This window comes from Pseudomonas sp. GW821-FHT02A08 (assembly GCF_059422045.1).
This window is the reverse complement of the sequence record NZ_JBWKWD010000024.1, coordinates 1-57,049: the sequence shown is the minus strand read 5'-3', so window position 1 is coordinate 57,049 and position 57,049 is coordinate 1. Positions and strand designations below refer to the sequence as shown.

At 61.8% G+C, this 57,049-nt stretch carries 48 protein-coding genes; 25 read left to right on the top strand and 23 right to left on the bottom strand.

Going from position 1 to position 57,049, the window contains the following annotated elements; genetic code table 11:
* The first annotated feature begins 24 nt into the window (after window positions 1-24).
* The 3 genes from AC07W4_RS17750 (at window position 25) to AC07W4_RS17740 (ending at window position 2,583) form a co-directional block, all read left to right on the top strand.
* Window positions 25-429 (top strand): TraR/DksA family transcriptional regulator, encoded by a 405-nt coding sequence (locus AC07W4_RS17750; protein ID WP_007935965.1) that lies wholly within the window; start codon window positions 25-27, stop codon window positions 427-429.
* 235 nt (window positions 430-664) lie between these two features.
* A complete protein-coding gene (locus AC07W4_RS17745; RefSeq protein ID WP_495033333.1) occupies window positions 665-2,272 on the top strand; it encodes a methyl-accepting chemotaxis protein in 1,608 nt (535 codons plus the stop codon).
* 128 nt (window positions 2,273-2,400) lie between these two features.
* A complete protein-coding gene (locus AC07W4_RS17740; protein WP_032829815.1) occupies window positions 2,401-2,583 on the top strand; it encodes a hypothetical protein in 183 nt (60 codons plus the stop codon).
* Between the two features lie 26 nt (window positions 2,584-2,609).
* Here AC07W4_RS17740 and AC07W4_RS17735 read toward each other — a convergent pair whose 3' ends face one another.
* The 3 genes from AC07W4_RS17735 to AC07W4_RS17725 form a co-directional block, all read right to left on the bottom strand.
* Window positions 2,610-2,846 carry a DUF2789 domain-containing protein gene (locus tag AC07W4_RS17735; protein WP_495033332.1) on the bottom strand — a complete coding sequence of 79 codons (237 nt, stop codon included), beginning with the start codon at window positions 2,844-2,846 and terminating at the stop codon, window positions 2,610-2,612.
* Window positions 2,847-2,975: 129 nt separating this feature from the next.
* Entirely contained in the window at window positions 2,976-3,206 is a 231-nt protein-coding gene (locus AC07W4_RS17730; protein ID WP_008052572.1) for a hypothetical protein, read from the bottom strand.
* Window positions 3,207-3,365: 159 nt separating this feature from the next.
* A complete protein-coding gene (locus AC07W4_RS17725; protein WP_008052571.1) occupies window positions 3,366-3,614 on the bottom strand; it encodes a hypothetical protein in 249 nt (82 codons plus the stop codon).
* A gap of 435 nt (window positions 3,615-4,049) precedes the next feature.
* On the opposite strand from AC07W4_RS17725, the gene AC07W4_RS17720 reads away from it, so the two are divergent.
* The 4 genes from AC07W4_RS17720 (at window position 4,050) to AC07W4_RS17705 (ending at window position 6,390) form a co-directional block, all read left to right on the top strand.
* Window positions 4,050-4,499, top strand: coding sequence for a hypothetical protein (locus AC07W4_RS17720; RefSeq protein WP_172435400.1), 450 nt, complete (start codon window positions 4,050-4,052; stop codon window positions 4,497-4,499).
* Entirely contained in the window at window positions 4,499-4,702 is a 204-nt protein-coding gene (locus AC07W4_RS17715) for a hypothetical protein (RefSeq protein ID WP_495033331.1), read from the top strand. The genes AC07W4_RS17720 and AC07W4_RS17715 overlap by 1 nt, the downstream gene beginning before the upstream one ends.
* A gap of 118 nt (window positions 4,703-4,820) precedes the next feature.
* Window positions 4,821-5,834, top strand: coding sequence for an ABC transporter substrate-binding protein (locus tag AC07W4_RS17710; RefSeq protein ID WP_495033330.1), 1,014 nt, complete (start codon window positions 4,821-4,823; stop codon window positions 5,832-5,834).
* Between the two features lie 118 nt (window positions 5,835-5,952).
* Entirely contained in the window at window positions 5,953-6,390 is a 438-nt protein-coding gene (locus AC07W4_RS17705) for a DUF3995 domain-containing protein (protein ID WP_495033329.1), read from the top strand.
* Between the two features lie 133 nt (window positions 6,391-6,523).
* Here the strand turns inward: AC07W4_RS17705 and AC07W4_RS17700 are convergent, their stop codons facing one another.
* The 7 genes from AC07W4_RS17700 to AC07W4_RS17670 form a co-directional block, all read right to left on the bottom strand.
* Entirely contained in the window at window positions 6,524-6,886 is a 363-nt protein-coding gene (locus AC07W4_RS17700; protein WP_495033328.1) for a Na+/H+ antiporter subunit G, read from the bottom strand.
* The gene (locus AC07W4_RS17695; protein WP_007986253.1) at window positions 6,883-7,161 is read right to left on the bottom strand and encodes a K+/H+ antiporter subunit F; all 279 of its coding nucleotides are present in this window, start codon (window positions 7,159-7,161) and stop codon (window positions 6,883-6,885) included. The genes AC07W4_RS17700 and AC07W4_RS17695 overlap by 4 nt, the downstream gene beginning before the upstream one ends.
* The gene (locus AC07W4_RS17690; protein ID WP_495033327.1) at window positions 7,158-7,646 is read right to left on the bottom strand and encodes a Na+/H+ antiporter subunit E; all 489 of its coding nucleotides are present in this window, start codon (window positions 7,644-7,646) and stop codon (window positions 7,158-7,160) included. Before AC07W4_RS17690 ends, AC07W4_RS17695 begins: the two co-directional genes overlap by 4 nt.
* Entirely contained in the window at window positions 7,643-9,328 is a 1,686-nt protein-coding gene (locus tag AC07W4_RS17685) for a monovalent cation/H+ antiporter subunit D (RefSeq protein ID WP_495033326.1), read from the bottom strand. The genes AC07W4_RS17690 and AC07W4_RS17685 overlap by 4 nt, the downstream gene beginning before the upstream one ends.
* A complete protein-coding gene (locus AC07W4_RS17680; RefSeq protein ID WP_007986256.1) occupies window positions 9,325-9,669 on the bottom strand; it encodes a Na+/H+ antiporter subunit C in 345 nt (114 codons plus the stop codon). The genes AC07W4_RS17685 and AC07W4_RS17680 overlap by 4 nt, the downstream gene beginning before the upstream one ends.
* A complete protein-coding gene (locus AC07W4_RS17675) occupies window positions 9,669-12,587 on the bottom strand; it encodes a monovalent cation/H+ antiporter subunit A (RefSeq protein ID WP_495033325.1) in 2,919 nt (972 codons plus the stop codon). Before AC07W4_RS17675 ends, AC07W4_RS17680 begins: the two co-directional genes overlap by 1 nt.
* A gap of 266 nt (window positions 12,588-12,853) precedes the next feature.
* Entirely contained in the window at window positions 12,854-13,852 is a 999-nt protein-coding gene (locus AC07W4_RS17670; RefSeq protein ID WP_495033324.1) for a DMT family transporter, read from the bottom strand.
* A gap of 21 nt (window positions 13,853-13,873) precedes the next feature.
* Here AC07W4_RS17670 and AC07W4_RS17665 point away from each other — a divergent pair, with 21 nt between their 5' ends.
* Window positions 13,874-14,437 (top strand): helix-turn-helix domain-containing protein, encoded by a 564-nt coding sequence (locus tag AC07W4_RS17665; protein WP_495033323.1) that lies wholly within the window; start codon window positions 13,874-13,876, stop codon window positions 14,435-14,437.
* A 14-nt stretch (window positions 14,438-14,451) separates the two neighbouring features.
* On the top strand, window positions 14,452-15,858 hold the full coding sequence (locus AC07W4_RS17660) for an FAD/NAD(P)-binding protein (protein WP_495033322.1): 1,407 nt from the start codon (window positions 14,452-14,454) through the stop codon (window positions 15,856-15,858).
* Between the two features lie 539 nt (window positions 15,859-16,397).
* Here AC07W4_RS17660 and AC07W4_RS17655 read toward each other — a convergent pair.
* A complete protein-coding gene (locus tag AC07W4_RS17655; RefSeq protein WP_495033321.1) occupies window positions 16,398-18,647 on the bottom strand; it encodes an Ig-like domain-containing protein in 2,250 nt (749 codons plus the stop codon).
* A 35-nt stretch (window positions 18,648-18,682) separates the two neighbouring features.
* Window positions 18,683-20,029, bottom strand: coding sequence for a hypothetical protein (locus AC07W4_RS17650; RefSeq protein WP_495033320.1), 1,347 nt, complete (start codon window positions 20,027-20,029; stop codon window positions 18,683-18,685).
* A gap of 277 nt (window positions 20,030-20,306) precedes the next feature.
* Here AC07W4_RS17650 and AC07W4_RS17645 point away from each other — a divergent pair, with 277 nt between their 5' ends.
* The 4 genes from AC07W4_RS17645 to AC07W4_RS17630 all read left to right on the top strand — a co-directional run bounded on the left by AC07W4_RS17645 (window position 20,307) and on the right by AC07W4_RS17630 (window position 26,050).
* Window positions 20,307-21,752 (top strand): sensor histidine kinase, encoded by a 1,446-nt coding sequence (locus AC07W4_RS17645; RefSeq protein ID WP_495033319.1) that lies wholly within the window; start codon window positions 20,307-20,309, stop codon window positions 21,750-21,752.
* A 199-nt stretch (window positions 21,753-21,951) separates the two neighbouring features.
* Entirely contained in the window at window positions 21,952-23,010 is a 1,059-nt protein-coding gene (locus AC07W4_RS17640) for an SCO family protein (RefSeq protein ID WP_495033318.1), read from the top strand.
* A gap of 144 nt (window positions 23,011-23,154) precedes the next feature.
* Window positions 23,155-24,648 carry an ATP-binding protein gene (locus AC07W4_RS17635; RefSeq protein ID WP_495033317.1) on the top strand — a complete coding sequence of 498 codons (1,494 nt, stop codon included), beginning with the start codon at window positions 23,155-23,157 and terminating at the stop codon, window positions 24,646-24,648.
* Entirely contained in the window at window positions 24,617-26,050 is a 1,434-nt protein-coding gene (locus AC07W4_RS17630; protein ID WP_495033316.1) for a sigma-54-dependent transcriptional regulator, read from the top strand. The genes AC07W4_RS17635 and AC07W4_RS17630 overlap by 32 nt, the downstream gene beginning before the upstream one ends.
* Before the next feature lie 40 nt (window positions 26,051-26,090).
* Here AC07W4_RS17630 and AC07W4_RS17625 read toward each other — a convergent pair whose 3' ends face one another.
* Entirely contained in the window at window positions 26,091-26,471 is a 381-nt protein-coding gene (locus AC07W4_RS17625) for a hypothetical protein (RefSeq protein WP_495033315.1), read from the bottom strand.
* 172 nt (window positions 26,472-26,643) lie between these two features.
* Between AC07W4_RS17625 and AC07W4_RS17620 the strand changes: the two genes are divergently transcribed.
* On the top strand, window positions 26,644-27,450 hold the full coding sequence (locus tag AC07W4_RS17620) for a class I SAM-dependent methyltransferase (protein WP_495033314.1): 807 nt from the start codon (window positions 26,644-26,646) through the stop codon (window positions 27,448-27,450).
* Between the two features lie 72 nt (window positions 27,451-27,522).
* Here AC07W4_RS17620 and AC07W4_RS17615 read toward each other — a convergent pair whose 3' ends face one another.
* Entirely contained in the window at window positions 27,523-28,317 is a 795-nt protein-coding gene (locus AC07W4_RS17615; RefSeq protein ID WP_495033313.1) for a ChbG/HpnK family deacetylase, read from the bottom strand.
* Between the two features lie 122 nt (window positions 28,318-28,439).
* On the bottom strand, window positions 28,440-29,480 hold the full coding sequence (locus AC07W4_RS17610; RefSeq protein ID WP_495033312.1) for an AraC family transcriptional regulator: 1,041 nt from the start codon (window positions 29,478-29,480) through the stop codon (window positions 28,440-28,442).
* Window positions 29,481-29,551: 71 nt separating this feature from the next.
* On the opposite strand from AC07W4_RS17610, the gene AC07W4_RS17605 reads away from it, so the two are divergent.
* Window positions 29,552-30,466 carry a LysR family transcriptional regulator gene (locus AC07W4_RS17605; protein ID WP_495033311.1) on the top strand — a complete coding sequence of 305 codons (915 nt, stop codon included), beginning with the start codon at window positions 29,552-29,554 and terminating at the stop codon, window positions 30,464-30,466.
* Between the two features lie 120 nt (window positions 30,467-30,586).
* Here the strand turns inward: AC07W4_RS17605 and AC07W4_RS17600 are convergent, their stop codons facing one another.
* Complete coding sequence (locus AC07W4_RS17600; protein WP_495033310.1) at window positions 30,587-31,507, bottom strand: LysR family transcriptional regulator; 921 nt, start codon at window positions 31,505-31,507, stop codon at window positions 30,587-30,589.
* Window positions 31,508-31,601: 94 nt separating this feature from the next.
* Between AC07W4_RS17600 and AC07W4_RS17595 the strand changes: the two genes are divergently transcribed.
* The 5 genes from AC07W4_RS17595 to AC07W4_RS17575 all read left to right on the top strand — a co-directional run bounded on the left by AC07W4_RS17595 (window position 31,602) and on the right by AC07W4_RS17575 (window position 39,316).
* On the top strand, window positions 31,602-32,441 hold the full coding sequence (locus AC07W4_RS17595) for an AraC family transcriptional regulator (protein ID WP_495033309.1): 840 nt from the start codon (window positions 31,602-31,604) through the stop codon (window positions 32,439-32,441).
* An 809-nt stretch (window positions 32,442-33,250) separates the two neighbouring features.
* Window positions 33,251-35,077, top strand: coding sequence for a DUF1302 domain-containing protein (locus AC07W4_RS17590; RefSeq protein WP_495033308.1), 1,827 nt, complete (start codon window positions 33,251-33,253; stop codon window positions 35,075-35,077).
* Between the two features lie 11 nt (window positions 35,078-35,088).
* Window positions 35,089-36,426 (top strand): DUF1329 domain-containing protein, encoded by a 1,338-nt coding sequence (locus tag AC07W4_RS17585; protein ID WP_495033307.1) that lies wholly within the window; start codon window positions 35,089-35,091, stop codon window positions 36,424-36,426.
* Between the two features lie 158 nt (window positions 36,427-36,584).
* Window positions 36,585-37,934: a DUF1254 domain-containing protein gene (locus AC07W4_RS17580; RefSeq protein WP_495033306.1), complete on the top strand. Its 1,350-nt coding sequence runs from the start codon at window positions 36,585-36,587 to the stop codon at window positions 37,932-37,934.
* A complete protein-coding gene (locus AC07W4_RS17575) occupies window positions 37,931-39,316 on the top strand; it encodes a DUF1254 domain-containing protein (RefSeq protein WP_495033305.1) in 1,386 nt (461 codons plus the stop codon). The genes AC07W4_RS17580 and AC07W4_RS17575 overlap by 4 nt, the downstream gene beginning before the upstream one ends.
* An 877-nt stretch (window positions 39,317-40,193) precedes the next feature.
* Here AC07W4_RS17575 and AC07W4_RS17570 read toward each other — a convergent pair.
* Complete coding sequence (locus tag AC07W4_RS17570; RefSeq protein ID WP_495033304.1) at window positions 40,194-42,167, bottom strand: alkyl/aryl-sulfatase; 1,974 nt, start codon at window positions 42,165-42,167, stop codon at window positions 40,194-40,196.
* Between the two features lie 137 nt (window positions 42,168-42,304).
* Here AC07W4_RS17570 and AC07W4_RS17565 point away from each other — a divergent pair, with 137 nt between their 5' ends.
* The 4 genes from AC07W4_RS17565 (at window position 42,305) to AC07W4_RS17550 (ending at window position 47,219) form a co-directional block, all read left to right on the top strand.
* Entirely contained in the window at window positions 42,305-42,973 is a 669-nt protein-coding gene (locus tag AC07W4_RS17565; RefSeq protein ID WP_008052124.1) for an ABC transporter ATP-binding protein, read from the top strand.
* 1 nt (window position 42,974) lies between these two features.
* Window positions 42,975-45,446, top strand: a complete 2,472-nt coding sequence (locus AC07W4_RS17560) for an ABC transporter permease (protein WP_495033303.1) — start codon at window positions 42,975-42,977, stop codon at window positions 45,444-45,446.
* On the top strand, window positions 45,436-46,509 hold the full coding sequence (locus AC07W4_RS17555; RefSeq protein WP_495033302.1) for a lipocalin-like domain-containing protein: 1,074 nt from the start codon (window positions 45,436-45,438) through the stop codon (window positions 46,507-46,509). Before AC07W4_RS17560 ends, AC07W4_RS17555 begins: the two co-directional genes overlap by 11 nt.
* Window positions 46,510-46,640: 131 nt before the next feature.
* A complete protein-coding gene (locus AC07W4_RS17550; RefSeq protein ID WP_008052121.1) occupies window positions 46,641-47,219 on the top strand; it encodes a hypothetical protein in 579 nt (192 codons plus the stop codon).
* Between the two features lie 522 nt (window positions 47,220-47,741).
* Here the strand turns inward: AC07W4_RS17550 and hglS are convergent.
* From hglS to AC07W4_RS17535, 3 genes are all read right to left on the bottom strand, one after another.
* Window positions 47,742-49,148, bottom strand: a complete 1,407-nt coding sequence (hglS, locus tag AC07W4_RS17545; protein ID WP_495033301.1) for a 2-oxoadipate dioxygenase/decarboxylase HglS — start codon at window positions 49,146-49,148, stop codon at window positions 47,742-47,744.
* A 110-nt stretch (window positions 49,149-49,258) separates the two neighbouring features.
* Window positions 49,259-50,215, bottom strand: a complete 957-nt coding sequence (locus tag AC07W4_RS17540; protein ID WP_008052119.1) for an alpha/beta fold hydrolase — start codon at window positions 50,213-50,215, stop codon at window positions 49,259-49,261.
* A gap of 22 nt (window positions 50,216-50,237) precedes the next feature.
* Window positions 50,238-51,692 carry a flavin-containing monooxygenase gene (locus tag AC07W4_RS17535; RefSeq protein WP_495033300.1) on the bottom strand — a complete coding sequence of 485 codons (1,455 nt, stop codon included), beginning with the start codon at window positions 51,690-51,692 and terminating at the stop codon, window positions 50,238-50,240.
* Between the two features lie 199 nt (window positions 51,693-51,891).
* Here AC07W4_RS17535 and AC07W4_RS17530 point away from each other — a divergent pair, with 199 nt between their 5' ends.
* Window positions 51,892-52,965, top strand: coding sequence for a diguanylate cyclase (locus AC07W4_RS17530; protein WP_495033299.1), 1,074 nt, complete (start codon window positions 51,892-51,894; stop codon window positions 52,963-52,965).
* A gap of 349 nt (window positions 52,966-53,314) precedes the next feature.
* Here the strand turns inward: AC07W4_RS17530 and AC07W4_RS17525 are convergent, their stop codons facing one another.
* The 3 genes from AC07W4_RS17525 to AC07W4_RS17515 all read right to left on the bottom strand — a co-directional run bounded on the left by AC07W4_RS17525 (window position 53,315) and on the right by AC07W4_RS17515 (window position 56,426).
* A complete protein-coding gene (locus AC07W4_RS17525; RefSeq protein ID WP_008052116.1) occupies window positions 53,315-54,184 on the bottom strand; it encodes an isocitrate lyase/PEP mutase family protein in 870 nt (289 codons plus the stop codon).
* A gap of 141 nt (window positions 54,185-54,325) precedes the next feature.
* Window positions 54,326-55,360 carry an arginine N-succinyltransferase gene (gene astA, locus AC07W4_RS17520; RefSeq protein ID WP_495033298.1) on the bottom strand — a complete coding sequence of 345 codons (1,035 nt, stop codon included), beginning with the start codon at window positions 55,358-55,360 and terminating at the stop codon, window positions 54,326-54,328.
* A 49-nt stretch (window positions 55,361-55,409) separates the two neighbouring features.
* Window positions 55,410-56,426 carry an arginine N-succinyltransferase gene (locus AC07W4_RS17515; protein ID WP_495033297.1) on the bottom strand — a complete coding sequence of 339 codons (1,017 nt, stop codon included), beginning with the start codon at window positions 56,424-56,426 and terminating at the stop codon, window positions 55,410-55,412.
* Between the last annotated feature and the right edge of the window lie 623 nt (window positions 56,427-57,049).

Below are 57,049 nucleotides of genomic sequence, written 5' to 3'. Positions count from 1 at the left end.
GCACGTTTTTTTATAGAGATATCAATGACAAAGGACAAGTTGCTGGCCATGCCGGCGGATGACTACATGAATGCCGAGCAACATGCTTTTTTCTCCGAGCTGTTGCAGAACATGAAAGTCGAAACCCATGAGCGCATCGAACAGAACCGCATCGCCATCGAAAGCCTGGACACCCCGGCCGATCCGGCAGACGCGGCTTCGGTCGAAGAAGAGCGCACCTGGCTGGTGAACGCGATCGATCGCGACCAGCGCATGCTGCCTCAGTTGGAACAAGCCCTTGAGCGCATCAAGGAAGACAGCTTCGGCTGGTGCGACGACAGCGGCGAGCCGATTGGCCTCAAGCGCCTGCTGATCAGCCCGACCACCAAGTACTGCATCGAAGCTCAGGAACGTCACGAGCAAATCGACAAGCACCAGCGTCAGGCCTGATTCCGCGAGGCAGTCCATCAAGATGGACTGCCTTTGAAAAGATCGCAGCCTGCGGCAGCTCCTACGCAATTGAAGTAGGGCGCTGCCGCAGGCTGCGATCTTTGTTTTCTGCCGTCTTCGATTTCCCGGTTCTTCTATTGATCTGCTGCAACGTTCGCGACTAAAGGCTCATGGATAATGGCTTTATGGTGGCGTTTAATGCGAAGACAACAATTAGAAGTTTTACGGGGTAACGATGATGACGAGAGACGGGTCTCTGGTTGCGGCAGTGCCCGCACCCGTGCTGTTGCCGAAAAACCGCTGGTTGACGCCAACGCTGCAAAGCATCGCCCTGATGCTGTTGTTATGTGGCATGACGCTGGGCGGATGGTCGCTCTACTTTAGCCTGCCCCTGGCCGTATTGATTGTCTGGCTGCCTCGCCTGCGTTCGCGCGCGACTCCACAGGCTGCTGCCCCCGCCAACCCCGATGCCATCGGCGAGTTGACTCGCGATCTTTCCTGCACCACCAGCCATAACGCACTGTCGGCCGCCGGTGTGGCGTTTTCGGTTCGGCAACTGGCGGACAAACTGCAATCGCAGCTCACGGCGGCGGCACAGATCGTCAGCAATGCCGAGGTCATGATCACCACCGAACAGGCCACCTCGACCCTCAGTCGCCAGGCGCTCAGTGCCGCCAGCGAAGCCCATCAAAGCGGAGTGATCGGGCGTACGGAATTGATCGAGTCCATCGCGTGCATGCATCAGCTCAGCCAGCGCGCCAGCAACAGCCGTGAACTGATCGAAGCCTTGAGCCTGCGCAGCGATGATATCCAGCGGGTGACCCTGGTGATTCAGTCCATCGCCAGCCAGACCAACCTGCTGGCGTTGAACGCCGCGATAGAAGCGGCGCGGGCGGGGGAGCACGGTCGCGGGTTTGCCGTGGTGGCCGACGAGGTTCGCGGGCTCGCCGCACGCACGGCGACCGCCACGGGGGAGGTGGGCGAAATGGTGGCCGACATCCAGCAGCGAACGGCGCAGGTGGTGGAGCAGATCCGCCAACTGTCCAGCGACCTGGACTCCGGTGTCGAGCAGGTAGCGCGGACGGGGCAGCACCTGGAGAACATTGCCCGTCTGGCGGCCAGCGTCGAATCCCAGGTCGCAGAGATCGCCCAAGGGGCAGACACCAACTGCGTACAACTCGACAGCCTGTTTCACGCCATCGAGCAGATGCGCAGCGATCTGGTGGTCAGCGACCAGCAGACTCAGCGCCTGGCCCTGGCGGCGGTGCAAATGGAAGGGCAGGCCGAAACCATCAGCGAGCGTCTTGCCGAAGTGGGGCTGGATGACTATCACCAGCGAATCTATGACCTGGCCCGGGACGCCGCGAGCCAGATTGCAGCGCGTTTCGAAGCGGATATCGATGCCGGTCGAATCAGTCTCGACGATCTGTTCGACCGCAATTACCAGGTCATCCCCGATACCAGCCCGGCCAAGTACCAGACGCGTTTCGACCGCTACACCGATCAGGTTTTGCCAGCGATACAAGAACCGTTGTTACCGCGTCACGAAGGATTGGTGTTCGCCATCGCCTGCACCCAACAGGGTTATGTGCCGACCCATAACAAGGTGTTCAGCCAGCCGTTGACGGGAGATGCGCAGGTCGATGCCTTGCAGAACCGGACCAAACGCAAGTTCGCTGACCGAGCCGGGATCCGCTGCGGCAGCCATCAGAAGGCGGTGCTGCTGCAAACCTATACCCGTGATACCGGCGAGCTGATGCACGATCTTTCGGTGCCGATCATGCTCAAGGGCCGGCATTGGGGTGGTTTGCGCCTGGGCTACAAACCGGAAAAGCCGCGCTGAAAAACCCGGTCTGCCGAATGATTGTTGCAAATTCTGCAATTAAGCTGTGCAGGGTCTTGCTGTTTCCTCGGCGAAAAACTAATTAACATGCCTACTAATTAGGTAGCTAATTAAGTTCGGGGGGCAGCATGCAAGGCAAAGTTGATGTCGCGGTCATGATCGGCAGCGGGGTACCCGCCAATCTTCGCTCCATGGGGCGCAAGGTTTGCTGGGTCGTGTTGCTCAATGGCGAGCGCCGGGGCACGGCGTTCTCCAGTCGCGAAGAAGCGCAAGAGTGCAAGGCTGCCTGGCAGGCGCAATTGAGCGCCTGAAGTCCTGGCAGCCTGCATTGAGGTTGTCAGTGGGTCTGGTGCATGCGCAGGTTCAGGTCGTCGACCACCCGCGCCCAGTCTGCGTCTTCGCGAAGTTGTTCCTTGAGGAAGCCGGCCTGTTGCGGTGACCAGAACTCGGCGTCGATGAGTTTCTTGTTGTCAGCCAGGGAATGGCCGGCAATGAAGTCGTCGATCGCTTTCTGGCTGGAGTCCAGGCCGAGTTGGTCGAACAGGCCTTTCAAGTCGTGGGTCGGTGATTCCATCTTCATCTCCTTGCAGGTCATCAGTCGGGTCGAGGGACGAAGCGCACCCAGGATTCGAGGGCGCGGCAGCGGTGGAGTTCGATCGCGATGTTCAAGTGCAACAATGAGCATAGACTGCCAACCCGACCATCAGGCATTCAATGCGCCCGCATCGACCGCGGCCTTCAATTCCCTGGCCGATTCCTGGGCCGCGATGGCGGCGACATCCGGGGTTTTGAACCAGCGATCCTTTTCGACCTGGTGATACGTCACGGTCTTGAGCGGTGGTTTGGCGCGCATGACAATCACGGCCTGAAATTCACCCTCGACTTCTCTGGCTTCACCCCGGATAAAAAACTCGCCGATATCAAATTCCGTCACGTTGCAGACTTCCCTTGGAAATACATTGTTGTTGTCAACGCACCCGATTTTTGCGGATCCGTTTTATTGGGCGGGCAGTATGGCAGTAGTTGCCCGTCGACGGCTGAGATAAGTCGGCGGGCAGACGAAACGTCGATGGAAGCGAGCGCGGTGGGCATGTCAACCGTGTGACTCAAGGAGCCGGGCGAGGGCACAGGCTTCGTTATGATTGGCTCGGAAACCTCTTACACTGCCTGTAGAAATATCCTTGATGTGAAAGAAGGCAATGCCCGCCATTACCACCTGAAATCGCGGGCGGGTCGGAGCATCGGGCGCTGGTTCATGGAGGCCGGGCCCTGCCGGGGGCGGGTTCTGTGCTGTTTTCGAGTCAGGCACCAAGGGATAGGCAAAGTGTGTCAGCGTGCACATATGAAGTCCTTTTCATTGTTTTACCGACGTATGTACGTCGTTTTGGCTAGTCGCCAAGAGCATCGCTGCTCTAGAATCACCCTCACTGGTGGGGGAATGATGTTTATCTAAAGCAATTTTTTGCGGACGATATGTAGGAAAAGTTTTTTTCTCGATGAGATTTTTCCCTGAAGTTGATAGTCCATAATTTTCTGGCAGCAGGAAGGGTGTTTTCCTTCAGCCTGTGACGAATACCAGTCAGGACGACGCGAGTGACGTTCCAGTAGTCTTCTCAAACTTCGTGATGAATGAGTGCACTGCTCATTCAGGACTTTCAACCCGGGTTCTTTGGCTACACCTTCGGCATTGCCGCTTTTTTGGCTGTGCGTTCATTTTTCGCGCACGGCACCATTATTCAGATGTGGGGATGTTTCCTTGGCAGTAAGTAATCTCGATATGCATGCTTTGTTCGTGCTGGGTGATTTGCGCGCAAAGCTGGTCAAGCAGTTTCAGTCACGTTTCGTTTACATCACCGAACAGAACGCTGAAGGCATTTACATTGCCGAAATCGACACCGAATCAGCCCTGGTGGTGGACGACAAGCCCGGTCTCAAGCTCAAGGTCGGCGATCATTTCAGCGCGTCCGTGCTGCCCAGTCGTGAAGGCGGCAAGCTGGACATCAGGTTCCGCGACATCAAGCTGACGGTTTACGGAATTGGCGACTACGCCTTCGTGACCACGGCCGACGGTCAGGGGATCGTGTTCAAGGAAGGGCACAGCGTGGTGATGGTGTTCGCCGCCCATCAACAGTTGCAGGAAGGCCTGACCAAGACCCTCAAGGCCGTGACCGCCAAGGCGGCCAAATGGCGCAAGGGCGAGTTGGTGACCTTCAAGGCCAGCGAGTGATGACCCTGACCCGCGCCGATTTCCACGAACAGAACCTGGCCAGCGCTCAAGACGAAGCGCGGCGGTTGTTCGGGCAGAAGACCATTCTGCAAGGAGCCTGGCTGAACTGGGTGGCGTCACGGCTTTACCAACTGCAACCGGCGCCATACGCCAGCATGGTCAGGCGAGAGCTGATGCGTTTGCAGGAAACTTGCGAAAACTGACCCGCGCACCTCGAAAGCAGCAACCTCTACTACAGTCATTGGACTGAGTATTCAGAGGCTTCGCGGTCTACCGCCAGGCCATCCTGCTATTGCTGTGAACAGCATGAGGTGCAAAAGCATGAACGGATTTCGACGGTTGCTGGCTGCGGTCCTGGCCACTTTCGGTTTGCTGGCGACACCCGCCCCGGCGTCTGCCGCCCAGGCACCGATCCACTTCGCCGACCTGAACTGGGAAAGCGGCAGCCTGATTACCGATGTCCTGCGCATCATAGTCGAGAAGGGCTACGGGCTGCCGACCGACACCTTGCCGGGCACCACCATCACCCTGGAAACCGCGCTGGCCAACAATGACATCCAGGTCATTGGCGAAGAGTGGGCCGGTCGCAGCCCGGTCTGGGTCAAGGCGGAAGCCGAAGGCAAGGTCGTCAGCCTCGGCGACACGGTCAAGGGTGCTACCGAAGGCTGGTGGGTGCCGGAATATGTGATCAAGGGCGACCCGGCCAAGGGCATCAAGCCGCTGGCGCCGGACTTGCGCAGCGTCAGCGACCTGCCGCGTTACAAAGACGTGTTCAAGGACCCGGAAGCCCCGACCAAGGGACGTTTCCTCAACAGCCCTATCGGCTGGACCTCGGAAGTGGTCAACAAGCAGAAGCTCAAGGCGTATGGGCTGGACGACAGTTACGTGAATTTCCGCAGCGGGTCGGGCGCGGCACTGGATGCAGAGATCAGCTCGTCAATTCATCGTGGCAAGCCGGTGCTGTTTTACTACTGGTCGCCCACGCCGTTACTTGGCCGCTTCAAGCTGATTCAACTCGAAGAGCCGCCGTTCGACGCCGAAGCCTGGAAGACCCTGACCGACGCCGATAACCCCAATCCACAGCCGACCCGTTCCCTGGCCTCCAAGCTGTCGATCGGTGTGTCCGCCCCCTTCCAGAAGCAATATCCGCACATTGCCGAGTTCTTTGCCAAAGTCGATTTTCCAATCGATCCGCTGAACAAGGCGCTGGCCGAGATGAGCGAGAAACATACGCCACCGCGCCAGGCGGCGCAGGCGTTCATGAAGGCTCATCCAGACGTCTGGCGGGCCTGGCTGCCCAAGGACGTGGCGGATAAAGTCTCCGCCGCCCTGTAGGCGCTGTCGCAGGTCGGGATCTTTTGATCTTTGTCATGAAAAAGCAAAATCAAGACATCTCAGCCTGCGCTAGCTCCTACAATGTTCGGCTCATATCCCTTTCAAGGAACTCTGAACCATGACCCTGTTGTTGGCTCAGTCGCTGGTGACGATCTTCATCGTGATCAGTCTGGTGCATGTTTATTGGGCGTTGGGTGGCGAGTGGGCGGCGGTGGCGGTGGTCCCGCAAGTACCGCAGGAGGGCAGTGCGCAACTGAGGCCGGCGTTCAAGCCGCGAGGCTGGATCACGCTGGTGGTGGCCGGACTGTTGCTGTTGATTGCCATGCTGGTGTGCTTGCGGGTGGGTTGGTGCCTGCCACCCTTGCATCACCGGTCGTTGCAGTGGGTGATCAGCACGATCGCGATTTTGCTGTTTGCCCGGGCCATTGGCGATTCGGAGCTGGTGGGTTTTTTCAAAGAGGTCAAAGGCTCGAAGTTCGCCCGGCTCGACACCTGGGTTTACTCGCCGTTGTGTGTGGTGTTGGGGGCAGGGTTGTTGGCGGTGGCCTGGGTCTGAGACAGACCGGTCCTGATGCATTGACAGGTCTATCGCCTTCGCGGGCAAGCCCGCTCCCACAGGGTTCAGCGCAATCCCTGTGGGAGCGGGCTTGCCCGCGAAGAGGCCGGCCCAGGCACTAAAAATCCTTGGTCTAACTGCCGCTCTCACTCCGCCGGCTGCTCACCTCAGCCGGCACATCATCCCCGGCCATGCGTTTGCGAAACAGCGCCGCCCGGGCCAGCAGCAGTGTCGTCACCGGTACGGTAATCGCCAGCAGGATCGGAATCAGCCAGGCGTGCAAGACCGGCGCGGACTTGAGCGCCGAAAAATAGATGATCGAAGCCAGCGCCACGCACCAGGTCCCGAGCGTCGAGGCCAGAGCCGGTGGGTGCATGCGCTGGAAGTAGTCCTTCATGCGCAACAGGCCCGTGGCGCCGATCAACGCAAACAGGCTGCCGAGCACCAGCAGGATCGCCACCGGGATTTCCACCCACATCGACATTGGCGTATTCATTCGATCACCTCACCGCGCAGCAGGAATTTCGCCAGGGCGAACGAGCCGACGAAACCGAACAGTGCGATCAGCAGCGCCGCCTCGAAGTAAGTGTCACTGGCATAACGAATGCCCAGCGCCAGCATCATCAGCATCGCGACAATGTACAGATAGTCCAGCGCCAGAACCCGGTCCTGGGCCGACGGCCCCTTGAACAGGCGGATCAGGGTCAGGATCATCGCCAGGGAAAAGAAGAACAGACTCAGCAGGATCGCGTTCGACAGCAAGGGGCTCATTCGAAGATCTCCATCAACGGACGTTCGTAGGTCGCCTTGAAGTGCTGGATGAACAGCGCCTCGTCCTCCAGGTCGAAGACGTGCAACAGCAGAATGCTGCGATCCAGTGCCAGCTCCGACCAGACCGTACCCGGCACCACCGTAGTGATCATCGACAGCGCGGCCAGGCCGTTGGCGTCACGCAAGTCCAGCGGCACCTTGATGAATTGCGAGCGGGGCGGGCGGCGACCGGCATTGAGCACGCCCCAGGCCACGGCGAGGTTGGACACCAGTACATCGCGCCCGACCAGCAGGACCAGACGCAGGATTACCCAGGGGCGACGGATGCGCACCGGCAGCGGACGCAGCCTGCGCATCATCAATGGCGCCCAGAACCCCAGCACGGCACCCAGCAGCAAATTGCCGGGGCTTGTCGAAAGGTTCAGCAACAGCCACAGCAACCACAAGGCCAGCGACAGCAACGGTGCCGGAAACAGGCGCTTCATGGTTGCACCTCCAACGGGGGCGCTTTGGCCGACGGGTTCGGTACGACGCGCGTGTCGAGCACCGCCATCACGTATTGCTGGGGGTTGTACAAGGCATCGGCGGCGGCCTGGGTGTAGCGCAGCAACGGGTCGGCCTTGAAGGTCAGCGCAATGCTCAGGCCCAGCAGCGCAAAGATCGGCACGCATTCCAAGCGTCGCAACAGGGGCGATGGCCGTTCCGCTGGCGTCCAGAAGCGCTGGATGCCCAGGCGCGAGAAGGCGATCAGCGACGCCAGCCCGGACACAATCAACAACACCAACAGGCCCCACGCGGCGTTGGAAACCGGTGTGTCGCCGCTGTTGCCCAGGCCGAGCGGATTGAGCAGGGCACCGATCAACCCGAGTTTGCCGATAAAACCGGAGAGCGGCGGCATGCCGATGATCAGCAAGGCGCAGGCGATGAAGCTCAGTCCGAGAAACGCCATGGTCCAGGGAATCACCTGGCCGACCACGGCTTTCTGGTCGTCGTCGAGGTTGGTGCCTTTGGGTGGATGCAGGGATTCCAGTGGGCGGGGCAGCAGTTCGGTTTCATCTTCGAGCTGGATTTCGTTGGCCGAACGCGAGCGTTCGATCAGCTCGGCCAGCAGGAACAGCGCGCTCAACGCCAGGGTCGAGCTGAACAGATAGAACAGCGCCGCACCGACCAGGTTCGGCTGGGCGAAACCGATGGTCGACAACAGAATGCCCGCCGATACCAGGATGCTCAGGCTGGCCATGCGTTCCAGGCGTTGCGCGGCGAGGATCGCAATGGCGGCGCAGACGATGGTCGCCATGCCGCCGTAGATCAGCCAGTCGCCGGCAAAGAACGCCGATGCCCCGGCCTGGGCGGAGAACAGCAGCGTCCACAGGCGCAGCAAGGTGTAGACGCCGACCTTGGTCATGATCGCGAACATTGCCGCCACCGGCGCGCTGGCCGAGGAGTACGCCGGCACCAGCCAGAAGTTCAGCGGCCACATGCCGGCCTTGGCCAGGAACGCGACGGCCAGGATCCCCGCGCCGGCGTGAAGCAAGCCGCGATCAGCTTCGGTCACCAGCGGGATTTTTACCGCCAGGTCGGCCATGTTCAGCGTGCCGGTGACCCCATAGATCAGCGCCGCGCCAATCAGGAACAGCGACGAGGCCAACAAGTTGATCGAGATGTAATGCAGCCCCGACGACACCCGCGCCCGGCCCGAGCCGTGGAGCATCAAGCCGTAGGACGCGGCCAGCAGCACCTCGAAGAACACGAACAGGTTGAACAGGTCGGCAGTGAGGAACGCACCGTATAGGCCCATCAACTGGATCTGGAACAGCGCGTGAAAACTCGAACCTGCACTGTCCCAGCGTGCCATGGCAAACAGCAGGGCGCTGACGCCGATGATGCCGGTCAGCACCAGCATCAGCGCCGACAGGCGATCGACCACCAGCACCAGGCCGAACGGCACTTGCCAGTTGCTCGGCAGGTACACGCCGATGGAGCCGGGCACGCCGGTGGTTTGTGTCCATTGCAACAACGCCACGGCAATGCCCAGCCCGAGCAGGCTGGAGAACAGGTTGATCCTGGCCTTGAGCGGGCGGTGCTTCTCGCCGAGCATCAGCATGATTGCGGCAGTCAGCAGCGGCAGCAGAATGGGTGCGACGATCAGGTGAGTCATCGCCATCATTCTTTGGGCTCCCGGCCATCCACATGGTCGGTGCCGGTCAGGCCCCGGGAGGCCAGCAGCACCACCAGGAACAGCGCGGTCATGGCGAAGCTGATGACGATCGCCGTCAGCACCAGTGCCTGCGGCAATGGGTCGGTGTAGTGCAGAAGATCCTGCGGCACGCCGTCCTTGATGATCGGTTCCTTGCCGATGAACAGGCTGCCCATGCTGAAGATGAACAGATTGACGCCATAGGACAGCAGGCACAGGCCCATGACCACCTGGAACGTCCGTGGGCGCAGGATCAGCCAGACGCCGGACGCGGCCAGTACGCCGATGGCGATTGCGATGACTTCTTCCATCAGACGGCTCCCTTGGCGGTAACGGATTTGGGCTGGGCAGCGGTTTTGTGGCCGCGCACCGATTGGTGGGCAAGGGCGGTGAGGATCAACAGGGTCGAGCCGACCACCACGCCGTACACACCGATGTCGAAGAACAGCGCGCTGGCCAGGTGAATGTCACCCAGCAGCGGCAACGAGAAATGCCAGGTGTGGGTGGTCAGGAATGGATAGCCGACCAGCATCGCACCCAGCCCCGTGGCGGTGGCAATCATCAGTCCCGTGCCCATCCAGCGCAGTGGCCGCAGGCTCATTTGCGCCTCGACCCACTGCGTGCCGGCGACCATGTATTGCAGGATGAACGCCACCGACATCACCAGCCCGGCGACAAAGCCGCCGCCCGGTTGATTGTGCCCGCGCATGAACAGGTAGAACGACACCACCAGCGCCACCGGCAACAGCAGGCGCACCAGCACCGCCGGTACCATCATGAAACCGAGCGCGGTGTCGCTGGCGTGACGCGGGTTGACCAGGTCGGTGACCACATCCGGTGCGAGCAAGCGTTGCTGGGCCGGCAGTTGCAGGCTTTCTTTCGGCGGACGGAAGCGGCGTAGCAGGGCGTACACGGTCAGGGCCACCGCCACCAGCACGGTGATTTCACCGAGGGTGTCGAAACCACGGAAGTCCACCAGCATCACGTTGACCACGTTGCTGCCGCCGCCTTCGGGCAAGGCGCGACTGAGGTAGAAGGAGGAAATATCGTTGGGGGTCTGGCGCGTCAGCATGGCGTAGGCCAGCAATGCCATGCCGACACCGACCGAGGTCGACAGCAGCAAGTCGCGGACACGCCGTACCCGTGCCCGACGCAAGCTGCCGGGCAAAGGCGAGACTTCTTCGATCCGGCGTGGCAGCCAGCGCAGGCCGAGCAGGATCAGCACCGTGGTCACCACTTCGACGGCCAGTTGGGTCAGGGCCAGGTCCGGCGCGGAAAACCAGACGAAGGTGATGCAGGTCATCAGGCCGCAGACGCTGACCATGGTCAGGGCCGCGAGCCGGTGGTACTTGGCCTGATAGGCCGCGCCAAGGGCACAGGCGATGGCCAGCAACCACAAGGTGACGAAGACGATCGACCCGGGGATTTTCGGCCGGTCACCCCAGTGAAGGCTGCTGTGCAACATGGGAATCAGCCCGGCCAGCACGGCGGCGAGTACCACCAGGAACAACTGCATTTGCAGGCGTTTGGTGCCGATCCGCGGTTCCAGGCGACGGGCCAGGCGCATGATGGCGACCAGCGCGTATTCGAACAGGTGCTTGCCGTCCAGGCGCCCGATGACGGGCGGGCGGTCGAAACGCCCGCGCTTGAATTGATTGCGCAGCAGCAGGTAGAGCACGGAGCCGCAGGACAAGGCGATCAGGCTCATGATCATCGGCGCGTTCAGGCCATGCCAGATGGCCAGGCTGTACTCGGGCAGCGTGCCGCCAACCACCGGTTGCGCCGCCGCCGCGAGCAGCGGGCCGACTATCTGGGCGGGGAAGATCCCCACCAGCAGGCAGGCGAACACCAGCAATTCGACCGGCGCGCGCATCCAGCGTGGTGGCTCGTGGGGCGTGTGGGGCAGGTCGGTCGCGGGCGGGCCGAAGAACACATCCACGGTGAAACGCAGGGAGTAAGCCACGCTGAAGGTACCGGCAATCGTTGCCACGATCGGCAGGCTCAGTTCGACCCAGCGTGTGGCATTGATGAACACGGTTTCGGCGAAAAACATCTCTTTGGAAAGGAAACCGTTGAGCAACGGCACGCCGGCCATCGAAGCGCTGGCGACCATGGCCAGGGTGGCGGTAAATGGCATCAGCTTGTACAGGCCGCTGAGTTTGCGGATATCGCGGGTGCCGCTTTCGTGGTCGATGATGCCGGCGGCCATGAACAACGAGGCCTTGAACGTCGCGTGGTTGAGAATGTGGAACACCGCGGCGACGGCGGCCAGCGGGCTGTTCAAGCCGAGCAACAGGGTGATCAGGCCCAGGTGGCTGATGGTCGAGTAGGCCAGCAATCCCTTGAGGTCGTTCTGGAACATCGCGCAATACGCCCCGAGCAACAGGGTGCAGGCACCGGCGCCACTGACGATGTAGAACCATTCTTCACTGCCCGACAGCGAGGGCCATAGCCGCGCGAGCAGGAAGACCCCGGCCTTGACCATGGTCGCCGAATGCAAATACGCCGACACGGGCGTCGGCGCGGCCATGGCGTGGGGTAGCCAGAAGTGAAAGGGGAATTGCGCACTTTTGCTCAGTGCGCCGATCAGGATCAGGGGCAACAGGATCGGGTAGAGGGCATGGGCACGAATCAGCTCGCCGGCGGCCAGGACCTTGTCCAGGTCATAGCTGCCGACCACATGGCCGAGCAGCATGACCCCCGCCAGCAGGCACAAGCCGCCCGCACCGGTCACCATCAGCGCCATGTAGGCGCCGCGCCGGGCATCGGCGCGATGGTGCCAGTAGCCGATCAACAGGAACGAGAAGAGGCTGGTCAGCTCCCAGAAAAAAACGATCTGGATCAGGTTGCCGGAGATCACCAGCCCAAGCATGGCGCCCATGAAGGCCAGGAAAAACGCGAAGAACCGCGGCACCGGATCGTTCGGCGACATGTAGTAGCGGGCGTACAGCGAAACCAGGGTGCCGATGCCCAGCACCAGCATGGAGAACAGCCAGGCGAAACCGTCCATGCGCAGGACGAAGTCCAGGCCCAGGCTGGGCAGCCATGAAAACTCTTCGCGAATGACGCCGCCATGGGCGATCCGCGGGTACAGGAAGGCGACCTGAACGGTGCCGATCAGGGCGATCAGGCCAGCCAGCAGGGATTCGGCGTTACGGGCATTGTGCGGCAACACGGCCGCCAAACAGCTGCCTACGAAAGGCAGAAGCAGTAGAACTATCAGGGACATAGGCTTCTAATCTGCGGAAGTTTGTGAAGCATCATACGTGCCAGCTCCCGGATCACCAAACGCCAAGCTGTCGCAGAATCCTACACGGTAGACGGAAAAGCCCTGTTTAACATTGTTTCAGAGAGGGGGTGTCTGGACCGGCCCCTTCGCGGGCAAGCCCGCTCCCACAGTGTCCGCGTCGTAAACAAGTTATGTGAACGCCTCTGAACCTGTGGGAGCGGGCTTGCCCGCGAAAGCAATCGATCATGCACCGCTGAATTAGCGGTTCAACCCTGTGTTTCCCGCTCCAGCTCTTCTTCTACCGCAGCAGCCTTACCCTTGGTCTTCAGCTCACTGACAATCACCGCCGCCACAATCAACCCGGCCCCGACCAGGGCAATGGCCGGCAAGCGCTCCCCGGCAATGCGCCCGACAATCCCGGCCCATACCGGCTCGCCGGCATAGATCAATGTGGCGCGAGTCGGTGACACGCTTTTCTGCGCCCAGTTCATCGCCACCTGAATCGCCGCGCTTGCCGCCCCAAGACCCAGCGCGCTGCACAGCAGCAACCAGGAGAAGTCCGGTATGGCCTCGTTGGTCGGCACCACCATCAGGAACGACAGCGCCGAAGTGACGGCCAGTTGCACCACCGTCACCCGGCGCACATCGACCTGGCCGGCATAGGTGCTGATCAGGATGATTTCGGCCGCAATGGCCACGGCGCTGATCAAGGTGGCGATTTCACCGGGGCTGAAATTGAACGACGCACCGGACGGCCCAGACAGTAGCATCAAGCCGGTAAAGGCCAGCATGATGCCGATGCTCGGCATCAACCCCGGACGCCGCCCCAGCACCAGCCATTGCAGCAACGGCACAAACGGGACGTACAGCGCGGTAATGAATGCCGATTGGCTGCTGGGAATACTCTGCAACCCGACCGTCTGCAAGCCGTAACCGAGCATGATGGCCACGCCGATGAACGCCCCGGCCTTGAGTTCGAACAGGGTCAGGTCGCGCAGGTGACGCCAGGAAAACAGGGCGACGATGCTCGCGGCGGCGGCAAAGCGCAGGCCGACGAAAAACATCGGGCCGCTGACGGTCATCGCATGCTGTACCAGCAGGAAGGTACCGCCCCAGACCATGGTGATCAGCACCAGCACGCATTCGGCCTTGCTGAACCTTGTAAAGCGGGAGGAAGCCTTTGGGGAGTTCATCGACGTCATGACCTTGCACGCTACTGGAGGGGGACGCACAATGCGTCGAATGTTGCGCAGTATACTGCCCAACCCTACTCAGTGAGCAATATAGTGCACAAAGATTCTACCCAACGGGCATCGGTCCTCCAGCACGTCAGTCAAAATGTCCGCCGATTGCGTCATGCCGCCGACTTGAGCCAGACGGCGCTGGCGGAAAAGTCCGGTGTCAGCCGTCGAATGCTGGTAGCGATCGAGGCGGGGGAAAAGAACGTCAGCCTGACCACCCTCGACCGCGTCGCCGAAGCCCTCGACGTTGCCTTCAGTGATTTGATCCAGGCGCCCGACGCCCGGGATCCCAGCCGTATCAACGAGCTTGCCTGGACCGGCACGATTCCCGGCAGCAGGGCGGTGTTGCTCTCCAAGGCCCAGGCCAGCCGCGAAGTCGAGCAGTGGGAATGGTGCCTGCAACCGGGCGAGGTGTATCCGTCGGAGCCGGACGCCGATGGCTGGAGCGAGCAGATTTATGTCTTCGAAGGCTGCCTGACCGTTATGCTAGGCGACCGGCCGCAGAGTATCGCGGCGGGTGAATTTTTCATGTTCGCCAGCAACCAGCCGCACTGTTATCGCAACGACGGGGCGGTGGCGGCGAAGTTTGTGCGTAATGTGGTGATCTGAACAGGGAGTGCACGATGGGCCATAGCTTGACCAATGACGCCGACATCCTGATTGTCGGTGGTGGCCTCAGTGGCGCGATGCTGGCGGCGCAGTTGATGCGCCGGCCGGGCCGGTGCCGGGTGCTGGTGATCGAGCCCCGGGCCGAGTTGGGGCGGGGCGTAGCCTACAGCGCGGTGGAACTGGGCCATACGCTCAATGGCAATGCGGCGCGGGTGAGTGTCGACCCGGACAACGCCGACGACTTTACCCAATGGCTGAGCGAGTACATCGAAGCGGGCGGCTGGCCGGAATCGGATCAGCAGCAGGTGCCGGTCGGCGAACTGTTTCCGCCACGGGGAATTTTCGGCCTGTACGCCCGCCAGCGACTGGCAGACGCGCAGGCGCTGGGCGCATTGAACGGTTCGACGGTCGAGCATGTGCAGGCCGAAGTGGTCGATTTGCAAGCCGATACAGACGCCGTGCGGTTGACCTTGAGTGATGGCCGAAGCTTGCAGGGCGCTTTTGCGGTCTTGGCCACCGGGATGTTTCCCGCCGCGTGCACGCCACAAACCCGATCCTGCGGCTTGAACGCTGCAGCCCTTGATCCGTGGGACGTGGCGGCCATGCAGCGGCTCGACCCGCAATCGACGGTCATGATCATCGGCTCGGGCCTGACCATGGTCGACGCCGTGGTGTCCCTGGATCAGGCCGGGCATCGCGGGCCCATCGAAGTGTTTTCCCGCCATGGCCTGCGGCCCCATGTACGTCGCCAGCCACCGGCCTGGGTGGATTTTCTCGCGCAGGATCAGCGCATCCGCACACCTCGCCAGTTGATGCGCGAACTGCGTCGGCACTGTCGGGACGCCATCGCCCAGGGTATCGACTGGCAGGCGCCACTGAACACGGTGCGGCCACACATCGGTCGCTTGTGGCAACAGGCGACGGACGTGCAGCGTCGACAGTTCGTGCGGCATGTGCGGCCGTGGTGGGAAAGCCATCACCACCGCTCGTCACCCCTGAGTGCCGAACTGGTGGAGCGTTTGTATGAAGAAGGGCGGTTACGTATTCACGCCGCCTCGTTCGAGGGGCTTGAGCGTTCGGCGGGCGACGGCGTCAGTATCCGCCTTCGGCGACGCGGTGAGGCACACACCTGTGTCGTCAGCGCTGGCGCCCTGATCAACTCCAGTGGTATCGAATATGACTGGCGCCGGGTCGCGCGGCCGTTGCCCCGGCAACTGCTCGCCCGTGGCCTGGTCCGACCGGGGCCGTTGGCCCTGGGCATCGCCGCAGAGGTCGATGGCGCGGTCCTGAGCGCCGAGGGTGAGCCCGCCAGCCGGCTGTTTGCCATGGGCCCGCCGTTGCGCGGCATGTGGTGGGAAAGTACGGCCGTCTCTGATGTGGTGAGCCAGGCCAAGGCGCTGGCCGAGCGGCTGGTGCGCTAAGGCCCCTGACGTACGGCCCCTCGCTGAGGCTCGGGGTTCCTTCGCTCCGGCATTCATCCTGCCGAGGGGGCGGGTGGATCAAGATCAAGAGCTGCAGGCGAGCTAACGCTCGGCCTGTTGAGTGGTGAGAGGCGTTTGTGTACGCCGAACCCCTGTGGGAGCGGGCTTGCCCGCGAAGGCGGCCTGCCAGTCGATCGAAACCTTTCAGATGTACTGAGTACCTGTGGGAGCGGGCTTGCCCGCGAAGGCGGCCTGCCAGTCGATCGAAACCTTTCAGATGTATTGAGTGCCTGTGGGAGCGAACTTGCTCCGGGCGGCGTTCCTACGATGGCGGCTTACGAGCCAACCATTCACGTGCAGTTGTCCCAGCCCATTGGATTGAGCTTGGTCGGGCACCGCTCCAGTGATGGCAGCCAGACCACCGCTGGATTGCATCCATCAATGCACCCGGCAAAAAACCGCGTCCCCCACCCGATGCCGCGGTTTTCCATAGGGTTGAAGCCGGCCCCATCAACCAACGTGGCTGATGGGGCGGGGGCTCAGTTGGCGATCACCGGCACCGTCCGCACGGAGCCTTGGGACGAGGTGATCGTGGCGGTCGGGTTCGCCGACGGAACCACCGTGGTGGTGTTGTTCACCGTCAACTTCCAGCGTCCATTCGCCGGGACGGTGGTGGTGCCCAGGGTGACCAGCCCGGTCGGCGTGGTGACCTTGATGGTGATGGTGTTGCCGGTGGTCACCGATGAGGTGCCGGCAAAGTTCCAGGTGAAGCGGTTATTGGAGCGGGCGCTCACCGTTGCGCTGGTCACTGCGAAGGTTTCCGCAACAGGCCGTGGCGAAACCTGCACCGTGACCGTGGCCGGCGACGTCGACAGGGCGCCGAAGCTGTCCCGGGCGATGTAGGTGAAGGTCGTGGTGAAGGCCGTGGTGACGGTGGTCGGCGGGGTGTAGGTGAGCACCGTGCCGTTTCTGCTGACGGTGCCGCGACCTGCCGGTGGTTGAGTGAAGCTGGCGACCGCCAGGGGCAGGTTGCCTTCCGGATCGGTGTCGTTGGCCAGCACGTTGATTGGAATCGCCACACCCAGTGTCGTGACGGCATCGGCCACTGCCACCGGAGGCCGGTTAGGCGCCACGGTAATGGTCACGGTTGCCGCTGTCGTCGAGGCCAGGCCTTTGATGTCCTGGGCCTTGTAGGTGAAGGTCGTGGTCAGCGGCGTGTTGACGACAGCGGGAGGGGTGTAGACCACCGACGTAGTGCCGCTCAATGCCACGGTGCCCTGGCCGGTGGCCGGTTGGGTCAGCGCAGTGATGCTCAGTGGCGTATTGCCGTCCGGGTCCCTGTCGTTGGCCAGCAGGTTGAGGGTGATTGGCACGCCGAAGCTGGTGCTGCCGGTATCGGCGACGGAGATCGGTGCCTGGTTCGCGCCGGTGTCCGGTGCAGTGCCGACGACTACGACCGGCTCGGTGTCACTGCCGCCGGCGGCGGATTTCACCGTCACGGTTGCAGGGGGCTGGGTCAGGTCAGCCACCGTCAGGCGTTGCAGGATGCCGGTTTTCGACAGCCGTCCGTAACCCTGGGCGACCATGTCCGGGACCACCACTTCGTCCGTGGAGGTGGCCTCGATCAGCAGGCTGTGGTTGCTCCAGCTGTAACGGGCGGTCTGGATTTTCACCACGTCCGAGAGTTTGCTCGACACCGCGGTCGGGCGGGTGGTCCCGGCGGGGTTGGTGGCGGTGACCACCACGACCGGCGGCACCGTCCCGTTGGCCAGCAGATGCTGGGCGAAGAACACGCCGTTGTTATCGCCCACCATGTTGGTCTGGCAAGGCGACACAGGTGGGCCGGGGACCAGGGCGATGCTTTCGCGAAAGCACAGGGCCGAGCCGATGGCGGCTTTGGCAAACACTTCGACCCGGGTGTTGTTGCCGCCGGTGCCGGCTATGCGGCGGTAGGTGGCCCGGGTCATGTCCACGGTGGTTTGCGCGCGGTTGTCGAGCACCTTGCCGGACAGGGTGAAGAGGTTGGTCTGGAGGGTCCCGGCCGGCCCCTGGATGCGTACGAAGTTGGTGTTGTTGGGGCTGCCGGTCACGGCTTCGGTGAGGTTGGGGTCGCCGACGAAGGTTTCGACGGCGCCGGTGTCCGGGTTCACCTCGGTGTAGGGGCCATTGACGCTGCGCAGGAACGGCCCGATCGCACCGTTGACCGCACCGCTGAAAACCCCCGGCGCGCCGATGCCGACGTCCCTGGTGATGTTGATCGCACGACGGCCGGGGGTGGTGACGTTGACCGTTTCCACGCCATAGGGGTGGGTAATGGTGTAGGTCCCGGCAACGGGAATGTTCACCCGCATCCGAATCCGCGCGAAGCTGATCTGGTCGCCATCGAGGGGGTTGCCACCGGCAAATGCGGCCTCGATCCCGGCGACATAGGCGTCCATGCCATAGCCGGCGGAGTTGTTGGGGATGCTGGTCTCGGCCAGGAACCAGAAGGCTTCGTCCGGCCAGTTATCCGGGAACACCATCGGCAGGGTGTCGTCGAAAATGCCCGGTGTCGGCAGCAGGGTGCACATGTAGGCCGGTGGCACGCTGGCTGCCACCCGCGAGCTGGCGGCGCGGGACTGGCACAGCTCCATCGACAGTTGATTATTGTCCTGATACCAGATCGGGAATTTCCCGGTGGCAAAGGTGTAAGGGCCGGGATCGACGGCGGCGAGTTGCGCCAAAGCACTGCCGGTCAGCGATAGAGTCAGTCCCAGGGCGTTGAGCGCCAGGCGTGGCCATTTGTTCATGATGCCTCCTGATGAGGATCCGGGCATGTGGGCGTTCATTGCACGATGACCACTTCTTCGGTATCGCTGCCGCCATTGGAGGACGACACACGAACCTGGGCTGGCGGAATCGGCGAGATGCCGGTGGCCAGGCTTTTCACGGCCCCGTCACCACTCAGGGCGCCGATGGCGATACCGGTGCCGGAGGTGGCGGTGAGCACCGGTGGCGACGTTTCATCGCTGGTCGAGGCCACGATGGTGATTTGCCCGGTGCTCAGGCTGTACTCGGCGCGAGAGATCGTCACCAGGTCGGTCAGCGGCATGGGCAAAGTGGTCGGCGTGCTGCTGGCGATGGCCAGGTGGTTGTCGGCGGTCACCTGCAAGGTGCTCGGCAGCGTCGGATTGTTCGGCGACTGCGCATACCAGTGGCCGGTGGTGTTCGCCTCGGTGAAGTTCAGCACCGGGTTGTTGCTGTCCAGGGTCACGGTGGCCGGTGGCGGCGGGGCCAGCACGAACACGTCCTGCTGGGCCACCGGGGCGCTGGTGCCGGCCTGTCGCGAGTAGGTGCTGCGCTCGGCGATCACCGGGGTCGGCCGGGCCACATTCGACAACTTGCCGGATACGGCGAAGAGGGTGGTGCGCAAGTCCAGGCCATTGGGGCCTTCGATGCGCACGTAGTTGGTGTTGAACGGGCTGCCGGTGACGGCTTCGGTGAGGTTCGGATCGCCGACGAATTGTTCGGCCTGGCCAGTGCTCGGGTTGGTCTCGGTGTAGGGGCCATTGACGCTGCGCAGGAACGGCCCGACGTCGCCCTTGAGCGCGCCGTTGTAGGTTTTTGGCGCACCGATGCCAATGTCCCGGGTCATGTTGATCGCCCGCCGGCCGGGAGTGTCGACGTTGAACACTTCGACGCCGTAGGGGTGGGTGATGACGTAAGTGCCCGCGGTGGGCACGTCGATGCGAACACGGATACGGGCGAAGCTGATCTGGTCGCCCTCCAGTGGATCCCCACCACTGAAGGCTGCTTCGAGCGCCGAGACATAGGTCAGGTCGATGCCTCGGGCGGCATCGACGATGGTCGTTTCGCCTGTTGCCCAGAACGCTTCGTCGGGGAAATTGCTCGGGAAGACCAACGGTTGGGTGTCATCGAAAATGCCGGGATTAGGAATCAGCGAGCACATGTAGGTCGGGGCGCCTGGAGCGCTGGCAACACGGGAACTGACAGCCTTTGATAAACACAGGTCAAGGGTTCGGCCGTGGCTGTCTTGATACCAGGCGGCGAAATTGCCATTGGCTGGCAGGTAGGGCCCGGGGTCTACGGCAAACAGCGCTGCCTGGGCAATGCCTTGGGCTAGAGCGGTCATAACCAGGGCGGTCGCGGTTTTGCACAGTAACGGGTGCATGGGTATTCCCTCTGTCGAAGTACCTGCCCCTTGGGGATGGGCAGTTGGCAGGGAGTTCGGCAACTTCCATACCAATCGGCGAAAACGCCCGTGAGAAGCCCGCAGTAAAGGCCTTGGCGCAGTCACTGGCGGCAGATCGGGACATTATGGTTCGGGCAGCAGTCCCCGACTTTGGGGGGGCGGGGCCGCGGGGTGGGTGGGAATCGCAGTCCCCAGGTTCGGGCAATCGGCTATGGCTGGGCTATAAACCTATAGGGGTTTTCCGGGAACCGTGTCCATGAACACAATCGCCAAAGTACTTGCGACCGACAGCGAAGTTCGCTTGAACACGCGCAAGGAGCCGTTCAATCTGCTGCGCTGGTTTTCGCTGATCAGCATGGTGGTGATCGGCACGGTGGCGGTGGCGCTGGGGGCGGTGTCCTCGCGGTTCGTGATTACCGAAAGCGTGCAGCGCGATGCGCTACTGACCTCACAATTCATCCAGGCGATTGCCTCGACCGAGGTGCGCCAATTGTCGATTCCCAACGTCCGGACCATGGGCGAGTTACTCGACCCACGAAAAGACAAGGACTTTCCTGACGTCGACCCGCTGTCCCGTGCCAGTGCCCGTGATGATTTCCTCGACCATATCGCAAATTTGCCGGACGTGATCCTGGCCAACATCTATGCCCCCGACCGCATGGTGATCTGGTCGACCAACCCGGCCTTGATGGGCACTACGATCCATGACGATGAAGACCTCGACCGGGCATTCAACTCGAAAATTTCCGTATCGACCAGTTACCACGATGTGGACAAAACCCGCATGGAGCAGAAGTTCCTGGAACCACCCAAATACACCTTCATCGAAAACTACATTCCCCTGTTCGACGCCGATGGCAACACCGTCACGGCAATGGTCGAGATCTACAAGGAGCCGCAGGACCTGATCAACCGCATGGAGCGCGGGTTGGTGCTGATCTGGCTGGCAACCGCCCTGGGCGGTGGTCTGATTTACCTGGGGTTGTACTGGATCGTGCGGCGGGCGGCGATCCTTCTGGCGACGCAGCAGAAGCAATTGATCACCAACGAAACCTTTGTGGCTCTGGGGGAGGTATCCTCGGCGGTCGCCCACAGTCTGCGCAATCCGTTGGCGAACATCCGGTCAAGCGCCGAGCTGGCAATGGAGTTCGACAGCGGTCCGGCGCACGGGAACATCAACGACATCATTGGTCAGGTCGATCGCATGTCGACATGGGTACGCGAATTGCTCCAGTCCCTGCGACCGCTCAATGACGAGGCGGAACCGGTGAACCTGGTGGCGGCCCTGCATGACAGCCTGATGGCTTACGAGCATCAGGTCAGCAGGGCCAAGGTCAAGGTGGTGTTCGAGCCGGACCAGACGCCCATGGTGCTGAGCCAGCATGTGCAACTGACCCAGATCCTCAACAGCCTGCTGTCCAATGCGGTGGAAGCCATGGACGGCGGCGGCACCCTGACCATCCGGATCGAACCGCGCGATGCCCAGCGCGTCTGCGTGACGGTGAGCGATACCGGCAAAGGCATGAGCGAAGAACAGCGCACCATGGCCTTCCGGCCATTCTTCACCACCAAGCAGGGCGGGCTGGGAGTCGGGCTGGTGCTGGTCAAGCGAATCATGGAGCGATTTGGCGGTGCGGTGACCCTCGACAGCAGTGAAGGCGAGGGCACCACTGTGCGCCTGTCGTTTGTTCTGGCCCCCTGAAAACGGGGATGATCTACCCCCAATAACGGGTATCAATCCCCGGCCATTTCCCCGGTCATCGCACATTGATTTGATAAATCATTGTTTTGTCGAGTGTTAGTACGTTTTATAAAAAAAACACATGATTGGCGAGGTCCTTGCAAAACCACCATCACCCCCCTTCACCACATCGAGGCGGCTGGTGATGGAAAAAAAAGAGATGCATTCACCACGCTCACGAGCCTTGGGCATGCACTTGGTGCTGATGCTGGTGACCGGTTTGCTGGCCAGCCAGTTGCTGGTCGCCAGCCAGCCGACGTCGACCCCCGCGCCTGCTCCGGCATCCACTGCCGAATCCGCTGTCGTTGAAGCCGTCACCCCGTGGGGTGCCGAGTATTTCCCCAACACCCCGTTGACCGACCAGGACGGACAGCAGCTGCATTTTTTCGATGACCTGATCAAAGACAAGGTGGTGGTGATCAACTTCATCTTCACCACGTGCAGCGATTCCTGCCCCCTGGAAACCGCGCGTCTGCGCCAGGTGCAGAAACTGCTGGGGGATCGGGTAGGCAAGGACATTTTCTTCTACTCCATCAGCATCGACCCCTTGAGTGATACTCCCGAGGTGCTCAAGGCCTATGCGCAACGCTTTCAGGTCGGGCCCGGGTGGAAATTCCTCACCGGGGAGTTCGCCGATGTCACCGACCTGCGCAAAAAACTGGGGTTGTTCATCGAAGGCGTCGATAACGGGCGCAACAAGGACCACAACCTGAGCCTGATCATCGGCAACCAGGCAACGGGCCGCTGGATGAAATCCTCGCCGTTCGAAAATCCCTGGATTCTGGCCGATCAACTGGCCAATACCCTGCATAACTGGAAACAGCCCAGTGTGGAAGAAAGCTATGTCGATGCACCGGAAATTCGCCCGCCGAGTAATGGTGAAGAGCTGTTTCGCACCCGCTGCGCGTCTTGCCACAGCCTCGGTCCGCTGGACGGGCAGGGCATCGGCCTGCGCAGCATCGGCCCGGACCTGATCGGCGTGACCTATCAGCGCGATCCGGCCTGGCTCAAACGCTGGATCCGCGAACCTGACCGCATGCTCGCGGAAAAGGACCCGATCGCGATGGAACTGTTCGAGCGCTACAACAGGATCTCGATGCCCAACTTGCGGCTGGATCCGCATTCCGCCCAGTCCATCATCGATTTCCTGAAAGAAGAAACCGACCGTCAGCATCCGCCAGCGGCGCCATTGGTCAGTGGTAACGAGGCGCCTGAATAACATTATTCGGTCGCGCAACCCGAGACACCCCGGGTGCAATAGTGTCAAAAAAATTACGCGGGCCAGCCAATGGCTATCAATGCCACCTACACTGGTTCTGAAAGCGGCTGAACAGGCTCGATTTCAAGCACCCAGGACACAGCCATGCAGATACTCGAACAACAAAAAGTAGCTGCGCCGCAGGCCCCGGCACTACAACGCAAGGGGTGGCGGCCGCAGTTCAACTTGCTGCGCTGGTTCTCCCTGGCAAGCTTTTTCATCATTGCCGCGGTGGCGCTGGGGCTGGGTTACATCTCCACGCGCTTTGTGGTCGATGAAAGTATCGAGCGTGATTCGATGCTGACCGCGCAGTTCATCCAGTCCATTGGCGAGGCCGAAATCCGGCATGCCGGCATTGCCCCGGGCCGAACCATGGGTGAAATGCTCGACCCGCGCATGGACCATGCCGACTCCGATGTCAGCCCCGAATCCCGGGCCGCCGCGCGGGTTGAGTTTCTCGACCATGTGATGCATTTGCCGGATATCCTGCTGGCGACGGTGTACGCCCTGGACCGCACCGTGGTCTGGTCGACCAACACCGATTTGATTGGTGTGCGCATCGAAGATGACTTTGAGCTGGACGAATCCTTCGAAATGAAATCGCCGGTGTCCACCAGCTACCACGAAATCGATGAGGAGCGTCCCGAGCAGCGCCTGCTGCGCGAACCGGAGTATTTGTTCGTCGAGAACTACATTCCGATGTTCAACGCCGACAGAAGCAAAGTGGTCGCCATGGTGGAAATCTATAAGGAGCCGCTGGATCTGGTGGAACGCATCCAGCGTGGCTTCAAGGCGATCTGGCTGGCCACGCTGATCGGGGGGGCAGCCATTTACCTGGGGCTGTTCTGGATCGTGCGACGGGCGGCGACGCTGTTGCAGAGCCAGCAGAAACAACTGATCGCCAACGAGACCTTTGTCGCCCTTGGCGAGATGTCCTCGGCGGTGGCCCACAGCTTGCGCAACCCGCTGGCCAATATCCGTTCCAGCGCCGAACTGGCCCAGGACATCGCCAGCCAGACCGCACAGAAAAACATCGGCGACATCATCAATCAGGTCGACCGCATGTCGCGTTGGGTCCGTGAATTGCTGGTGTCGTTGCGGCCGATGAATGACGACTGTGAAACGGTCGACCTGGTGCTGGCCCTCGAAGACACCCTGAGTGCCTTCGAGTCCCTGATCAAGCGATCGGACGTCGAAGTGCGATTTTCCCCTGTCAGCGTGCCACCGGTTGTCAGCCAACAAGTGCTGCTTACGCAAATACTCAATAGCCTGTTCGCCAATGCACTGGAAGCAATGCCCAAGGGCGGCGTGCTGACGATCGAGATCGATTCCTCGGTGTCCGGCGACGTGAGCATGACATTGACCGACACCGGCAAGGGCATGTCCAAACAACAGCAGCAAATGGTCTTCAAGCCGTTTTTCACCACCAAACAAGGTGGACTGGGTGTAGGCCTGGCCTTGGTCAAAAGAATAATGGAGCGTTTTGACGGTTCGGTCGAACTGACCAGCCGGGAGCAGGAAGGAACCCGCGTTTGTCTCAATTTCAAAGTGGCAACGGGAGGGGCATATGGAGCACAGCATTCTGCTGGTCGAGGATGACGAAATTCTCGCTGAGAATATTCAGACTTACCTGGAGCGCAAGAGCTTCGAGGTGACCGTTTGCCACTCGGCCGAAGATGCACTGGAGCAATTGGGTTCTTTTGCGCCTGACGTGGTACTGACCGACAACTCGTTGCCGGGCATGAGTGGTCACGACCTGATCCAGAAGCTGCGCATCAGCGCGCCGGATCTGAAAGTGATCATGATGACCGGTTACGGCAACGTCGAAGACGCCGTGGTGGCGATGAAAGAGGGGGCCTTTCACTACGTCACCAAACCCGTGGCCCTGCCAGAGCTCAAGCAGTTGCTGGACAAGGCCCTGGCCACCGACCGCATGGAGCGCACGCTGTCGTTTTACCAGGAGCGCGAAGCCCAGAAGTCGGGGGTGCAGGCACTGATTGGCGAGTCGGCACCGATGGCGTACCTCAAGGGCACCATCAGTCAGTTGCTCGACGCCGAACGGCGGATGGCCAACAGCGATCTGCCGCCGGTCCTGGTGGAAGGCGAGACGGGCACCGGCAAGGAACTGGTGGCCCGGGCCTTGCACTTCGACGGCCCGCGCGCCAAAGGCCCGTTCATTGAATTCAACTGCGCTTCGATCCCGTCCAATCTGGTGGAGTCGGAACTGTTCGGCCACGAGAAGGGCGCCTTCACCGACGCCAAGGATCGTCGCATGGGGCTGGTGGAAGCGGCCGACGGCGGCACGCTGTTCCTCGATGAAATCGGTGAAATGGACCTGCTGCTGCAAGCCAAGTTGCTGAAGTTGCTGGAAGACCGGACCATTCGCCGGGTCGGTTCGGTGAAGGAGCGCAAGGTCAATCTGCGGGTGATCAGCGCCACCAACTGCAACCTCGAACAGATGGTCCAGCAAGGCAAGTTCCGTCGCGACCTGTTTTTCCGCCTGCGCATCATTTCCATCAAGGTGCCGCGCCTGTATGCCCGTGGCGCCGATATCCTGCTGCTGGCCCGGCACTTCCTGGCGCTACACGGCAAACGCTACGGCAAACCGAACCTGCATTTCAGCGACCAGGCCGAAGATTTGCTGCTCAGTTACAGCTGGCCGGGCAACGTGCGCGAATTGCGCAACATGCTGGAGCAAACCGTGTTGCTGGCGCAAAGCGACACCATCGCCGCCCATCAGTTGAACGTCTGCCTGAGCCTGATGGATGATCCGGCGATTGTTCATCACGAACCGCCACACTTCAGCGAACCGCGTGCGTCCTACAACGGCAGTGAATCCATGAACCTGCCGGAAGTGGAGCGTGACATGGTGCGCAAGATGCTCGACAAGACCGACTGGAACGTCACCAAATCGGCACGCCTGCTGGGTCTGAGCCGTGACATGTTGCGCTACCGGATCGAAAAACTCGGTCTCACCCGTCCGGACAAACGCCAGTGGTAGGGGGCGTTCTCAAATGGTTTCCCTGCCGCGCCCCTTGGGCTCACTGCAATACCGGGCCCTGCCTCAGGCAGGACATCATGCAGCCGGGGTTCTCGACTTCCTGGTTCACGTATACGCCACGCTCCGGATCGTAGGAGCGGATAAACACCCGAACCGTGGCGTCGGCCACTGTCGGCAGGCGCGAGTCCGAGAACACGTGCTCGCTGGAAACCGGGATGAATTCCCCGGGTGCGGTCGGGATGTACGAGCCTGGCGGGATGATGTTCATGGACGGTGGTGCGGGGTGCGCGAAGGGTTGGTCGGCGCCGTAATAGTTGAATTCGCTGCTGTAGCTGGTGGTGTTTGGCATGTCGTCGGCGTGGACGACAGCGGTTGCACCCAGGCAGACGGCGAGCAACAGCGTCAGGTCGGACTTTTTCATGGCAACACCTGCTAGATCGGTTTAACCACATTCCCCCCAAGGTCTTTAACTATAGCTGGCGCCGTGGACAGCCGTCGGTGCTACGCGGATTACAAGTTCGCAACACCTGCCATGATGAGGTTGATCTAGACTCCGGCCGGTCAAATCGACGACCCGGACCCTGGAGCGTGCAATGGAAATGCCGACAAAAGAACAAGCCATCGCCAGTAACCGCGAGGCCTGGAATGACTCCGCCCGTCATCACAAAGACTCCTGCGAATGGCAAGCCTTGTTGAAGGACGTGGCACACGGAGATTTTTCCTGTCTGGACGACACCCTGACCGCTTTGCTGACCCAGACAGGTGTCGACGGCAGGGACGTGGTGCAACTGGGCTGCAACAACGGCCGCGAAAGCCTGTCGCTGTTCGCCCTGGGGGCGCGTAGCGTGGTGGGCGTCGACCAGTCTGAAGCCTTTCTCGGACAGGCACGTGAACTGGCGTCCCGCTCGCCCCATGCGCCGCAATTCATCGAAGCGGACATCCACCACTTGCCTGCCCGATTGCAGGAGCGCTTTGACCTGGCGCTGATCACCATCGGGGTCTTGAACTGGATGCCGGACATCGGCGAATTCTTCCGCCATGTGGCGCGCACGCTGAAGCCGGGTGGGGCGCTGGTGGTGTACGAAACCCACCCGTTCCTGGAAATGTTCGACCCCGAGGCCGCCGATCCTTATCGCCCGGCCAGCTCATACTTCCGCCGCGAACCTTTCGTGCAGCACGAACCGATCGTCTACGAAGGCAAGGTCGAACAACCGGCCGCGCCGTCCTACTGGTTCGTCCACACCCTGGGCGATCTCTTCAGCGCCGCCATTGCGGCAGGGTTGCAGATCCGTCACTTCAAGGAGTACCCACACTCCAACCGCGAAGAATGCTATGACCGCTATCAACAGCAGGTGGCGCAGTTGCCGCTGTGTTTTACGTGGGTGGTGGTGAAGAGTTGATGTCTTGAACTCAATAGTGTGCGGGTCCTGCTGGCCCCATCGCGAGCAAGTTCCCTCCTGCAGGGGATGGCGTTACTCCAGAACCGCCCGCGCCCGGTGAGGCATGGCATCTCGAGCCGCGGTATAGGCCACCCGCGGTACACCCGGCAAACGCTGTTCCAGCAGTGCACTCAAGGATTCTCCCGGTTCCAGGCAGGCATCGCCGAAGTCGGCGCCGAGCTGGTTCGGGTGGGCGACGATTTCCAGCAGTCCGTCGGGTGGCGGCTCGGCGTTGCGCAGATCCACCGGGGTGCACACGTAGTCGGCGGTGGCGCCAGCGAGGTTGCTCAGGCGACGGTTGAGCAGGTCCTCGAACACGCGCCTGGGCAGGCTGAGGTTTTGCCCCAGGTTGCGCGCCAGGCGCACCGGCACCCCCTGGCGGGCGGCGAAGCGAGCGACGATCTCGCCGATCGGCCAGATAGTGTGCACCTGTTGATGGGAGTCCAGGTGGCTGGGGCGCAGGCCGTTGTCCAGGCAGCGCTGCCACTGGGTTTCGAGTTCTTCCAGTACGGCATGGCGATCCCGGCGCCCGAGCCAGAGACGGGTGCGGGACAGGTTGAGATGGAACACGCCGTCACCGTCGCAAAACGTCGGGCGCTGCACAATGCTCTGGCTCAGCGGCCGGCCGTAGGTCAGGTTGAAGTGCAGGCCAATGCGGCCTTCGAGCAATGGATGCCGGGCCAGAAGGCAGGCCGTTTCGAACGCCGGCATGTTGGCCATGGCGGTGGCGGAGCTGATGAGCCCGGCCTGGAATGCGCCCAGGATCACCGCGTTTTCGCAGGCACTGAGGCCGAAATCGTCAGCGTTGACTATCACTTGCCGAGGCATGTTTACCCTCCATGAGGTTTCCCGCTGCCAAGATTCTGGACACTCAATCCACTCATCATTTGTAGCTGGAAACCGGGGGGACGCAAAACTCCAAAGCACCCGTGGTGCACGAGCGTGGTTTTTCATTGACCTTGCCGGGTTCGCCAGGCACCCGGCGCGCACCCCAGCCACCGCAGGCAGGCTCGGTTGAAACTTTGCACATCGCTGTAGCCCAGGCGATCGGAAATCTCCACCAGCTCCAGGTCTGTCCCCTGCAAAAAGTCTTCGGCCCGGTAGCGTCGGTACTCGTCGAGCAACTCTGAAAAACTCCAGCCCAAGGCCTTCAGGCGTCGGGCGGCGGTGCGCTCGAGCAAGTGCTGGGTGGTGCACAATTGCTGCCAGTTGGCCTCGGCGAGGTCGCTGATCAAATGGTCGCAGACTTGCTCCAGCAGGGTCGGCTCGCTGTTGCGTCGGGTCTGCTCCAACAGCTCGACCAGCGTGTGTTCCAGGTCATGATTGCCCGGCGTCAACGGGATGACGAACAGCTGTGGATCGAGGCGGATCGAGTGCTGCGCCTGCCCCCATTGCACCGGTGCGCGAAAGGCTTGTTGATGTTCCTGCGCATTGGCCGTGCAAGCACCGGCCAGCCCGACCCCCAGAATCGGATCAGGCCCCAGGCCGCTGGCGAGGAATTTGCGCCGCAACATGCTGCACAGGCTGATGAGGATGTAATCGGTGGTCGCCGCGCTGGTTTTCACGCTGCCACGGTCGAGCAGGTGCAATTCGACGCTGTCGTCGCCACGCACGATCCGGGCCTGGAAGTGCCCGTTGAAAAACGGAAAGAAGCGCACGAAATACTGGCAGGCGCTGTCCAGTGAGGCGGCCACGTCGAACAGGTACGTCAGGCCATTGGTGGCGGTGGAAACGAAACGCCGACCGGCCGCCAGGCCGATCAACGGGTCGCCGGTCTGCTCCAGGGCAAATGCCCAGAAGCGCCGCGACATGAACAGCGGAATGCGCAGGAATGGCGTACGCAACTCGAACAGGCTGCGACGAAACAGGCTTTCGATACTGTCCCGGTCCACGCCACGGGCCAGCAGCTCTTCGATGGCCGGCAGCAGGGTCGGCGCGTAGAACGCATTGGGTATCGATCGATCGTGCAGCGGCTGATCGCTTTTTGTCATGTAGGGCTCACAGCTTGTTCCCGAACACTGGTTAGGCTGCCCGACGTTAAGCGATTTGCCGGAGCAAGACCATGCTTGATTTACGCCAGCTCGATTTGAACCTGTTGCTTGCCTTCGATGCGATTTACCAGCAGCGCAGCGTCACCCGTGCGGCCGAGGTGATGTGCCTGTCGCAACCGGCCATGAGCAATGCGTTGCGTCGTCTGCGGGAATTGTGCGGCGACCCGCTGTTCATCAAGAGTCGCCTGGGGGTGACGCCGACACTGGTCGCCCACCGTCTGGCCGACTACGTGCGTGCCGCGCTCGAGTCGTTGCGCGATGGTTTGCGCATGATTCCCGCCGCGCGGCAGAACAATCCGCTGCTGCGCATCAGTTGTCTGGATTGCCTGCAACCGGTGCTGCTCGATGCCTTGCTCGAATCGCCCCACGCCGATTGGCAGGTGCGTTATTTCCAGCCCCGGCGTCGCGACGCCTTGCAGGACCTGGCCAGCGGCAAGCTGGATATCCTGATCGACCTGGACCAGCCTCTGGCCGGACTTGCCGGCCTGCACAAACAGGCGTTGCCCGCCGACCATTACGTGTTCGCCTATGGCGCCGCGCTCAAGGAACCGCCGCGCACCCTGCAGGCGTATCTGGAACAGCCGCAGATCCAGGTGTCGAGCCGCCGCGACGGGCTCAGCCCGGTGGACTTGCAACTTGGCTTGAAAGGTCTGCGCCGGAATGTGGCGATGAGTACCCAAAGCACCCTGGCGGCAAAGCTGATCGCCGATCGCCAGCCGTTCGGCATCAGCCTGCCAAGCCGGGTCGCCAGTGTGCTGGGCCTGCAACAGGTGCCGCTGCCCCTGGACGAACCGGTGGAGTTGAAACTGGCACTGTACATCGAGTCGCGCTATCGCTTCGAGCGCAGCCGCGAGGAGGCGATGCACTGCCTGCTGCGCGCTCTCGGTGAGCCCCGGGCATTGCAGGCACTGGCGCGGCGTGCGTGAAACCCTGTGGGAGCGGGCTTGCTCGCGAAGAGGGAGTGTCAGTCGACGACATTGTTGTCTGATACACCGCTTTCGCGAGCAAGCCCGCTCCCACAGGGATCGCGTGCAGTTCAGATGCATCTAATTCGACGCCAGCAAACGCCGGTCAACCGTCAGCACCGCATCGACCATCGCCAGCGCGGCCGGTGTCAGGGAGTGGCCGGCACGGCTGACGATGCCGTAGTGCAATTGCAGGCCGGGGTCCTCCTTGGGCACATCGGCGAATTCCAGCAGGCGGATCAGCCCCTGGTCGACCAGTTCGGCCAAGGCCTCCACGGTGGCGATACCCACCGCGTCGGAGCGCATCACCACGCGACGGATCGCATCGAATTGCGCGCATTCCACGCTCGGGCTGAAGTCCGCCTCGCCCTGCGCGTCGGCGAGGATCTTGCGGATCATCGGCGGTATTCGCGTGCCGACCATCGCGTAGTCGAGCAGGGCGCGCAGGGACAGGTTCTGTTGCTGCACCAAGGGATGACCGACTCGGCAAAAGAACCGCCCACGTCGAGGGCGCAACAGCTGAACCTGGTATTGCGGGTCGCCGGTGAAGTACCGCGCGTCGGCCACGAGGAATTCGATCTGCTGTTCGCGAAGCCAGATCGCCAGTTGCTCCCAGTCGCCCTGGTGGAAACTGATGCGGATCGCCGGATGGGCCTGGATGAATTCCGCCAGCGCCTCGGGCACCAGCACCTGGGCCGGGTACGGACCGCAGCCAAAGTGCAACTCGCCACCGGTCAGGCCGTTGTATTGCGTCAGTTCGTTGTGCAAGGCCTGGCTGCCGGCGAGCAGGCGCCGGGCATGTTGCAGTACCAGTTCACCCTGGCCAGTCAGGCGGAATTCGCGGCTGCTGCGTTCGACCAATGCGCAGTCGAGGTCGCGCTCCAGGGTCTGGATGCTGCGACTGAAGGCGGGTTGGCTGAGGTTGATCGCCTCGGCGGCCCGGCCGAAGTTGCGGTAATCGGCCAGGGCGACAAGGTGGCGGAGTTGTCGTAGGTCCATCATGCGTCTCCTGCATTCAGCGGATACTTTTAATGCATTGGATCGATAGCATAGAGACTGGCATAAGTACACGCCTGTCTTCTCGCCGTAACTTGCCATGACCAGTCAACCGTTCATTTCCAGCGCTTTCACCCGCACCATTCTCAGCCATGCCCGGCAATCAGGACTGTGCCAGGACCAATTGCTGGAGCGGGCCGGCATTTGCCTGTCAATGCTCGAAGGGCAGGACCTGCCTGTGCCCGTGCACCTGGTCGAACGCCTGTGGAGTGAATGCGAACGTGCGGGCGCGGGGGCGTCGTTTGGCTGTGATCTGGTCAACGGCATGGCGACCACCACGCTGCGGGGGTTGAACATTCTGCTGGACTCCGCCCCGACCCTGCGCGCGAGCCTTACGTGTTTCACCGATTTTCTGCCACGGGTGACCAACTACGTAGTGGCGGAACTGGAGGAGGGTGACGGGCAGGCCCGCTTGCATTTGCGCAGCGTTGACCGGCAGCCGCATTTTTTCGGCCTCGATGCGGCGACCCTGACGTTGGTGCGCAACATCGCCCGACGTTTGGGGCGAGCGCCGGCCGAGGTGTTCGTCGCGGTCCAACTGACGCCGCAACAGGCTGCCGGGCAGTGGTTGCGTAGCGCTGGTGTCGAGGTGCTTGCGGGTTCACATCCGTGTCTGAGCCTTCCGGCAGCTTGCCTCGATGAGCCTCTGCTCGGGGCCAATGGGTTTTTGCATCAGAGCATGTTGCGGCACTGGCAGGCTGCGGCGGTGCAAAATACTCGCAGTGACAGCCTGGAGATGGCGCGGCACTGGTTGACGGCGGGGGATCAGCCGATCGAACGGATTGCCGAGCGGTTGGGGTATCGGCAGCCGAGTAATTTCATTCGGGCGTTTCGCAAGCAGTTCGGGATTACGCCTAAGCAGTTTCGCCTTGGTTTGTAGTCCGGGGTATAGGGCTTTGGTGATGGAGTACATATCCGTTGCTGCGGTAACGGCTACTTATGGTTTCGCCCTTACGTACGGCCCCTCGCTTAGGCTCGGCGTTCCTTCGCTGCGGCATTCATCCGGGGGCATTGCCCTCCGGGCGGCGTTCCGACGATGACGGCCTGCCAGCCGACCAGGAACATCACAGACGAACGACCCCAACAACCAGGCCGGCCGGTAGGCCGCCTCGGACGCTGTTGCGGTACACGCCCCCTCGTGAGGCCGAGCGTAGGTTCTGCGCAGTGGGCAACCCGGCATGGATGCCGGGTTAGCCGCCCCCGGCCATGGATGGCCGATGGCGGCGGGCCCACGGAGCAGGACCGGAGCGAGGGCATGCCGAGCCACGGCGAGGCACCGAATGTCAGGGGCAGAGCGCTTTGGTTACTTTCGCGCTCTTCGAAAGTGACCCGCCGTAAGGGCGGAAACATAAGTGGCCGTTACCGCAGCAACGGATATGTACATCCTCAAAAATCCATGCCGCCTGTCACATAGCCATCGCGAGCAAGCTCGCTCCCACAGGTAACCGCATCCGCAGCAACGGATATGTACACCCTCAAAAATCCATGCCGCCTGACACAAAGCCATCGCGAGCAAGCTCGCTCCCACAGGTGACCGCATCCGCAGTAACGGATATGTACGCCTTCAGAAATTAACCGAAGACCCCTGCAGATCCCCCGATGATTATTTTTTGTCGGCCATCGCTTGCGTGTCGCGCCCGATAGTTGGGCACCGTGTCCAGGCTGAGCAAACCTGACCGGAGCCCAATAATGATAAAAAAATGCTCGGCCACAGCCGGAGTCCGCCAACGACTTCACCGGCTTGGCCACACCCGCCCGCAACCCCTTGCGCTGGCGATTCTTGCCGTACTGACGGGGCCGACCTACGCCACCACTTTCGACATCAACGAAGACTGGAGCCTGTCGACCAGGACCAGCCTGAGCCTGGGCACCAGCTGGTCGACGCAAAACCCCGACAAAAGCCTGATGACCCGCGCCAATGCCTTGCAAGCCCAGGGCGTGAACGCCAATGGCACCAGCGTCAGCGCCGACGACAACCGGCTGAACTTCGAGAAGGGCGACCCCATCTCGCAACTTTTCAAGGGGCTCACCGATGTCAGTCTCGATGGCCAGGGCCAGGGTGCGTTTATCCGCTTCAAGTACTGGTACGACCATGCCTACGAAACCGGCAATGGCCGCTTCAAGGATTTCGACGATTCGGGCTGGGACGACCTGTCCAGGTTCAAGGGCTTCGAAGTGCTCGATGCCTACGTCTGGAAAGACTTCCAGGTGGCCGAGCATCCGCTGAGCGTGAGGGTCGGTAACCAGGTGCTGTCCTGGGGCGAAGCGCTGTTGATCCAGAACGGCATCAACGTGATCAACCCGCTGGACATCTCGGCGTTCAACCGTCCCGGCGTGGAAATCAAGGAAGGCCAGCTGCCGGTGGAGATGGTCTCTTTCAGCTTCGGCTTGACCGACAGCACCAACCTCGAAGGTTTCTACCAGTACAACTGGCGCCCCAGCGTACTTGACGGTTGCGGCACTTTTTTCGCCAGCAGCGATGTGATCCAGCCGGGCTGCGGGCCACTGTACCTGAGTCAGGTACAGACCGATCAACAGATGCAGGCCGCGGGTTTGTTCGCCACGTCCCGGGGCAACGAATCGCCGTCCGACAACGGCCAGTTCGGCTTCGCCTTGCGCCAGATGATCCCGGCGCTCAACGATGCGGAAGCGGCGATCTACTACGTCAACTATCACTCGCGGTTGCCGTATTTCACCATTAACGCCAGGAACACCGCCTTGCCCGGCACCTTCCCCGGTGGCATCCAGGGGCCGAGCTATGCGGCGGCCTTCCCGGAAAACATTCACCTGTACGGCATCAGCCTCAATGGCGTCGAGCCTGTCACCGGGATTTCCCTGGCCGGTGAGTTGAGCTACCGGCCGAACATGCCGATCGCGATCAACGCGCCCGACGTCAACGTCGCGGTGATTTCAGGGCCAGGGGGCAGTTCCTGGGTGCAGTTGCCGCCCGGTTTCAGCACCACCAATGGCAGCCAGTTCGATGCGTGGGAGCGCAAAGGCGTCTGGCAACTGACCGGTTCGGCCACCCAGGCCATCGACAACGTGCTGGGCGCCACGCGTCTGAGCCTGTTCGGTGAAGCCGGGGTGGTACACATCGATGATCTGGGGGATGAGCGCCTGGGCCGTAACGCCGCATTCGGCCGCAGCGCCCCGCGCAACGGCACGCCGTGCAACACGGTAGCTTCAGGCGTGACCAACCAATACTGCACCGACAAGGGCTTTGCCACCGATTGGTCGTGGGGTTATCGCCTGCGCGCCAGCCTCGAATACAGCGATGTGTTGCCGGGTATCAACCTGATTCCCGCCCTCAACTGGCGGCATGACGTCTCGGGCTATTCCTACGATCCGCAAGGGCCGTTCCAGGAAGGCCAGCAAGCGCTGGGCGTGAGCCTGACCGGCGTCTACATGAACGATTACAGCGTGGAACTGGCCTACAACGCGTTCTTCGGTTCCAACGACTACAGCACCCTCGACGATCGCGATTTCGCATCCGTCAGCTTCAAGGCAGACTTCTAAGGAGAACCGTTATGCGTATGCAATTGTGCGTGCTGGCCCTGGCCTGCAGCGTCGGCCTGGCCCAGGCCAAAGGCACCGATTCGGCGGCACTGGGCAAGACCCTGACCCCCATGGGCTCGGAAATGGCAGCCAATGCCGACAGCAGCATTCCGGCCTGGACCGGTGGCCTGGCGAGCAACGCCGGCACCGTCGACAGCAAGGGCGGCTACAGCGATCCCTATGCCGCCGAGAAACCGTTGTTCACGGTCACGGCCAAGAACGTGGCGCAGTACGAGAAGTTTCTCAGCCCCGGGCAAATCGCATTGTTCAAGCGGTTTCCCGATACCTACAAGATGAACATCTACCCGAGTCATCGCAGCGCCAACCTGCCCAAGGAGGTACTGGCGGCCAGTCGTGAGAACATCGCCAAGACCAGCATGGCCGACGGCGGCAACGGCTTGCACGACTATGCCAGGGGCATTCCGTTTCCGTTGCCCACCGAAGGCCTGGAGGTGATGTGGAACCACATGACCCGTTATCGCGGCGGCAGCTACGAGCGCATCAGCAGCGCCGCGCTGGTGCGTGAAAACGGCGCCACCAGCTACGTGCGCAATCAGTCGTTGATCAACTTCGCCGACACAGTGGGTGGGCTGGAACCTGACTCGAACATCCTGTTCATGTTCAAGAGCCGGGTGCTGGAACCGGCGCGTCTGTCCGGCGAGGCGGTGCTGGTGCACGAGCCGATCGACCAGGTCGCCGAGCCGCGTTCGGCCTGGCAATACCTGCCGGGCCAGCGTCGCGTGCGTCGTGCGCCGATGATCGCCTACGACAACAGCGCCCGTTACAGCAACGGCCTGATCACCGCAGACAACATCGACGGCTACAACGGCGCGCCGGATCGTTTCGACTGGAAACTGGTGGGCAAGCAGGAGCTGTTCATCCCTTACAACAGCTACAAGATCGGCAGTCGCGACCTCAAGTACGACGCCGTGATCAAACCCAACCACGTCAACCAGGACCTGGCCCGCTACGAGAAGCATCGTGTGTGGGTGGTCGAAGCGACCCTCAAGCCCGGTGCCCGGCACATCTACGCCAAGCGCCGCTTCTATGTGGACGAAGACAGCTGGCAGATCGCGCAGTCGGACCAGTACGACAGCCGCGGTGAACTGTGGCGCAGCGGCGAACTGCACGCGATCCAGCAGTACGACCACGGCTTCACCTACAACGTGCTGGAAACCTCCTATGACCTGATCTCCGGACGCTACTACGCCGGCGGCCTGGCCAACGAAGAGACCGAGCCGATGCGCGTGGGCTTCGCCGCCAAGACCGACGACTACACCCCGTCGGACCTGCGGCGCTGGGCCAAGTAACCATTCGCCAAACCACCGTAAATCCAATGTGGGAGCGGGCTTGCTCGCGAAGGCGGCGTGTCAGGCAGCAATGTAGTCGACTGACACTCCCTCTTCGCGGGCAAGCCCGCTCCCACAGGGGTTACGGTGCATTGTTGATTCCACAAAGGAGATCTACCATGCGCTACTGGATATCCGCTCTTGCCCTGGGCACAAGCCTGGGCACCGTTCACGCAGCAACCCTCGATCAACCCAAGGCGAAAGCCCTGGCACAGGAGGCCTACGTGTTCGCCTACGCCACCGTCGAACACGACAAGGTGCTCAGCGCCATCGCCGCCAAACTGCCGTTCAACCGCCTCTACAGCGAACCGCGCCTGCTCGGCCCGCAGGACAACAAAGTGGTGTCGCCCAACAACGACACCTTCTATTCCCGCGCCTTGCTCGATCTGCGCAGCGAACCTGTGGTGCTGGACGTACCGGCCGTGCAAGGCCGCTACTACAGCTTTCAACTGGTGGACATGCGTACCGACAACCTCGACTACATCGGCACCCGCGCCACGGGGGAGCAGGCGGGGCGCTACCTGATTGTCGGGCCGGACTGGAAGGGACCGGAGCCATCGGGACTCAGCGCGGTGATTCGCTCGCCGAGCCGGCTGGTCTTCCTGTTGGGACGGACCGAGGTCAAGGGCGAAGCGGATCAGAAAGACGCCGCGCAAGTGCTGAAGGGCTACGCCTTGCAACCGCTGTCCAAAGTCACTGGCAGCGCGGCCCCTGAACCCTTGGCTCCGCTGCAACTGCCGGCGTATACGGACACCAAGCAAGGGCCGGCGCAGGCGCTGTTCAGCACCTTCAACGCACTGGCCCCCTTGCACCAATGGACCGCCAGCGAGCAACAGAAACTGGCCCGTTTCGCCACCATCGGCGTGAAGCCGGGAATCGAATTCCAGGCCCCGGCGGACTTGAGCGAAGCCGTTGCCCAAGGCGCCGAAGCAGGTCGCGAGCAGGTCCGCGCAGCCTCTAGCCAACTGTCGGTGGAACAACAGGGCTGGTTGCCGTCGCCGTCCAACGTCGGCAAATACGGCGACGATGACCTGACCCGTGCCGCGGTCGCCTGGCGCTACATCTACGCCAACGATGCGGTGGAAGCGCTGTACCCGATGGCGTTGCACGATGCCCAGGGGCAGGCGCTCGATGGCCAACACGCCTATCGCCTGCATTTTCCCGCCGGGCAATTGCCGCCGGTGAATGCGTTCTGGTCGCTGACCCTGTATGACGGCAAAACCCAGTTGCTGGTGGCCAACCCGATCCAGCGTTACGCATTGGGCGATCGTAGCCCTGGTCTACAATACGATGCCGACGGCGGCTTGACCCTGATCCTGCAAGCCGATGCGCCCAAGGCTTCGCCACCGGGCAACTGGCTGCCGACGCCGCAAGGTCCGTTCAACCTGCTGTTGCGCCTGTACCTGCCCAAGGGAAGGGCATTGGACGGGCGTTATCAGTTGCCGACGATAACGAGGGTCGAATCATGAACCTGATTTTCAGTCGCCGCCGGGTGCTGGGCGGCATGGGGGTATTGGGGGGCAGCCTGGTGTTGCCACGCTGGTTGCTGGCCGCTGATTCCGATGACCTGCGGCAGATTGCCAAAGAGGCGTGGATTTACGCCTACCCCATGCTCATGCATTACCAGACCATGGAAAAACAGGCGCTCAACCCGGCCGCGCCAGAGTACGTCGGCGGCTTCAACCGCTTTCGTCATTACAGCAAGTTGTTCACCCCGAATAACCGCGACATTGTCACGCCGAACAATGACACGCCGTACTCCTGGGCCTGGCTTGACCTGCGCAGCGAACCCCAGGTGTTGAGCGTGCCGGCGGTCGATGACGAGCGCTATTACGTGCTTCAACTGGTCGACCAGTACACCCACAACTTTGCCTATGTCGGCGTGCTCAGCACCGGTCGCGATGCGGGGAATTACCTGATCGTCGGGCCCGACTGGCAAGGCCCGACACCGGACGGCGTCAAGGCCGTGCTGCGCAGTGAAACCGAAATCGTCATGGTGCTGGGGCGCACCGGCTTGAAAAACAGCGACGATCTGTCGGCCGTACGAGCCTTGCAGCAGCAATACGGTTTGCGTTCGTTGCATGAATACACCGGCAGTACACCGCCCGTGGCTGCGCCGGCCATTGACTGGCAACCCTGGGACAGCAAGACCGGGTTGGGGCTGGAGTTTATCCCGGCGCTGAACCAGATCCTCAGCCTGTGCCCCACGCAACCGTCCGAACAAGCCTTGCGCGCGCGCTTTGCCCGTATCGGCATCGTGCCCGGTCAGGGTTTCGACCCGGCGACGTTGCCGCCAGCAACGCGCCAGGCACTGCTTGACGGGATTCAGGACGCCCAGGCGCAACTGCAAACCGCGGTGAGCCAGGTACATACCACCCTCGGTCTGTTCGGCACGCGCGAAGCGCTGAACGGCAATTACCTCAACCGCGCTGTCGCGGCGAATGTCGGCATCTACGGCAACAGCGTGGAAGAAGCCTTCTACACCGGTACTCGCCTGGATAGCCAGGGGCAACCCTTGCAGGGCGGGCGAAGCTATCGCCTGCGTTTCGCCCCGGGTCAATGGCCGCCGGCCAGCGAGTTCTGGTCGCTGACGTTGTATGACTTGCCGGACCGGCAACTGGTGGCCAACCCGATCAATCGTTACTGCCTGAGCAGCCGGGATCAGTTGCAAAAAGATGCGGACGGCGGGTTGACGTTGATCCTGCAGAACACAACTCCGCCCGAGCAGAGCAACTGGCTGCCAACGCCGGCAAGCGAGGCGTTCACCCTGGTCCTGCGCCTGTATGGACCCGGGCAGCAGGTGGTCAATCAACGCTGGCAAATGCCGGTGGTTGAAGTGGTGTCTGAGTAATTCACAATTGCCGTGAACAGCCTGGATCCCTGTGGGAGCGGGCTTGCCCGCGAAAGCGGTGTGTCAGGCGGTGTGGATTTTTACGGGTGTACATATCCGTTTCTTCGGTAACGGCGGCTTATGGTTTCGCCCTTACGGCGACTCACTTTTTTTACAAGCGCCTAAAAAAAGTAAGCAAAAAAACGCTCGGCCTGATGAGTGGTGAAGAGCGACTCTGTACGCCGCTCTGCTTTTGCTCTTCTGTGGGAGCGGCGGTGCGGCGATCCGACTTGCTCGCGAATGCGGTTGATCATTCAACATCTTTGTTGGCTGACACTCCGCTTTCGCGAGCAAGCCCGCTCCCACATTTGAGCAGTGTCGAGCGCAAAATCCGTGTACATCCCCGCCCCCTGTGGGAGCTGGCTTGCCAGCGATGGCGGCCTGACAGCCGACCAGGTACTTCACAGGCGAACGAACCCCGCGAACAGGCCGGCCGGTAGGCCGCCTCGTTTTGGCTTTGGCTTTTGATCTTCTTGCCCCCTCGAGAGGCTTCGTTCCGGTTCTGCGTAGTGGGCAACCCGGCATGGATGCCGGGTTAGCCGCCCCCCGGCCATGGATGGCCGATGGCGGCGGGCTCTGTAGGAGCGAGCTTGCTCGCGAAAAACCTGAGAGCACCGCAGGGTGTCAGGCTCCCCACATCATCGTTGACCTCCATCGCGAGCAAGCTCGCTCCTACAGGCTTTTCCAAGTGACCCGCCGTAAGGGCGGAACCGTAAGCCGCCGTTACCGCAGAAATGGATATGTACACCCTCAAAATGCTCATCGCCTGACACAAAGCCTTCGCGGGCAAGCCCGCTCCCACAGGTACTGCATTCATCCTGTGGCAGCGAGCCTGGTTTCACGGCGTAACGATATTGAACTGCGGCGCAAACGTATCGAGGCTGCTCATCAGCTCCCCAAGCTTCTTGCCATTGCCCTGCAGCTTGATCAGGCCTTTCTGCATCGCCGTCGGAATATCCACTTGCTTGAGGCTGATCTGTTCCAGGGTGGCCTTGCTCATGGTCACGCTGGCATCCGCCTGGGCATTGAGCCCGGCACGGTGGGTCAGCACGCCGTTGCGCAGGGTCAGGTTGAAGTCCTTGTTCAGGTCATCGAAGGTCCAGTTCAGGGTCAGGTCATGGCCTACGGCCTTTTCACTGTCCAGGCGCACAGCCAGGAAGTCGAAGAACATCTGCGGGCTCATCGCCCGTACCATGTCCACCGATACCGAAGTGCCGGCATTGGGCGGCACGCCGTTGCGCAGTTCCATGGCACCGGTCAGGTACATGTTGCGCCAAGTGGCGTTTTCACTTTGATAGCCCATTTGCTCCAGCGCCTGGGCCTGGGCTTTACGGGCGTCGCCGTTGTCCGGGTTGGCGAACAGCACCTGATTGCCCAGTTGCGCGGCCCAGCGGTATTCACCCTTGGCCATCGCCGCCTGCATTTTCCCCAGCACCGCCGCTTCGCCGCCCATGGCCTGGACCGAACGCTTGGCCGTTTCCACTGGCGGCAGCGGATTGAGGTTGGCCGGGTTACCGTCATAGAAACCCATGTAGCGCTGGTATACCGCCCGGGTGTTGAAACTCAGTGAGCCGTAGTAGCCGCGGGTGTACCACTTCTGGTCCAGGCTGCCGGGCAGTTTCTTGATCGAGTCGGCGACTTCCAGCGACGTCAGGCCCTGATTCAGCAGGTGCAGGGTGCGGTCGTTGAGGAAGGCGTACATGTCGCGCTGATCGGCGAGGAAGGTGCGGATGCGTTCGCCACCCCAGGTCGGCCAGTTGTGCTGGGCGAACAACACGTCGCTCTTGTCGCCGTAACGCGCCAGGCTGCCGTCCAGGTACTCGGCCCAGGCCTTGGCGTCACGCACTTGCGCGCCGCGGGGGGTGAGGATGTTGTGCATCATTTGCGTGGCGTTTTCCGCCATGCACAGGGCGCGCAACTGCGGCAGGTACAGGTTCATCTCCGCTGGCGCCTCGGTGCCCGGGGTCAACTGGAACTCCACGTCGAGGCCGGCGATGGTGCGGGTTTCCAGTTCCTTGTCGATCAGGTCGGTGGGCGGGATCAGGGTGACGGTGCCGCCTCTCGGCGAGCTTTTGCCCAGTCCCGCGTCTACCTGTCCGTGTTCGCCACGGGGCAGCAGGCTGCCGAACTGGAACTGCGCGCGACGGCTCATGGCGGTGCCGGCATAGACGTTCTCGCTCATCACGTGTTCCATGAACCCGGCGGGGGCGAACACCTTGACCTTGCCGGCCTTGACGTCGGCCTCGTCGATGACCCCGCGCACGCCACCGAAATGGTCGACGTGGGTGTGGCTGTAGATCACCGCCACCACCGGTTTGTGCGGACGGTTCCGGTAGTACAGGTCCAGCGCTGCCTTGGCGGTTTCGGCCATGGTCAGCGGGTCGATGATGATCAGCCCATCGTCGCCTTCGATGATGGTCATGTTGGCCAGGTCGAGGCCACGCACCTGATACAGCCGTGGGCTGACTTCGAACAATCCGGCATTGGCGTTGAGCTGGGCCAGGCGCCAGAGGCTCGGGTTGACCGATTCCGGGGCTTTATCCTTGTCGAGGAAGTCATAGGCCTGGATATCCCAGATGACCTTGCCCGAGGCGTCCTTGACCTGGCCCTTGAACGGCGCGATCAGGCCCTTGGTGACCGACTCGTAGTCGGTGCGGTCGGTGAAGGGCAGTTGCTGCAGCACGGCGGCGTTACTGGCCGTGGTTTGTGGGCTGGCCGCGACCGGTCCGTCGGCGGCGACCACCGATTGCGCAAGGCAGGCAGTGATCAGGCAAGCGAGCAGCCCACGAGGGCTCAAGGTGAAGCGAGGCATGGCGTCTCCGTTTTTTATCGTTATGGTCAGACCAGCTTCGAGGGTAGGGCGGGGCTCGGGCCGGGCGATCATCAGCAACGGACAAAAAACATTCAGGGCCGCTATCCTTGGGCCATGCATATCCAGCAGGTTGACCCATGCTTGAAGTCCATGGCGTTTTCAAAAGCTACGCCACCCCGCAGGGGCCGCTGCCGGTGCTGCAAGGCGTCGACCTGACGCTCAGGCCCGGCAGCAGCCTGGCGCTGATGGGCGAGTCGGGCAGTGGCAAAAGCACTTTGCTGCACCTGATCGCCGGGCTGGACAAGGTCGATCGCGGCAGCATCCGCAGTGGCGAGCATCGCCTGGAACAGATGAATGAAGGGCAATTGGCGAACTGGCGCCGTACGGAAATCGGCCTGGTGTTCCAGCAATTCAACCTGATCGGCAGCCTGCGGGTCGAAGACAACCTGGCGATCCAGGCGCGTCTGGCGGGGCGCCATGACCCGCGCTGGCAGGCACACCTGGTGCAGCGTCTGGGCCTGAGTGAGCTGCTGCGGCGCTACCCGGAGCAACTGTCCGGCGGCCAGCAGCAACGGGTTGCGCTGGGCCGGGCGCTGGCGTCGCGCCCGCCATTGCTGCTGGCCGACGAGCCCACCGGCAGCCTCGATGAAACCACCGGCGCCGAGGTGTTGCAGTTGCTGCTGGAATTGCTCGACGACAGCCCCACCAGCCTGTTGATGGTCACCCACAGTCCCGGCGTGGCGGCACGGCTGGCGGAAAAAGCCTTGCTGAGCGGCGGTCGCCTGGCCGGTGCGGGCGAGCGCTGACATGCGCATCTTTGGCGAAACCCTGCGCGCGCTGCTCAGCCACTGGCGGCAGCACCCGGTGCAGTTTTTCAGTGTGCTGACCGGATTGTGGCTGGCCACCGGTCTGTTGACCGGCGTTGAGGCACTCAACAGCCAGGCCCGCGACAGCTATGCCCGTGCCAGTCAGTTGATTGGCGGCGAACCCCAGGCCAGCCTCGTTGCGCCCGGTGGCGGCACCTTCCCCCAGCAATGGTTTGTCGATTTGCGGCGCGCGGGGTGGCCGGTGTCACCGGTGCTGCAAGGCCGGGTCACGCTCAAGGGGCACGAAGAGCAGCGCTTGCAGTTGATGGGCATCGAGCCGGTATCGCTGCCGGCGGGCGCGGCGGTGGCCGGGCAAGCCTTGGCGATTGAACAGGTGGTCGGTTTTTTCAGTCCGCCGGGCAGCACCTGGATCTCGTCGCAGACTTTGCGGGCAATGGGTTTGCGCGAGGGTGACCGGCCACTGAGCCTGGCGGGCGTGGCACTGCCGCCGCTGCAGGTGCAGGCCGACATGGCGCCCGGTGTGCTGCTGGTGGACATCGGTTTTGCCCAGCAGGCTCTGGGGTTGCCGGATCAAGTGTCGCGGCTGCTGTTGCCGAAGGATTTCACCGCGCCGTTGCCGGAACCGCTCAAGGGCCAGTTGCAACTCAAGCGCGCCGGCGAAGAAAACAACCTGACGCGCCTGACCGAAAGCTTTCACCTGAACCTCGATGCCCTGGGGGTGCTGTCGTTCGTGGTCGGCCTGTTTATCGTGCACGCCGCCATCGGGCTGGCGCTGGAGCAACGGCGAAGCCTGCTGCGGACCCTGCGTGCCTGCGGTGTGAGTGCACGGATGCTGATCGCTTGCCTCACCGTCGAATTGGGTGGGTTGGCCTTGATCGGCGGTGTGGCCGGGGTGGTCAGCGGCTACCTGCTGGCCGGCGTGCTGTTGCCCGATGTCGCCGCCAGCCTGCGTGGCTTGTACGGTGCCGAAGTGGCGGGGCAGTTGAGCCTCAGCCTGTCGTGGTGGTTCAGTGGTATTGGCTTGAGTCTGATCGGCGCGTTGCTGGCCGGGGCCAACAGTCTGTTGCGGGCGGCGCGTTTGCCTTTGCTGGCGCTGGCCGACCCGCAGGCCTGGCATCAGGCTCATGCACGCTGGTTGCGACGCCAGGCTTGGGTGGCGGCAATGGCCGGGGTGATCGCGCTGCTGGCGCTGATCTTCGGCGACAGCCTGGTCAGTGGCTTCGTGTTGATGGCGGCGCTGTTGATCGGTGCCGCGCTGGCCTTGCCGGTGGCGCTCAGCGCGCTGCTCAGTCTCGTTTCACAGCGCAGTCGCTCGGTACTGGGCCAATGGTTTGTCGCCGATTGCCGCCAGCAACTGCCGGCGTTGAGCCTGGCGTTGATGGCGCTGCTGTTGGCCATGGCCGCCAATATCGGTGCCGGCAGCATGACCGCAGGCTTTCGCCAGACCTTCAGCGACTGGCTCGAGCAACGGCTGACGGCCGAGCTCTACCTCAACCCACAGAACCCGGCCCAGGCCAGGGAGCTGCACGGCTGGCTCAACCAGCAGCCGCAACTGGCGGCGGTGCTGCCCAACTGGCAGGTTTCGATCCAGTTGCAGGGCTGGCCGACGGACCTGTCCGGGATCATCGACCATCCGACCTATCGCCAGCACTGGCCGTTGCTCGAAGCCTTGGGCGACAACCCTTGGGAACGACTGGCCAAGGACGATGCGGTGATGCTCAGCGAACAACTGGCTCGGCGCCTCCACGTGCAACTGGGCGATCACCTGACGCTGCCGACCCCCACCGGCCCGTGGTCGCCACGGATCGTCGGGATCTATGCCGACTACGGCAATCCCAAGGGCCACATTCTGGTCAATATCAATCACCTGCTGCGCGGCTGGCCGCAACTGGCACCGAACCGTTTCAACCTGCGCATCGAACCGGCATCGATCCCGGCGTTCGTCACGGCGCTGCAGGCGCGTTTTACCCTGGAGGACAGCCGCATTGTCGATCAGGCGCGGCTCAAGGGCTGGTCCACGCAAGTCTTCGAACGCACCTTCGCCGCCACCGCCGCGCTCAATAGCCTGACGTTGTGCGTGGCTGGCGTGGCGCTGTTCATCAGCCTGTTGACCCAAAGCCAGAGCCGTCTCGGGCAGCTGGCGCCGCTGTGGGCCTTGGGCGTGACCCGTCGGCATCTGATGTTGCTCAACCTTGGGCAAACCTGGCTGCTGGCGCTGCTGACCCTGGTGCTGGCATTGCCGTTGGGGATCGCCCTGGCGTGGTGCCTGGACACGGTGATCAATGTGCAGGCCTTTGGCTGGCGCTTGCCTTTGCGGGTGTTCCCCTTGCAACTGTTGCAGTTGATGGGGCTGGCGCTGGTGGCGACATTGCTGGCTTCGGCCTGGCCGTTGTTCCGTTTGTACCGCACGCAACCGGCGGATTTGCTGCGGACGTTTGCCCATGAAGATTAAATTCGGCGTCTTGCTGCTGGCGTTGCTGGTGAGCGGCTGCGATCAATCGGCGCCGGTAGAAAAGGGTTTTGCCGGGCTGGGCAACCAGGCCGCTGCGTTTACCCCGGTGGTGCCCGGCCGGGTGTTCAGCTTCCCGGCGGATCACGCACCGCACGATGGCTTTCGCATCGAATGGTGGTACATCACCGCCAACCTGAAGGACGCTCAGGGGCATGAGTTCGGCGCGCAATGGACGCTGTTCCGCAGCGCCTTGAAAGCCACCCCTGAGGTAGCAGGCTGGCAGAACCAGACAATCTGGCTCGGTCATGCGGCGGTGACCTCGGCGACGGCGCATCACGCTGCCGAACGATATGCCCGTGGCGGCGTCGGTCAGGCCGGTGTCAGCGTTGCGCCGTTCAATGCATGGATCGACGACTGGCAACTGAGCAGCCAGGCGACAGCCGACGATCCGTTGGCCGACCTGCTGCTCAGCGCCCACGACAAGCGTTTCAGCTACCGGCTGCGGTTGACCTCGACAGGTCCGCTGGTGCTGCAAGGCGACAAGGGGTTCAGCCAGAAGTCCGAACAGGGTCAGGCCTCTTACTACTACAGTCAGCCGTTTTTCCAGGCCCGCGGCACCCTGGAAATCGACGGCCAGACCTTTCAGGTCAGTGGCCCGGCCTGGCTCGACCGTGAATGGAGCAGCCAGCCCCTGACGGCCAACCAGAGCGGTTGGGACTGGTTCTCCCTGCACCTGGACAGCGGCGAGCAAGTGATGCTGTATCGCATGCGGCAAAAAGACGGCGAGCCTTACCTCACCGGCACCTGGATCGACGCCCGGGGGCAGACACAGTTGCTGCACGCCGGCGACATCAGCCTCACACCGCAAGACCGGGCCAGCGTGGCCGGGCGCGACATGCCCGTTCGCTGGTCGATCAGGATCCCCTCCAGACGCCTCGATATCGTCATCACTGCGCTCAACCCCCAGTCCTGGATGGACTTGCGCATACCGTACTGGGAAGGCCCGGTGCGCCTCAGTGGCAGTCATGCAGGGAACGGATATCTGGAAATGACCGGGTACTAGTACCCTGCGCCACGAAAATCAGCGGCCTGCTGCGACCACTCGCTGAACAGCGTCTATGCTCATCGCACACATGGCATTGCGCTTTGCGTCAACGCCGTCTGTTGTCATTCATCACAGGGAAAGTTCTGCCTATGAAACGCCACGCACTGACCAAAGCCATCACCCTCGCCACCTTGCTGTCTGCCGCCAGTTTCGGTGCGGTTGCCGCCGAGCTCCCGTTGTCCGAAGTTGTGGTGGTCGATCAGGTCGCCACCCAAGTCGTTTCGGTAGATACCGCAAACCGTATCGTGGTCCTCAAAGGCCCGCAGGGTAATGAATTCCCTGTGCAACTGACCGAAAAGGCGAAAAACCTCGACAACCTCAAGGCCGGCGACACGGTCGACATCAGGGTCACCAGCGCCGTTGCCGCCTTCCTCGACACCGATGTCGACAAAGGCCTGCCGGGCACTGCCGAAGCCACTGGCGAAGTGCGCGCAGCACCCGGTAGCGACAACCCTGGCGGCGAAGCTTACCGTCAAGTGAAAGTGCAGCTGAAAATCACCCACATCGACCAGAAAAAACACCAGGTGACTTTTGAAAACCCGGAAGGCAAGTCCAAGACGGTTGACGTCAAACGACCTGAAGTCCAGGCCAAACTCAAGGACTTGAAAGTCGGACAAAGCGTCAACGTGGTTTATACCGACATATTGACGGTGACCAGCAAGCACTGAAATTGAGTCATTGTTCTATACGGGCTGATTGTTTTTGTGCAGTTTTTGTATAGGAATGATCAGCCCCTAATGGTCGAACTGGTGAGTTTGAGGTGCTGTGTTGCATAGTATTTAAATCGACATCTTGTTAAACATTGTGTCGATAAATTTCATCTTTGCGGCACGGACATATTAATCCGCTTCTACTAAAATACTTTCCGTTCGCCCAGTGTCAGGGCTCTTTACCAGTGCATGGATTGCCGAGGCCATTGCACTGGGCGAACACTTTATTTGTTGTATTGAAAGTTTTGGATATAAAAACGGGCGGCCTGCAGGTCGCCCTTTTTTTTGGATTTCAGCGTGGGCACGTTCCCTTGTGGGAGCTGGCTTGCCAGCGATGGTCGTTAACGATAACGCGTGTGAGCGGGATAAACGCGGCGCACTGGAGTCCATCGCCAGCAGGCTGGCTCCTACAGGTATTGCGTTTTCGGTGTTTCCCGGGATTCCGTGAAGAACCTTTTTTATAGAGTGGTGACAAATCCTTCAATCATGTTTTTCATTGGCCTGAACAACATCGGCCAACGTGGTGAAACACTGTTCGATCGAGCGCCGCTGGCTCTCGGCATACAACGCCAATTCATCGATCGTCGAACGCCCCAGGGCCTTTTCGAACGCCTGCTGATTGGAGTGCAACCCGTAACGGGTTTGCGCCGTATCCCCCAGGTTTGACTGAAAGATCCCCGCCGCGCTGACCGGCAGGAAGTCTTCGTACACCAGCGGTTCAACCCGCAGGTAACCGTCGCTGAGCAGGTCTTCCAGGGGCGCGTTTTTCAGGTCGCCCGCCGTCAGGCCTTTTTCCGTCACGAAGTAGCGGAAGTAAGCCAGGCCCTGTTGGCGCATGCCTTCCCAGGTGTCAGGGAACTCGCTGAAATGCTGTGTCATCAGGGCGTTATAGCGCGCGGCGTTGGCTTCGTTGGGGAAGTCCTTGAGTTCGTCCCGTGCGGCATTGAGCAAGCGGTCGTAGAGTGCGCGGCCCTTGGGCGTGAGGGCGGCACCGCGCTGTTCGATCTCGCCGAACCGGGCACTGTGGCTGCCGCGCGCCTCGCTTTGATCGGTGAAGGAAATCGGCTCGTCCAGGGCCTTGAAGCTGGTCTGGCGCAGCAGGATCGGGCACTGGCGGCGGGGCGGGCCTTCGATCACCGCTTTGGGGGTGATGCCATGGGCCGGCATCTGCGCCTGGACGATGTCGATGTCCAGGGTCCGTGGTGTCAGGTGGTTGATGTGCGGGCCCTTGAACGCCACGACGTCGGCGATCAGACGATGCTGGGCGCTGAGCTGTCGATACTGCTCGGCGGTGACGGTGGCGCTGTGATGCCAGCGAAATGTTTCCAGTGCCTGTTCGACGAACTCCAGGGCTTCCTGTTCGGTCAGGCCACCACGGGATTCGGCGCGTTCGATGAGCGTGAGGGCCGTTGGGGTGAAGATCGAGCGCTGGTCGAGTATCGACTGGGCGAAGGCGCGCAGCTCCAGGTCTTCGATCAATTCCAGGCGCAACAACGAGGTGAACACCCGGAACGGGCTGACCTGCAGCGACGTTTCATGCACCGCGCGAAACGCCGTGGAATGCACCGGCACGCCGGCCGGTGTCAGGTCGTAGTAACCCACCGGTTGCATGCCCATTACCGCGAACAGGTGGGCGAGGGTCGCCAGTTCATCAGCCGTGCCGACGCGGATCGCCCCATGACGTTCCAGGTCCAGGCGTTCGATTTCGCCGGTGCTGGTGAGCTGCCGCAGGATTTGCCCATCGCTGTCCAGCACGTGACGGTTGGTCTGTTCCACCAGTTCCATCAACGCGCCGTACAACGGCACTTCCTCGCGGTACATGTCGGACATCGCTTTGGAGAAGCGTTGGCGGATCAGGTCAGGGCTGACGAAGTTCGGGTGGTTCATGAACAGGATTCCTGGCGCGGTGACGTAAAGGATGGACGAAAGATCGCAGCCTTGCGCGACGCCGACAAACGAAGTTTCTGACGAACTTCATTCTGCAAAGGACTGCAAACCTAGTGCAGTCGTTGATCCTGAGGGCTCTCCGAACGCAGCGATGCCAAAAACTCGCGATACAGGCGCGCCGAACCGTAGGGTGCTTCCACCATGGGCATGTGCCCGATGGCGTCCCAGATATGCACGCGCAGGTCGGCGATGCCCTTGCTCCAGACCGCTACGCTGCTGACATCGATCAACCGGTCCTTGCGCCCCCACAGCAACAGCGCCGGGGCGGTGATGTCGGGCAGGTGCGGTTCCATCGGCGGGCTGGCGCGAAATTCGCGGAAGATTTCTTCCAGCTCCTCGCGGGACTGTTCATAGCGCTGGGCGACGGCATCGAGCACCAGTTTCGGTACCCAGGGCGGCGAAGCCATGGTCATGGCGTAGAAACGCCGGAACTCTTCCCGCGAATGAATCAGAAACGGGTTGTGGCCCTTGGCCAAATGCCGCTCAAGGTCACTGGGTTCGGGGGCGGTGACCCCGGCCGGGTCGATCAGAGCCACGGACACAATGCGCTCCGGATACTTGGCCGCAAGCCAGGCCGCCATATAGCCACCCATGGAGTTGCCGATGACATGGACTTTCTCCACGCCGCACACGTCCAGCAGCTGGATCATGCGCTTGGCCTGCAGCGGGATGTCGTAGCCTCCGCCCGCCTTGAAGCCGGTTTCGCCATGGCCGGCGATGTCCGGGATGATCACCCGATGGCTGCTGACAAAGTGGCGGGCGAAACGCAGCCAGAGGTTCTTGTCGGCGCTGAAGCCATGGAGCATCAGCACATTGCTGGTGGCCTCGTACGGCCCGCCTTGCCAGGTCGAGACGGTCATTTCGGGGATGGGCACGACGATCTTGTGCAGCCGGTACAGCTTGGCCTCGGCCGCCATGCTCAAGTCATAGAGCCAGTAGCCGATGGCCGGGTAGGTCAGCCAGCTCCAGGCGACAAACACTGCGAGAACGACGAACAACAAAAGCATCACGCGTCTCCCTTCTTTCTGCTCAGGACAAAATGTGATCGGCGGGTTTCAGCGCTCGGGTCAAGCGATGAAAGCTGAAGCTGAATCCCGGAAACATGGCAATCACATGACCGCTCTTGCTTTGATACCAACTGTGGCAACCACCGGATTTCCACACCGTGTGTTCCATTTCCCGGTGGATCATTTCAGTGTAGGTACGTTCCGCCTCATGGCGAACTTCGATGCTGCGTAAACCTTGAGTCTTCAAGGTGCGAATGCAGTCGAGGATGTAATTCATCTGGGATTCGATGATGAACAGTGCCGAGGTGTGGCCGATGCCGGTGTTCGGCCCGGTGACGATGAACAGGTTGGGAAAGTCGGGCAGGGCGGTGCCGAGGTAGGCCCGTGGGTACTGCGCCCAGACCTCCTTGAGACGGGTGCCGTTTTTGCCCGTTACCGGGTAGGAAATCACCCCGTCGGTGGCGTCGTAACCGGTGGACCAGACGATCAGGTCCAGGTCGATGTGCTGGCCATCGAGGGTCACGATGCCGGTCTCGTCGATGGACGCGATACCTTGCTCGCGGCTGTGCAGGGTCACATTGCGGCGGGCCAGGGCCGGGTACAGCGTGCTGGACAAAATCACCCGTTTGCAGCCGATGGTGTAGTCCGGCGTCAGTTTGCGCCGCAGTTCGGCGTCCGGCACCTGGCGTTTGAGGAAGTGCAGGGCCTGGCGCTGGACCATGTGCACGGCCGGTTTCGAATACTTGAAGCCAAACACCCGGGTTTCGAATTGCCAGTAGATACCCCAGCGCAGCAGTTTGTAGGCGGGTTTGAGCCCCAGCAGCCAGCGCTGGAAGCGGCCAAAGCGGCGATCAGCCCGGGGCAATACCCAGTGAGGCGTGCGCTGGAACACATGCAAGTGCCCGACGTCCGGGGCAATGGCCGGAATGACCTGTGCCGCACTGGCACCGCTGCCGACGATGGCCACGCGTTTTTGCCGATAGTCGTAGCCGTGATCCCAGTTGTTGGTGTGAAACGTCTTGCCCTGGAAGCGTTCCTGTCCGTCGAAGTGCGGCACCACCGGTTGACTCAGCGGCCCGGTCGCGTTGATCAGGAACTGCGCGCAAAACGTGCCTTTGCCGGCGGTGTATACCGTCCAGCATTTGATGGTGTCGTCCCATTCGACGCGTTCGACATTGGCGTCCAGTTCCACCTTGTCCCGCAGGCCGAAGTGCTCCACCACGTGGCGGGTATAGCGGTGCAGTTCGGCCTGTTCGGCGAACATTTGCGTCCAGCGATACGGGGCGAAGGACAGGGAGTACAGCGGCGAGGGCACGTCGACTGCCGCGCCGGGGTAGGTGTTCTGGCACCAGGTGCCGCCGAAGAAATCCCGCCGCTCCAGCAGGCGGAAATCGTCGATGCCGGCCTTGAGTAAATTGATTGCTGCACATTGGCCGCCAAACCCGCTGCCGATGATCAATACTTGAAAGGTCTGCATGGGCCTCTCCTTTATGGTCATTGATCAACCCCTTCTTTCATGTATAGCCGTTTCCGGGGTGAGGCCTTTGCTTTTATGTGAGCGTGATGTCGCGATATTCAGCTTGTCAGTCGGTGATGGCTATTTGATTTCACCCTGATAGACTCCAGCGCATAGGCACAGGCTGTAATCGCATTCCGTCGAGTGGCACAGAGGCCCTATGGCAAAAGCGGGAGGAAAGGGATTTTCATTGGCCAGGAGGCTCTACACATCGCGGATCCTGGGGTTGGCCCTGGGGCTGGTGTGTGTGAGCGCGGCAATGTATCCACTCGATCCGGCGCCCTGGGTCTGGGGGTTCATGTGGTTCAATGGCCTGGTCTGGCCGCATCTGGCTTACCAATTGGCTCGCCGGGCCAGGACGCCCTATCATGCCGAACACCGCAATCTGCTGATCGATGCCTTTCTCGGCGGCTTCTGGATTGCCGCGATGCAATTCAATCCACTACCCAGCGCGACCACCATTTCCATGATGGCCATGAACAACGTGGCCATAGGCGGCTTGCGCTTCCTGCTGGCCGGGACAGCCGCGCAAATCCTGGGCGTGGGCGTTGGCCTGCAGATTTTCGCCCCGGCGTTCATTCCTGCCACCAGCGCGGTGCAACTCTATGCCTGTTTGCCGTTGCTGTGCCTGTATCCACTGGCGCTGGGCTGGATCTGCTTCCGCCAGGCCCATACCCTCGGCTGTCAGAAGCGCGAACTGCTGGCTCTGAGCCGCACCGACAGCCTGACAGGCCTGCTGAACCATGGCACATGGAAGGACCAACTGGAGATCGAGTTCCAGCGTTGTAAAGGCCGGCAAAAAGGTGGAGCGATCGCCCTGATCGACATCGACCATTTCAAAGTCATCAACGACACCTACGGCCATGTTGCCGGCGACATCGTCTTGCGCCAGTTGAGCAAAATGCTCAAGCAGAACCTGCGGGCGACCGATGTAGCAGGGCGCTACGGCGGTGACGAGTTCTGCGTGATCCTTCCGGACCTGCCCCTGAACCGCGCCATCGCCGTCATGGATGCCCTGCGCGTTCGCTTCGCCACCTTGGGATACGAGCGGAATCCGGCGCTGAAAGTCAGCCTGAGCATTGGCCTGGCGTCATTCAATCCGGCCCACGCCGACGCGACGCTTTGGCTCAATGATGCCGATCACGCGCTATACGAAGCCAAGACCACCGGGCGCAATCGAGTGATCTGCTGCGGGAACGGGAAGCCCTATCGCGAACTGCTCGACTCGGTGTGACCGTCCACTGCAAAACCTGTGGGAGCGAGCTTGTTCGCGAAAGCGAAGTGTCAGGCGGCACGGATGTTGGCTGTGATGGCCCCATCGCGAGCAAGCCCGCTCCCACAGGGGATTTGCGGTGAGCACGGCATTGGCGTACAACCGCGATCCAAATGTGGGAGCGGGCTTGCTCGCGAAGGCGGTGTGTCAGGCGGCCTGGATGTTGGCTGTGATGGCCCCATCGCGAGCAAGCCCGCTCCCACAGGGGATTTGCGGTGAGTACGGCATTGGCGTACAGCCGCGATCCAAATGTGGGAGCGGGCTTGCTCCGGGCGGCGATCCGACGAAGGCGGCGGGCCGGTTTAAACCGTCATTCCTTCACGCTCATGAACTCCTCCGCGAAGCGGATGTATTCCTCGGGTTGCGTGTAGGTGTGCGTCAGCTCGGTGGCGCTCAGGTCCGAGGTCTGGGTGAGGATCTGGCGTTGCTCGCGCAGGCTGTCGTAGGTCGCCTTGATCGCGGCGAAGTACGCACCGTGGCCGTCGATGGTCACGCGCACACCCAGTTCGGCCAGGCGCTTGTCATCGCGTAGCAGCGGGTTGCCATAGGTCACCAGCATCAGCGGCACGCTCAGGTGCTCGGCGATCTGCTCCAGGTGGTCGAAGTCCTTGATGCCCACCATGCAGATCCCGTCGGCGCCGGCGCTCTGGTATTGCCGGGTGCGGCTGATGATTTCCTGCACCGGCAGAATCCCGGCGTGGGTGCGGGCGATGATTGCCATCTCCGAATCGCAGCGGGCTTCGAGGGCCGCGCGGATCTTGCCGACGCCTTCGGCGACCGTGATCAGGTCGGTGGATTTACGACCGAATTGAGCGGGCAGCAGAGTGTCTTCGATGGTCAGCGCAGCGACGCCGGCCCGTTCGAGTTCGACGATGGTGCGCATGACGTTGAGCGCGTTGCCGTAGCCGTGGTCGGCGTCGGCGATCACCGGCAACTGGGCGACACGGCCGATGCGGGTGGCCTGTTCAGCGAATTCACTGAGGGTGATCAGGGCAAAGTCGGGGGCGCCCAGCACTTGCAACGAAGCGACCGACCCCCCGAGGATCCCGACTTCGAAGCCCAGGTCGGCGGCGATGCGAGCCGACATCGGGTCGAACACCGAGGCCGTGTGGTAGCAGGTGTCGGAGGCGAACAGTTGGCGAAAATTGCGGCGCAAATCTTGATGGGAAAGCCTGGACATATGAGTTCCACCAATGGAATGGAAGGGCTTGAGCAAAAGTGTCAACGCCGAAGAAATAAAAGGCTATCACGCGCGCCAGGGGAGAATGATGACGAATTTGCTGGGTTAGGCCGATTGACGTCGCAGCAATGGAACTGATAGTCACGCCGCCACGGCCTGTTGCCGTTGGTCTGGCAACGGTACGGCGCGCACCGAGTCTGCGGGTTGCAGCTGCAGGCGCTTGGCGGTCAGGCGATCAACCACCAGGCTGTTGCCCACCTGGCGGGCCGGGGCGCAGGTGATACGACAGTTTTCCAGGCGGCGGTTGTGAATCAGCCAGAGGGGCGCTTTCTCGTCCGGCGAGCCGATGGCCAGTGACAACGGTTGGCTGTCGCGCACTGTACGGATCCCGGAAACCGGGGCTTCGATGACCGGCCCGCCGTCGAAAATATCGATGTAGCCCTTGTGGGCAAAACCTTCGGCGCTGAGGATCTTCAGGGCCGGCTCGGTATTGGGGTGGGCCTTGCCGATCACCGCCCGGGCCTGTTCGGTGAGCAGGCAGGTGTACAGCGGCTGGCGCGGCATCAGTTCGGCGATGAACGACTTGTTGCCCAGCCCGGACAAGTGATCGGCGTGGCTGAAATCCATCTTGAAAAAGTGCCGGCCGAGGCTGTCCCAGAACGGCGAGCCGCCTCGTTCGTCGGCTCTACCGCGTAGTTCGGCGATGAGCCGGTTGCCGAACAGCTGGGTAAACTCGGCCACAAACAACAAGCGCCCGAGGGAAAGCAAACGGCCGTTGCTGCCCTGGCGCTGATCGGGGCGCAGGTACAACGAGCAGACTTCCGATTGCCCGGTCAATTCATTGCTCAGGAACAGGGTCGGGATCTGGCGCTGGATACCCAGGTCCGCTGACGCGCTGACCGTCAGTCCAACCCGGTAGTTGTACCAGGGCTCGCGCAGACCGACGCCTCCCGTCAGGGCGCTGACGCCCACCACTTGCTGCTCGTCGTCCTCGAGCACGAACAGGTAATCGGCATCGCCCCGGTCGACCTGACCGGCGAAGGTGCGTTGGGCCCAGCGAATCCGGTGGGCCAGGCGCTCTTCGTCGGCCGGCAGGCTGGTAAGTCCCGGAACGGCCTGGCGCACCAGGGTGAGCAGGGCGGGCAGGTCGGTGATCTGGACCGGACGGACAATCATGCGGCGGTTCCTTGTGCGCGTGTGCCTGGGCGTTGAATCTGCTGGGTATTCACAGGGCAACCAGCCTGATGGGGCTGCCCTCGGTCACCTTCAGCGCCTCGCACATGGCAGCGTCCAGGGTCACGGGTTGCCCGGGGATGTGATCAAGATCGGCGACGATGGCCCGATAATCCTTCAGGGACTCGTTGCTCACCAAAAAGCTGCCACGGGCATCGATCACCGGGCCACGCTGCGTCACGCCACACTGGCTGCGGGCAATGGAGCGAATGCCCGAGGTGCGCGCGTAGAGTGTCGGGCCGCCATCGAACAGATCGATGTAACTGTTGGTTTCAAAGCCTTCCCGTTCGAGGATATCGAAAGCTTCCTGGCCATCGGGGTGGATGCTGCCGATGCAGTCCTGTGCCGCCTGGGGCAGCATGGGCACGTAGATCGGATAGTGCGGCATCAGTTCGGCGAGAAAGGTACGGCTCTGCAGGCCGCAAAGCCGTTCGGCCTCGATGTAGGGCAAGTCGAAGAAATGCTTGCCCACGGCGTCCCAAAAAGGCGAGTGACCTTCATCGCTGCTGTAGCCGACGATCTCGGTGATCACCGTGTCGGAAAAACGCCGGGCGTGGGCGGCGATGAATAGCAGACGCGCCCGCGACAGCAGTTCGGAATGCGCGCTGCGCACCCGCGCGGCATCGATATGGAAGCCCCGCAGCAAGGTGTGGCCACTGAGGTCGTGACACAACGACAAGGCCGGTACGCCGTGCTCGATGTTCAGTTCCCGCGAGGCACTGGTGAAGGGCCGGTTGCGCAGGCTGTAGAACGGCTCGTTGTACCCCGCCGTGGCGAGGATTTCCGAGCAGCCGGCCAGGTGCCGTGTCGTCAGGTCTTCGAGTACAAAGAAATAGTTTTCCGGGCCATGAGCCTCGACGTCCTTCTCGAACGAGGCACAGGAATCGAGGACTTTTGCGCGCAACCGTTCGCTGTCGTCGGGTAGGGACGTGACGCCCACGAGGCTTTCACGGGCGAGCCTCTGCAACTGGGGCAGGTCGGCCAACTCGACTGGACGCAAGACCAGCATGGAGACACTCCTGTATCAAACGATTCGGCGATTGGAGCCGAACCTGACTATCACTGTCGGTTTTTTACACACATTAAATCGGTGGTCATCTGAACGTTATCGGGCGCCACTCTTCTTTTTGTCGGATGTTTACCGGGATGGACCGCATTAAACGAGGAACGGGTGGTTCGGCCGCAGGCAATGCCTGACCAGACGCGTTGATCGGGTGTTCGAGAAAGGGCATCCGGGCTCCTGCTGGATGAGCGTGGCAAGTGTTTTAACAGTCCGTTGAATGGAGTATTTAATCATCGCGTACTGCCTGTCTAGTGAATTTTCGAGTGGTTTGTTCGTGCCCGAAAAAGGGGCGAAATGCCTGTGCCAAAGGGCTACGGCGATGTCGTAAAGTCTTGTAGGTGATTGCCTGCGTTGCGGTCAGCCATGACAGAAAATCTGGCGGGAAATGACTGAAGGAATCCGTTTCAAGCAGGAAAATTAAACACCCCCGGGTCTAATGCCAGTCAGTTAAACGGTAATGCGATCTGTAGCAGCTGCCGAGCCTGCGAGGCTGCGTTCGGCTGCGAAGCAGTCGTAAAATCAGTCATTGCGGTACGTCAGGCAGGCCGCGTCAGCTGGACTCACGACTG

What these genes read in the sequence shown, in the direction of transcription:
- AC07W4_RS17750 (WP_007935965.1), top strand. Translation starts at nt 25, where the DNA reads ATGACAAAGGACAAGTTGCTGGCCATGCCGGCGGATGACTACATGAAT.
- AC07W4_RS17745 (WP_495033333.1), top strand. Translation starts at nt 665, where the DNA reads ATGATGACGAGAGACGGGTCTCTGGTTGCGGCAGTGCCCGCACCCGTG.
- AC07W4_RS17740 (WP_032829815.1), top strand. Translation starts at nt 2,401, where the DNA reads ATGCAAGGCAAAGTTGATGTCGCGGTCATGATCGGCAGCGGGGTACCC.
- AC07W4_RS17735 (WP_495033332.1), bottom strand. Translation starts at nt 2,846, where the DNA reads ATGGAATCACCGACCCACGACTTGAAAGGCCTGTTCGACCAACTCGGC.
- AC07W4_RS17725 (WP_008052571.1), bottom strand. Translation starts at nt 3,614, where the DNA reads ATGTGCACGCTGACACACTTTGCCTATCCCTTGGTGCCTGACTCGAAA.
- AC07W4_RS17720 (WP_172435400.1), top strand. Translation starts at nt 4,050, where the DNA reads ATGCATGCTTTGTTCGTGCTGGGTGATTTGCGCGCAAAGCTGGTCAAG.
- AC07W4_RS17715 (WP_495033331.1), top strand. Translation starts at nt 4,499, where the DNA reads ATGACCCTGACCCGCGCCGATTTCCACGAACAGAACCTGGCCAGCGCT.
- AC07W4_RS17710 (WP_495033330.1), top strand. Translation starts at nt 4,821, where the DNA reads ATGAACGGATTTCGACGGTTGCTGGCTGCGGTCCTGGCCACTTTCGGT.
- AC07W4_RS17705 (WP_495033329.1), top strand. Translation starts at nt 5,953, where the DNA reads ATGACCCTGTTGTTGGCTCAGTCGCTGGTGACGATCTTCATCGTGATC.
- AC07W4_RS17700 (WP_495033328.1), bottom strand. Translation starts at nt 6,886, where the DNA reads ATGAATACGCCAATGTCGATGTGGGTGGAAATCCCGGTGGCGATCCTG.
- AC07W4_RS17695 (WP_007986253.1), bottom strand. Translation starts at nt 7,161, where the DNA reads ATGAGCCCCTTGCTGTCGAACGCGATCCTGCTGAGTCTGTTCTTCTTT.
- AC07W4_RS17690 (WP_495033327.1), bottom strand. Translation starts at nt 7,646, where the DNA reads ATGAAGCGCCTGTTTCCGGCACCGTTGCTGTCGCTGGCCTTGTGGTTG.
- AC07W4_RS17685 (WP_495033326.1), bottom strand. Translation starts at nt 9,328, where the DNA reads ATGATGGCGATGACTCACCTGATCGTCGCACCCATTCTGCTGCCGCTG.
- AC07W4_RS17680 (WP_007986256.1), bottom strand. Translation starts at nt 9,669, where the DNA reads ATGGAAGAAGTCATCGCAATCGCCATCGGCGTACTGGCCGCGTCCGGC.
- AC07W4_RS17675 (WP_495033325.1), bottom strand. Translation starts at nt 12,587, where the DNA reads ATGTCCCTGATAGTTCTACTGCTTCTGCCTTTCGTAGGCAGCTGTTTG.
- AC07W4_RS17660 (WP_495033322.1), top strand. Translation starts at nt 14,452, where the DNA reads ATGGGCCATAGCTTGACCAATGACGCCGACATCCTGATTGTCGGTGGT.
- AC07W4_RS17655 (WP_495033321.1), bottom strand. Translation starts at nt 18,647, where the DNA reads ATGAACAAATGGCCACGCCTGGCGCTCAACGCCCTGGGACTGACTCTA.
- AC07W4_RS17650 (WP_495033320.1), bottom strand. Translation starts at nt 20,029, where the DNA reads ATGCACCCGTTACTGTGCAAAACCGCGACCGCCCTGGTTATGACCGCT.
- AC07W4_RS17645 (WP_495033319.1), top strand. Translation starts at nt 20,307, where the DNA reads ATGAACACAATCGCCAAAGTACTTGCGACCGACAGCGAAGTTCGCTTG.
- AC07W4_RS17640 (WP_495033318.1), top strand. Translation starts at nt 21,952, where the DNA reads ATGCATTCACCACGCTCACGAGCCTTGGGCATGCACTTGGTGCTGATG.
- AC07W4_RS17635 (WP_495033317.1), top strand. Translation starts at nt 23,155, where the DNA reads ATGCAGATACTCGAACAACAAAAAGTAGCTGCGCCGCAGGCCCCGGCA.
- AC07W4_RS17630 (WP_495033316.1), top strand. Translation starts at nt 24,617, where the DNA reads ATGGAGCACAGCATTCTGCTGGTCGAGGATGACGAAATTCTCGCTGAG.
- AC07W4_RS17625 (WP_495033315.1), bottom strand. Translation starts at nt 26,471, where the DNA reads ATGAAAAAGTCCGACCTGACGCTGTTGCTCGCCGTCTGCCTGGGTGCA.
- AC07W4_RS17620 (WP_495033314.1), top strand. Translation starts at nt 26,644, where the DNA reads ATGGAAATGCCGACAAAAGAACAAGCCATCGCCAGTAACCGCGAGGCC.
- AC07W4_RS17615 (WP_495033313.1), bottom strand. Translation starts at nt 28,317, where the DNA reads ATGCCTCGGCAAGTGATAGTCAACGCTGACGATTTCGGCCTCAGTGCC.
- AC07W4_RS17610 (WP_495033312.1), bottom strand. Translation starts at nt 29,480, where the DNA reads ATGACAAAAAGCGATCAGCCGCTGCACGATCGATCGATACCCAATGCG.
- AC07W4_RS17605 (WP_495033311.1), top strand. Translation starts at nt 29,552, where the DNA reads ATGCTTGATTTACGCCAGCTCGATTTGAACCTGTTGCTTGCCTTCGAT.
- AC07W4_RS17600 (WP_495033310.1), bottom strand. Translation starts at nt 31,507, where the DNA reads ATGATGGACCTACGACAACTCCGCCACCTTGTCGCCCTGGCCGATTAC.
- AC07W4_RS17595 (WP_495033309.1), top strand. Translation starts at nt 31,602, where the DNA reads ATGACCAGTCAACCGTTCATTTCCAGCGCTTTCACCCGCACCATTCTC.
- AC07W4_RS17590 (WP_495033308.1), top strand. Translation starts at nt 33,251, where the DNA reads ATGATAAAAAAATGCTCGGCCACAGCCGGAGTCCGCCAACGACTTCAC.
- AC07W4_RS17585 (WP_495033307.1), top strand. Translation starts at nt 35,089, where the DNA reads ATGCGTATGCAATTGTGCGTGCTGGCCCTGGCCTGCAGCGTCGGCCTG.
- AC07W4_RS17580 (WP_495033306.1), top strand. Translation starts at nt 36,585, where the DNA reads ATGCGCTACTGGATATCCGCTCTTGCCCTGGGCACAAGCCTGGGCACC.
- AC07W4_RS17575 (WP_495033305.1), top strand. Translation starts at nt 37,931, where the DNA reads ATGAACCTGATTTTCAGTCGCCGCCGGGTGCTGGGCGGCATGGGGGTA.
- AC07W4_RS17570 (WP_495033304.1), bottom strand. Translation starts at nt 42,167, where the DNA reads ATGCCTCGCTTCACCTTGAGCCCTCGTGGGCTGCTCGCTTGCCTGATC.
- AC07W4_RS17565 (WP_008052124.1), top strand. Translation starts at nt 42,305, where the DNA reads ATGCTTGAAGTCCATGGCGTTTTCAAAAGCTACGCCACCCCGCAGGGG.
- AC07W4_RS17560 (WP_495033303.1), top strand. Translation starts at nt 42,975, where the DNA reads ATGCGCATCTTTGGCGAAACCCTGCGCGCGCTGCTCAGCCACTGGCGG.
- AC07W4_RS17555 (WP_495033302.1), top strand. Translation starts at nt 45,436, where the DNA reads ATGAAGATTAAATTCGGCGTCTTGCTGCTGGCGTTGCTGGTGAGCGGC.
- AC07W4_RS17550 (WP_008052121.1), top strand. Translation starts at nt 46,641, where the DNA reads ATGAAACGCCACGCACTGACCAAAGCCATCACCCTCGCCACCTTGCTG.
- hglS (WP_495033301.1), bottom strand. Translation starts at nt 49,148, where the DNA reads ATGAACCACCCGAACTTCGTCAGCCCTGACCTGATCCGCCAACGCTTC.
- AC07W4_RS17540 (WP_008052119.1), bottom strand. Translation starts at nt 50,215, where the DNA reads ATGCTTTTGTTGTTCGTCGTTCTCGCAGTGTTTGTCGCCTGGAGCTGG.
- AC07W4_RS17535 (WP_495033300.1), bottom strand. Translation starts at nt 51,692, where the DNA reads ATGCAGACCTTTCAAGTATTGATCATCGGCAGCGGGTTTGGCGGCCAA.
- AC07W4_RS17530 (WP_495033299.1), top strand. Translation starts at nt 51,892, where the DNA reads ATGGCAAAAGCGGGAGGAAAGGGATTTTCATTGGCCAGGAGGCTCTAC.
- AC07W4_RS17525 (WP_008052116.1), bottom strand. Translation starts at nt 54,184, where the DNA reads ATGTCCAGGCTTTCCCATCAAGATTTGCGCCGCAATTTTCGCCAACTG.
- astA (WP_495033298.1), bottom strand. Translation starts at nt 55,360, where the DNA reads ATGATTGTCCGTCCGGTCCAGATCACCGACCTGCCCGCCCTGCTCACC.
- AC07W4_RS17515 (WP_495033297.1), bottom strand. Translation starts at nt 56,426, where the DNA reads ATGCTGGTCTTGCGTCCAGTCGAGTTGGCCGACCTGCCCCAGTTGCAG.